The sequence below is a fragment of the Rothia sp. HMSC036D11 genome (genome assembly GCF_001814205.1).
GTDB lineage: Bacteria > Actinomycetota > Actinomycetes > Actinomycetales > Micrococcaceae > Rothia > Rothia dentocariosa.
This window is the reverse complement of record NZ_KV815316.1, coordinates 384-58,054: the sequence shown is the minus strand read 5'-3', so window position 1 is coordinate 58,054 and position 57,671 is coordinate 384. Positions and strand designations below refer to the sequence as shown.

The window sequence follows — 57,671 nt, the reverse complement described above, 5'->3', positions numbered from 1 at the left end:
ATCAAGATCACTCGTCACTGTAATCTTGGTGTTGTGGTTGCCCAAAGAATCGAGAAGTTCACGCACGCGCTGTGCCGATGCTACCAGATCACCTGAGTCTAGGCGGACTCCGCCGAGCTCTTCGCCCGCGAGTTCCACGCCAAGGCGTACCGCATTCTCGACATCATAGGTATCAGCAAGAAGGGTCGTGCGTGCCCCTAACGATTGCAGTTGCGCTTCAAAGGCTTCACGCTCAGAGTCGTAAAGAAGGGTAAAGGCGTGGGCGCTGGTACCGAGAGTGTGAAGCCCATAGCGCTTGCCCGCTTCCAGGTTAGATGTTGCAGTGAAGCCTGCAATAGCAGCGGCACGTGCCGCTGATACAGCGGCACGTTCGTGCGCACGGCGCGAGCCCATCTCAATACAGGGACGGTGGCCCGCCGCCGCAGTCATACGTGATGCTGCAGAGGCAACAGCTGAATCATAGTTCAAGATAGACAGCAGGTAGGTTTCTAAGATGCAGGCTTCTGCGAAAGTTGCTTCGACCTGTACAACGGGGGAGTGCGGAAAGAAAATCTCTCCCTCGACATAGCCTCGAATATTGCCGGTAAACCTAAAGTTCTCAAGGTATTTTAGGGTTTGCGCATTCACAATATTGCGAGAGGCTAGAAAAGATAGATCTTCGTCATCGAAGCGGAAAGACTGAAGCCCTTCGAGAAAGCGTCCTGTACCTGCGAGCACGCCGTAGCGGCGGCTCGCGGGCAAGCGACGTGTAAAGACTTCAAAGGTGCAGCGGCGATGCGCAGTTCCAGAGGCGAGCGCTGCCTGGAGCATCGTAAGTTCGTAATGGTCGGTTAGAAGCGAGGTAGTTGCCATATGTCTCATTTTAGTTGTCTGTTAGGCAGGTTACTACCTTTACGGGATGTGTTGTCCGCGACATAATGTAAATTTGACTTTAAGATATTTATGATTATTTGAACGGAATCAATCCCGCGGGAACAAAGCCCCCACGAGTATAATCTTATGCATGACCAACAAGCTCACCCATCTTTCCAACCACACTGTAACGGCTGTTCTTGCGACCGATACTCTAGATGCCACTGAGCTTGATGCGACGATTGACGAAAATCTTGAAACGCAGACGCCGTGGCAGGTAATCGTCTGGAACGATCCCGTTAATCTTATGACCTATGTTTCTTATGTTTTTCGCGCTCATTTCGGGTTTAGCCGTCGTCGTGCCGAGAAACTGATGCTCCAGGTGCACAATAACGGCAAGGCTGTTGTGTTCACCGGCAGTCGTGAGGATGCAGAAAAGCATACCCAGGCCATGCACGCGTGGGGTTTGATGGCGAGCTTTGAAAAGGCGGAGAACTAATTTATGGCGCAGGGTTTTCGACATACACCGCATGGCTATGCCGCTCGATTTGAGAAGGCTGAATTTGATCTTATTCGAGATCTAGCCGAAGACGTGATTGCTCTTCTGGAATCTCCGGATTCGGAAAATCATGATCCTCTTGAAGCTCTCATCGGTATTGTCGAGAATCCCAGCGTCCCAGACGATCCAGCGGTGGCACGAGTACTGCCTACAGGAAGTAGCGATCCTGAGGCGGCGCTGGAATATCGCCGGTACACCGAACAGGATTTACGCGCCACGAAGGTGGCAAATCTGAGTCTCCTGGCTTTCGATATTGAAGCGGGAGACATCGTGCTTAGTGATGAGCACGCTCATGCGTGGGCGTCTGCACTTAACGATATCCGTTTAGTTTTGGGAAGCCGTTTAGACATTATTGATGAAGAACGCGCAGACCAGGTGCACCATCTCACGGACTGGTCAAAGGTTGAGAACGACGACGATTATTTGGCGGTCGTGTACAATTTCGTGACCTGGGTACAGGACTCGCTTATGGTTGCGATGCTTGATTCGATGGAAACCCCGCAGTCTTAGAAACGTGCTGATCAGAGACAAAATAAGCGCATCACACGATGCCTTCCAGATTAACGAGCTCAGTACAGCATGCGATATGAAACATCACTGCCCGAACCTTGATGTGGCCCATCCTATAGGGTGGTTTAGGACTCAGAGGCGGCTATCTAGAACAGGACAGTATCTGTAACACCTTAGAATGAAAATAAAGTACATCATATGCTGAAGGACAACAGGTAAAGTTCGTGAGCGATAACTTAGATACCTCAAATCCATATCGTACCCGCACCCCGTGGGGAACCCCCGCGCCACCGGCTGGTCCAACATCAAGCGCACCCATCGGAGTTTTTGACTCCGGGGTAGGTGGTCTGACCGTTGCACGCGCTATTATGGATCAGTTGCCGCATGAGCGCATTATTTATGTAGGCGACACCGCTCATGGACCCTACGGCCCGCTCAAAATTGCCGAGGTTCGTGCCAATGCCCTGCGCATTATGGACGAGCTTGTTGATTCCGGTGTAAAAATGCTGGTTATTGCGTGCAATACAGCATCTGCCGCCGTTCTCCGGGATGCGCGCGAACGCTACACCCGCCACTACGGTATTCCCGTGATTGAGGTAATTCAGCCCGCCGCGCGTCGAGCACTAGCCGCGACCCGCAACCGTAAGATCGGGGTTATCGCCACAGAGGCAACGGTAACCTCACGCGCTTACGAAGATACATTTGCGATTGCCCCGAACCTTATGGTGCAGTCTATCGCATGTCCTCGATTCGTCGAGTTCGTGGAGAAGGGCGTGACATCCGGACCCGAACTTTTGCGTACTGCCGAAGAATATCTGCAGCCCCTTAAAGATTCGGGAGTAGACACGCTGGTACTTGGCTGCACTCACTACCCTTTGCTGACGGGCATTATTTCCTACATCATGGGGGAGGACGTAACTCTTGTTTCTTCGGCAGATGAGACTGCCAAAGACGTTTATCGGGCACTTCTTACCGAGAATATTGAGAACCCTGACCTTGAAACGAATCCGCATCATGAATTCTTAGCGACCGGCGAATCTGAGACTTTCGAGAACCTAGCGCGCAGGTTCTTGGGTCCAGAAGTTCATAATGTGCGGCACACGGCATCTGTGGCAGAACGATTCCCCACAGGCTCTTTGGCGGCTCTTCCCGCACCAGCAGGCAGCGAAAAGGCCACTACGAAAGACTCCAACTCCAAAGAAGCCTCAGGACTGCCTTCCGTCACGATCGACTCAAGTCTTGCTGCTTTCACACACACCGAATAGGAAACACCCCGTATGCGCTTGACGATTATCGGCTGTACCGGCTCGTTTCCCGGACCAAATTCTCCGGCGAGCTGTTATCTGCTCTCAGCAACCGACTATGCTGGACGCACGTGGCGTGTGCTCATGGATATGGGCAACGGCTCCCTAGGCGTACTTCAACGGTATATTGACCTAGCTGAGATTGACGCTATCCTGATATCGCATCTTCACCCTGACCACTGCATTGACCTCTCCGGTTTGCATGTTGCCGTGAAATGGGATCCCCGAGGCTGGCCCAAAGGTAGGATTCCTCTCTACGGACCTGCTGCCATTAACGAATATCTTTCGGCAACGCACGGGCTTGACCCAGACCCGGGCATGAGTACTGAGTTTGAATATCATACTTGGGACGAAGGGCATAAAGTCGAAATTGGACCTTTCACGGTCGAGCCATTCAGGGTACTCCACCCCGCTAAAGACCCTTACGCCCTGCGTATTACCTGCAATAGCCGGGACGGCAGAACACTTTTTGCTTACTCCGGTGATACCGATACATGCGATGGGCTCATCAAGGCTGCCCGCGGCGCTGATCTTTTCCTATGCGAGGCGGCATACCAAGAAGGGCGTGACGACGCGCTGCATGGTATTCACCTGACCGGTAAGCGCGCCGGTGAAGCAGCCCAAGAAGCCGGGGTACGCAACCTTTTGTTAACGCATCTGCCCGTGTGGAATGACCCCGATATCGCCCGTGCCGAGGCACAAAGCGCATTTGACGGGCCGGTAGGCGTCGCCGAGGTTGCAGCAAGCTATCGCGTGCATCCTAGGCCAGCGCCCACGCATCCGCCGACTTCAACCCTGAACGTTATCGAACTGCTCGATCCACCCATGTCAAACATATCTCTTCCCCCGGAAGAAGAGTAGGAGAACTATGACTTCTGTAGCCCGTGCCGACGGTCGTGCCCTCAACGAACTGCGCCCCATCATCATCACTCGTGGGTGGTCAAACCAAGCCGAAGGGTCTGCGCTGGTAGAGTTCGGCGATACCCGGGTGCTGTGCACCGCATCCTTCACGGAAGGGGTACCACGCTGGCTCAAAGGTGAAGGAAAAGGTTGGGTAACCGCAGAGTACGCTATGCTTCCGCGTGCTACAGGAACCCGGTCTTCGCGTGAATCCGTCAAGGGAAAGATTGGCGGTCGTACACACGAAATTTCCCGTCTTATTGGGCGATCCTTGCGTGCCATTATCGATATGAATGCGTTGGGAGAAAATACCATTGTTCTGGATTGCGATGTTCTTCAGGCAGATGGCGGAACACGTACCGCTTCGATCACGGGTGCCTATGTAGCGCTCGCCGATTCTATCGCGTGGGCACAGCGTAATGGTCTGCTTTCACCCAGTGATAAGCCTTTAAAAGACTCTGTATCCGCTATTTCTGTGGGTATTATCGACGGTACTCCCATGCTTGATTTGCCCTATACCGAGGATGTGCGCGCTGAAACTGATATGAACGTGGTCGTGACTGGTTCCGGGAAATTTGTGGAGGTTCAGGGTACGGCAGAGGGTGCACCGTTTGACCGTGATGAGCTGAATGCTTTGCTCGATCTTGCTTTAGAAGGCACCGCCGAACTTGCTCGGATACAGCGTGAATCTCTTGAAGAGGGGTAATACTTTTATGGTTAAGGTTGTCTTAGCGAGTCGCAATCAAGGTAAGCTGCGCGAACTTCGCGAAATTTTGCGTAACCGTATTGTTGGGCTGAACGTGGATACCGATGTGGTCGACGCCGCCAGCATCAATGCCCCCGATGTTCCAGAGACCGGGGTAACATTTGCCGAGAATTCATTGCTCAAGGCACGTGCCGTGGCAGAATCTACAGGGTGTATCGCTATTGCCGATGATTCGGGTCTTTCCGTTGAGGTTCTTCACGGCGCTCCCGGCATTTTTTCGGCGCGCTGGGCAGGGGAGCATGGGGACGATACCGCGAATCTCACCCTGCTGTTGAAACAACTTTGTGATATCAGCGATGAACACCGTGCCGCTAAATTCTGCTGTGCCGCCTCCTTAGCTGTTCCTTCAGCGCTCGGTGGGTATGAAGCAGTTGAGTACGGCGAGCTTCCTGGAACGCTTTTGCACGCACCGCAGGGGAACGGCGGGTTTGGGTATGATCCTATTATGATGCCGGTGGAGCTTAATGGTGACAACGCGCTTTATGATGGAGCCTATACGGACCAGTCGTGTGCCCAGATCCCGGCGGAGATCAAAAATTCAATAAGTCACCGGGCGCGTGCCTTTGAAGCATTAGTTCCGCATCTGCAGCAAGCTCTTGAGCATAAATAATCATGCGTCCTATGAGGTTCTTTCATAAAGACACATGATCGGAGTGTTTTAGCACATCAATCGGGTATGTACGACATCTTCTGAAGAAAGAACGTTGCGGTCATCTCTTTCTCAGCTTCGACCGTGAAGATCGTATAAAACGATTCTGGTACAAGGCACAATGGTAAGTAATATATACGGCAACAGATATGCTTTGAGGCCCTGATGATTGTTCTCTTTGCTGTAATGATTATTCTGCTGATTCCCGCGCTGTGGGCATACTCTTATATCTGGCGCGGGCTCAATCGGCGTGTTATCGCCGCTGTTAAAGTAGTTGATCCAGTGATAACTCTCGGGCCCTATGCCATGGGATGCTGGGGGCTCTTAACAGCATGGGTGGGCATCAATATCTGGGCGACAGGTACCGCAGCACTGGTTGGAAGTATCGTAACTCTGAGCGGCGCAGCTTTATGCTTTCTCTGGGCAGGGTTTTGGGTCTTGATGCACTGTTTGGGCGGGCAAACCCCCGGTAAACGGCCCCTTTGGTGGCGCGAAGCAGTTGCCGCAAAATACGCATGGCGCAATCTGGAAAGGATGCCCGCCTACTTCGGTGGACGCACCAGCATTCTTCCGGTGCAGAACCCGCGCATCGTCAAACCCTATTCAGGATCATGGACTCGACCGGTGGGAGCAACTCTGGAAGGTTATCTGCCGGATGGAAAATCCCGTGAGGGTTTTGACGAATATGGGCGGCCTATGCCCCGTATGTACCCTGTAGGACCGGAACCAACTATTTTTGAAGTTGCACGCTGGGGCAAATCGGTAAGCGCCGATAGGTTGCTTTACACTTTTCTGCCTACAGCACCCTTTGAACGGTTACGTTTGGCCGGTACTATTCGCGGTCCGTTCACCTTTGCGGGAGAAGTTCCTCATGGAGCCGTCACCAAATGGCCGCGTCGTTCCGGCGCAAACCGCGCTTTTGGGAACTACGCCAAGCTGGGGGACATCACGGAACGTCGGGTAGAGCTCTTGATTGACCACCGCCTTATCGCGGCTTTGCAGACAACCCGTGAATGCTATGAGCGCCGACATAGCTGGATGCTCGCGTTCACCGATATTATGCCCAATGATCTTCTTTATTCCACGACCGACGATGGGTTCTTGCAGATTACCTTCGGTACCGTCGCTGAAGGATACGAGAAACCGTGGATTTTTACCTCGACGCAGAAAGATACCCCACGACTTCGCCGTCAAGTAGCGCGCGCCATGCGTGTGCGTAAGATCCTGAAACAGACAAGCGCCGAGCTGATGGACTGGTATTTTGTGCCTAAGATTAGCGAATTTCCGCACGGTCCTGTGACTAACGAACTGCCGGAAGAGTTCTATTTCTCGTCCAATATTATGGTGACTAATAGGCATGAAAGCTCGGCGCGGGCGACCGGCGAAACGCATTAGAAACTTCAAGGGTACGACTTCCTCCGTCAAGAAGAAGTCGTACCCTTGGTAATTTACTGGCGGATGTCACCCCCTCGGGAATCTCGCCCTAAAGTCGTGACGTCTGATCGTCCCACAACAAGATGCCTTCAAGCCCTTTGAGCTTTTCTTCGTGGGCACGTCCGTGGTGACCGCAGAAGAACAGTTCACTCCCGGAAGGCAAGACCGCACGAATATATGCCTGAGAACCACACGCATCGCAACGGTCGTGGGAATTCAACGTACGCGAATCAACAGATTCGAGAGTTGCATGAGCATTCACTGAAAATCTCCCTTACTGAAGTTCTCATAGGTTCCTAGAATTGTCGTAACTCTATCCAACCACACATACCCTCGGTGCCATACCTTCGCCCTGACCCTTTCGCTCTCAGCGTCCAGGATGGACTACACATGAAATGTCCGTGACGAGAGTGAACACAAGTTACCTGCGGTGCACGATAGAATAGACTTACGAAGAAAACCATTTCGAAAGGGAACATCTTGGCTGCCTCGAACTATACTGCCCGACACCTCTCGGTTCTCGAAGGTCTTGAAGCGGTGCGTAAGCGCCCGGGCATGTATATTGGTTCGACCGATTCCCGCGGTCTTATGCACTGCCTCTGGGAGATTATTGATAACTCTGTTGATGAGGCTCTTGCCGGTTACGGACAGTCAATTCAGATCATTCTCTACCGAGACGGTTCTGTTGAAGTACAGGACGACGGTCGTGGTATCCCTACCGATGTTGAGCCTCGAACCGGGCTTTCCGGGCTAGAAGTGGTTTTCACGAAACTCCATGCTGGCGGCAAATTTGGCGGCGGATCGTACACGGCATCGGGCGGTCTGCACGGTGTGGGCGCCTCGGTGGTGAACGCGCTTTCATCACGTCTTGACGTTCAGGTAGATCGCGGGTCAAAAACCTATCAGATGTCCTTTCGACATGGGCTACCGGGCGTGTTCGATTCCGGGCGCACTCCTAAGCCTGAAGACTCTTTTACTCCTGCAGATGAGAAACATCCTGCGCTTCAGATCGTGGGGCGCGCCAAGCGTGGTGTAACTGGAACCAGAGTACGGTATTGGGCTGATCCGCAGATTTTTACCCCGGATGCGCGTTTTAGCTACGAGGATTTGGTGGCACGTGCCCGCCAAACTTCATTCCTTATTCCCGGGCTGCGCATTGCTATTCGAGACGAGCGGCGCATCCCTGGAACTCCGGGGGAGTTCGGCCCTTACGAAGAGGTCTTTCAGCATGACGGCGGCATTAGCGAATTTGTTGAATTCCTGGCCCATGACTCTGCCGTGACCGATATTTGGCGTTTTAGCGGCAGAGGCTCTTTTACGGAAACCGTACCCGTTCTAGGCTCGGATGGGCGCTCTAAGCTCACCGAAGTTGACCGTGAGTGCGAGGTTGATATTGCTCTGCGCTGGGGCATTGGCTACGAGACGACAATCCGCAGCTTCGTCAATATTATTGCCACGCCCAAAGGCGGAACCCACGCCACGGGGTTTGAACAAGGACTTCTCAAAACATTCCGCAAGCATCTTGCCGACAACGCTCGAAAGTTTAAGGTTGGCAACGACAAGATCGAGAAAGACGATGCGCTCGCCGGTCTTACCGCCGTGCTGACGGTGCGTCTTGCGGAGCCTCAATTCGAGGGGCAGACAAAGGAAATTCTGGGAACGCCGGCTGTGCGGCAGATCGTCTCTAAAGTAGTTGGTGATCAGCTCAAGGCTCGGCTGAACTCTACGGCACGCGCCGAGAAAGCACAGGCTGCAGCTCTGTGTGAAAAAGTTGTGTCTGAGATGAAAACCCGCATCTCAGCACGTATTCACAAGGAAACTCAGAGGCGCAAAACTGCCTTGGAATCTTCCTCAATGCCAACAAAACTTGTGGACTGCCGGTCAACAAACGTAGAGCATTCTGAGCTGTTTATTGTGGAGGGTGACTCTGCACTGGGTACCGCCCGCTTGGCGCGATCCTCGGCCTATCAGGCGCTTCTACCGATTCGCGGCAAGATTCTGAACACTCAGCGTGCCTCGGTAACAGATATGCTGGCGAACGCCGAATGCGCGGCCCTAATCCAGGTAATTGGTGCCGGTTCTGGGCGTACATTCGAGCTGGAGGCGGCACGCTACAGCAAAGTCATCATGATGACCGATGCCGATGTTGACGGTGCTCATATTCGTACCCTGCTTCTTACTCTCATGTACCGGTACATGCGCCCGCTCATCGAAGACGGTCGCGTGTATGCAGCGGTACCGCCGCTGCATCGTGTAGAGGTTATTAACCGAGGTAAACCGAACGAGATGGTGTATACCTATTCAGAACGTCAGCTGCATGAACTGCTGGGCCAGCTGCAGGCTGAGGGTAAGGGCTATAAAGAGCCTATTCAGCGCTATAAAGGTTTGGGTGAGATGGATGCCGACCAACTTGCCGAAACTACGATGGATCCCCGGCATCGTATGCTACGCCGCATCCGAATTGAAGACGCGGAGGCAGCTGAGCAGGCTTTCTCGCTCCTGATGGGGGCGGAGGTTGCTCCGCGTAAGGAATTTATTATTGCTGGTGCGCATCAGCTCGATCAGGACAATATTGATATTTAGCTTGCACCTGTGAACAATCTGACGCAGGAGAGTTGAAACCTCTTTTTGACAGATATTTGACGCTGCAAATATTGGTGATTATACTCACTGTGTCCTTCTTCATAAATCATGTATGACTATAAGAAAAAGGTGTCTCTCCTCATAATTTGGGGGAGTCACCTTAGTACGTGTAAATTGCTGACCTTCGATTTCTTGGAAAGTTTTAGGAAAGGCATCACCAAGGCGTGATGCTTATCTTGAAATTTCTCCCAATATCTACGGGTCAAAGCGCATAAAAAGCAATAATTGTGTTAACTACCTTTATAGGTTCGTCAAGCCATGCACACCTGAGTGTAAAACTTGCCTGGTTCATGCCGTTTTTAAAACGCGTTACCTTACCTATGTAAGACATCCTGAGATATGTGCACCTGACTTCCGGAGGTGTGCTACGCTCCCGGGCGTGTCTGCCAACAGTAGACTTTACACATTCTAGAAAAGGATCATGTACATGGATCCCCTTGACATTGGGCGGTGGCAGTTCGGTATCACGACCGTCTACCACTTCTTTATGGTGCCCCTAACCCTCGGCTTGGGTATGGTCGTCACCTTCCTGTACCTGCGCTATATCTTCACGAAAAAAGACGAATACAAACGTATGACGAAGTTCTGGGGAAAGCTCTACCTCATCAACTTCGCAATGGGTGTGGCAACCGGTTTAGTGCAGGAATTCCAGTTTGGTATGGCTTGGAGTGAATACTCGCGTTTTGTGGGTGACGTCTTTGGTGCGCCGCTAGCTATGGAAGGTCTTTTTGCCTTTTTTATCGAATCAACCTTCCTGGGGCTTTGGATCTTTGGATGGGACAAACTCAAGCCCAAAGTTCACGCCCTATGCCTCTTCATGGCGGTTCTCGGTTCTTGGGTATCCGCATACTTTATTCTGGTGGCAAACTCCTGGATGCAGCATCCGGTAGGCGTTGAAATGGTCGATGGCCGTCCCCGTATGACTGATATTTGGGCTGTTCTCACAAATAACACCGCGCTTCTTACCTTCCCCCACGTGATCTTTGGCGCCATTCAGGTCGCCGGTGGATTCCTGGTCGGTATTTCCTGGTATAAGCTCTGGCGCCGACGCCGTGACGGCATTGACATCGTAGAGGATGGCAAGGTTGTAGTTGGAGATGCCGAAGTTGGCGGTCGTGATAAGACCGACTACAAGGTTTGGTTCCGTTCCCTGCGCATCGGCGCGATTGTGGGTCTCATCGGGTTCTCTGGTGTGGCTCTTAGCGGTCACGCTCAAGCTCAGCTCATGATTCATCAGCAGCCCCTTAAAATGGCGGCTGCCGAGGCAGCATGCCATGACGGTACCGGTTTCTCGGTTCTTTCTATATCTTCTCTGGGTTCTCAAGACTGTGATAAAGTGCAGGCAGTGCTTGAGGTTCCCGGTGCGCTCTCATTCCTGGCCCACGAAGATTTCACCACCGAGGTCAAGGGTGTGAAAACCCTTATGCCTGAATACGAAGCTAAATACGGTACGCATCTGGCGGATAACCCGCTCTACGGTGATCGCGCTGGGCAGAAGATCAACTATTTGCCCCTTATGGAAGTCACCTACTACGGATTCCGGGGCATGATCACGCTTGGTGGTATTGGTGCACTTTCGTACGTCTACGTACTATGGGTTACCCGTAAAAAAGGAACCGGTACTGTTCCCGAAGCCAAGTGGCTGAAAACCCTGGCTTTGTGGGGAATTTGGGCTCCCTTCTTCGGCAACGCCCTCGGCTGGATCTTCACCGAAATGGGACGCCAGCCCTTCGTGGTGGCGCCCAACCCTGAAGGGGATCCGTCTATCCTCATGTTCACGGCAGCAGCGGTTTCTCCGGGTGTGAGCGGTGAAGAGATACTATTCTCGCTTATCGCACTAGGAGCGGTGTACGGCATCCTGATGGTGGTTGAAATTTACCTGCTGACTAAATATATAAAGGCTGGTGTAGTAGCCGCTATGCCCGAACTCGTGCGCTCTGAACACGAGCAGGACGGCGAAAAGAGCGGTCACGATAAGCGCGATGTCTTGGAGTTCGCCTACTAGGCGGGTAAGGATTCTAAACGATGACCTTCGACTTTAATATCTTTGCCGGGCAGCCACTGCTACCAACCATCTGGTTCGTCGCTATCGGTATTTTCTGGATTGGCTACCTTATCCTCGACAGTTTCGATTTGGGCGTGGGCATGCTCATGAGCATCTTCGCCAAAAACGAGAAAGAGCGACGCCTGCTTCTGAACACGATCGGTCCCGTATGGGATGGTAATGAAGTTTGGATTGTTACCGGTGGTGCTGCTACCTTCGCGGCGTTCCCGTTATGGTACGCATCCCTATTCTCAGCCCTATATATTCCACTAACTTTAGCGCTGCTTGCCCTGATCTTCCGCGTGGTTGCTATTGAGTATCGCGGTAAGAAAAACGATGAACGATGGATTCGCGGTTGGACTATCACTCTCTCGCTATCATCATTCTTCATCGCTTTACTGGTAGGTGCGCTTCTTGCGCTGACCTCCATTGGCTTACCAATTAATGCCAACGGTGACCGTGTAGGCGGTGCCTTCGCCTGGGCCTCCTGGCCCGTGCTTCTAGGCGGCCTCTCTCTTGTAGGGTTTGCCCTCGTGCAAGGACTTGCCTTTGTTGCCTTGAAAACCGATGGAGATATACGCCACCGCGCACGCACCGCCCTGGTGCGTTGGCTTCCGCTTCTGCTTTTGCCTATCGTGCTCTGGGTACTGTACATGCAGGTTACAACCGGTAACGGTATTTCCTGGCTATGCACTATTCTTGCCGTATTTGCAGTGCTCTTTGCATGGATAAGCGCCCGAAGCTCACGTGAAGGCCGTGCCTTCGCAGGTCTGAGCTTCTTCATGGCTTTTGGCGCGCTGGCGATTTTCACCGCTCTTTTCCCCAACGTACTACCTTCAACCTTGGACGCGGCTCATTCGCTCACCATTGCAAACGCCTCAAGCTCGGAGTACACACTTGGAGTTATGAGCGTTGTGAGTGGATTTGGATTGCCCGTTATTATCGTGTACCAAGTCTGGACATACTGGGTGTTCCGCAAGCGTTTGCGCGTTGAAAATATCCCCGATGCCCACGATGCTAGCGAGCTGGTGACGCACCCGAACAGGGCGTCATAGCCAAGAATGTACCCGGTAATCGGGAGGGTACAGAAGTATTTCCGGTGCTTTCAGCAACATATGAAGGCACCGGAAATACTTTAAAACCGAAAGCAGACAAGCCCGCCACCAGTGTCTAAACTAGGAAACACACCGGAGAAAATATCCACACTCACTTTAGCGGTAGGGAAGGAACGAGACGTGAGCCCACGCGCCAATAAAACACAGCGCAACAACGATAAACGTCCTCCGCTAGGACCAGACGCCCGTAAAAACCTAGGGGTTTTCGGGCTTATCACCGGGATACACACACTGGCAACCGTGATCTTTAGTGCGGCGCTCGCATCCCTCACTGCCCGAGCAGCCCACGCCGGATTTACCGCACTCACCGCCGAGCACGAGCATCTAAAGGCTGCCAGCGATCCAGAAACCTATCGCGCTCTCATCGAATTCTCGGGTAACTCACAAGCGAAACTCGACAGTACCAATGGATGGCTTCTAGGACTAGGCAATCTTCTTGGCACCGGAAACGCCATAACATGGGGGCTAATCGTCACGGCATTAATAGCGCTTGCTGCACGTGCAGGCGCCGATTATGCGCTGTCCATAAGTGCTCAGCGTGCAGCCGTAGGAGCCAAAGCAAGTATCCGCCAAAAACTTGTGCATCGTGTCTTAGCCACAGGAGGGGCAGACACCCCTGAAGGTACAGGCGCAACCGCCGTTCTGCTGGCGCGGGGACTGAACGCGCTCGATGATTACTACACTAAAACCCTGACCGCCTTTGTCTCGGTCGCCGTAGTGCCCGTTCTGCTGTGGTTTATTGTGCTCTCATTGGATATCACAAGTGCCCTCGTCCTAGCGTGCACCCTGCCGCTTATTCCGATCTTCATGGTACTTATCGGTAAAACCACACGTGAAGATACCGCCGCTGCTCAAGCCGAGCTGCACCGTCTATCAGACCATATTCTTGAACTCATCCGTGGGCTGCCCGTATTGATCGGGCTGGGGCGTGAACGTGCACAAACTCGTGCTCTTAGGAAGCTGGGTGAACAATACCGCGAACGTACCATGCAGACGCTTCGCAGCGCATTTATGTCTTCGCTCGCTTTAGAACTTATCACGACCATCTCGGTGGCACTGATCGCCGTGCTCATTGGCGTGCGCCTGGTACAGGGCACACTCGGACTCGATACCGCAATCCTTGTACTCCTGCTAGCCCCTGAATGCTACCAGCCTTTGCGTGATGTAGGTGCAGCCTACCACCAATCTGAAGACGGCATAGCCGCACTTCGATCTGCACGTACAGTCCTTGACACTCCTGTACCAGAAGCCTCTGTGAGCGCTTCCTGCGAAAAAGTATCGACGACTCCCGAAACACCCGAGCACCTTGTGATTGAGAACCTCTCGGTCACATACCCCGGACGTACACAGATCTTAGACTCAGTAAACCTGAATATTCCACGTACTTCGAAGCGCCCAAGCGCGGTAGGAAAACAGCGCGGAGCGTTAGTAGGCATTCTGGGAGCATCAGGATGCGGTAAATCAACGCTCCTCGGAGTGCTTTCTGGGAGCGTCCGAGACGGACTGGTACCAACCGGCGCATCCGAACCGATTAAAGTAACTGGCCGCATTATAGGTGCCGGAAACACCCTGAGTATTCCGCAGAATCCTATTTTCGCCGCCCCCACGGTCCTGCACGAGATGGCGCTCTATGCCTTCAGCGCCGATCGCAGCGAAGAGGACTATGCGGCTAAACTTCTCACGGGGGAAACACAGATACGCCCCTCAGATCGTGAACGCCTAGAGAACTATCTGTGGAAGCTCGGGCTCGAAAACCTGAGCGAGCTCAGCCCCGAATCGCTCAGCGCGGGTCAAGCGCGCAGGTTGGCGTGCGCCCGCATCTTAGCTCGCATTGATGCCCTCCACCGTGCAGCCGATCACCATCAAAATCTCCAGATTACCGTTCTAGTAGATGAACCTACCGCCCACCTGGATGCACACGCCGCCCACCTTGTAACTCAGTCCCTGGACGCACTCGCAGAACGCGGAGTAACCGTTCTAATCGTGACCCATGAAACGGAACTTACCGAGTACTGCGATAGCGTGGTGCAGGCATCAGCAGTAGTCGAGGGAGCGCATGCGAAACCATCGCATGAACAGGTGTATCGGTGGAGCATCGTCCAGAATGAGGCGCCCAAGATTATCCCCGCTGCAGCCCCGCATAAGCAGGACTCAGCCGATACCTCTGCTGAGCATGGCCCAACGTTACACAACGCTCCTGAAAAGATGGTTCGAGAAAACACAGAACATACTGTTGGAGTCATGAAAACCCTCAAAACACTGCGGAATCTTACGGGGCTGGGCATATTACAGGGGCTACCGCCGGTAATTCTTGCCGCCCTCACCTCCCTTGCCGCAATTTCTCTGACCGCGCTCTCAGGATGGCTTATCGTGCGTGCAGCCGAAGGTCCAGCCATGATGTTCCTTATGGTAGCTATCGTTGGTGTGCGCTTCTTTGGGCTAGGGCGTGCCTGTGCTCGATATGCCGAGCGTTTACTTACCCACGCTAAAGTCTTGACCGCAGCGAATACTCTGCGTGTGCGCGCCTGGACCGGGGCCTATCTTAATGTTGGCAGCGTGCGGGCCCTGCTTCGCGGCGACGCCCTGCTGGAAAGGCTTATTGGCGGCATAGATGAGCTGCGCGACAGTATTCCGCGTGTTCTTATTCCACCCGCTGCACATGTGCTTGTGATGTTAACAGCGCTAATAACCACCATTGTTGTGCTACCTCAGGCTATTGTGCCCGTAGCGCTCGCAGCTTTGATAACAACAATTTTTGTGCCATGGGCTGTTACGCGCGCGGACGCTCACGCTGAGGAAACCACACGAGAAAGTACAGCTGAGCTTCTGCGTTTAGGCACCGGTGCGCTGAGCGCTGCAGAAGATATTCGCGCTAACGGGGTTGCGCCGAGCATTGAGATTGCTACAACACGTTTGAATGACCGCAATGTTGCCGCATTGACTCGCACCTCGTATGCCCAAGGTCTTGGTAGGGCGCTTGTGACCCTGAGCTGGTTCGGAGCAGCACTGTGGTGCGCAATTATTGCGCATCCGTTAGCGGTATCGGGAACGGTAGGTGCTCCGGAGTCTGCCGCCGTAGTTCTCATGTGTACGGCAATGATAGAAAGTTCCGTGCAGCATATAGAAGCGGTGCGTTCGTGGTCTTCTTTTGCCACTCTGTTGGCGCAGATTGCTCCCGGTATTGCGGATGAAAATAGTATTTCAGACCTTGAGGACGATACACAGGATACATCTCATGCTGGGCGTGTTCGCGCCCCTCAGGGGCAGGAACCTGCTCTTGAACTTGTTGATGCTGCCGCTCAGTGGTCGAGCATGGATAAGCCCGTTTTTGAGCATCTTAACGCTACGGCGCATACCGGAAAGTGGACGGGAATTACCGGTCCCTCAGGTTCGGGTAAGAGCACCGTGCTGGCGACTCTTTTGGGTTTTTTGCCGTTGGAAGCTGGCGAAATTTGCTCCTACGGGAAAGCGCTGGGGAACGATCAGCTTCGAGGGTATGCGGCATGGTGCCCACAGGCTGCGCATATTTTTGAGTCTACTCTTGAAGGTAATTTACTCTTGGCGCGCGATCGTGCTGATCGCCCGAGTGAAGAACAGATGATAAAAGCTCTGCAGCGTGTAGGTTTGGGGGAGTGGTACAGCACCTTGCCGGAAGGTCTGCACACCCGTGTTGGTGCTGGTGGCGGGTTCCTGTCGGGAGGCCAGCGGCAGCGTCTTGCGGTGGCTCGTGCCCTGCTCGTGGAATCTCCGGTGCTTTTGCTGGATGAGCCTACCGCGCATTTGGATTCTGAATCAGCTGCGGCGCTTATGGCTGATCTGGACACGGCAACTCGCACCAGCGGAATGGCAACTGTTTTGGTCTCGCACCGCCCTGAAGACATTGCCCGCTGCGATGCGGTTGTTACATTGGAATAGGTCTATACATGACGTTGTGAGGGGCTCAAGAAATGTTAGAACCCGTTTTAGACGTATTGAGAAGCGTAAGCTTTTGGAAGGATGAAGCCTACGCTCTATGTACGTCAAGCCAGTTAGATTGCTTTTACCATAATCAGACAGGGAGTATCTTCGCCCCACAGGTCTGTCTCTTCAAGAGGTAAAAACCCTACAGCTTTATAGAAATTTCGGGTGCGTTGGTACGGTTCGTTGAAAAAAGATTCCCCAAGCGTCTTAACCTGTATCAGCCTGATACCACGGTTACGTGCCTCCTTTTGAAATGCACTTATTAGGGAAGTGCCAATTCCGTATCCGTGAAAGGCGGCATCTACTGCCAGCAAATGAATTTCTGCCTCAACCGGGTAGTGCTGGGTGATCAGCATGATACCCACAACTTCGTGGGTTTCCGGATGGGTTACCGTCCACGTTTCCAGTCGTTCAGCAGCATGTATGTATTCGGCATTGGACTCTTCACGTCCAAACCATTCAGGCAGGGTCTTGAGGATATGTGCCACCGCTTGAGGGTTGTGAGCGGTTTGAGCTGCAGGGGGCCAGGGGATAGTCATGACTGTTTCCTTTGCTAGGCTGAGCTTGTACGTATTTCCGCCTCAGATGATGGAGGGCATCATGATTGACGAAACGATGAAAACACTTACCGAAGAATTGATTTCGCGCGGTACCAGCTACGATATTGATTTTCTGCAGCGGGTGTACGCCGACGACCTAAAATTTGTGCGGATCCTGCCGGATAATACGGTGCAGATTCTCTCAAAACAGGACAATATCGATTTCTTTCAAGCACTCAAAGACAGCGGCGCCGCACCCCTGAACACAGCGCACACCATACTTTTTGCCGATTCTGACGGCGAAACTGGAACTATTGTGCTCAAACGCAGGATGAGTCAGGGCTCGCAGGAGCAGGATTTTCTTTTCACCATCACCTGGAAAAAGCGCGGTGAAAACTGGCAGATTGTTCAAGAAATTGTGGCGGTACTGAGCGAGTAAACAGCGTGCGCCTTAAAAGCAGGTTGCGGTGATAATACCTCACCGCAACCGTTGTTGAACTATTAGGAATCTTCGTCGTTCAGGTATGACTGGGCCACCTCATAGAGCTCAGGAAAATCTGGGGAAACACGTTTCCAAGCCTCAAAAGCTTGATCATTGTGCCCCATCTGCTGGTACAAAACGCCTAAATTCAGCTGTGCTCGCGCATACTGATCGGGAACACTGGCAGGTATTTTCTGATAGGTACTTAGAGCCGTGGTCAAGTTACCATGCAGGTGCAGGAGCACGGCGCTATTGAACTGTGCCATGGAATAGTGCAGAACATCTATTTTAGGAACTTTGCTGTATGCCGCTAAAGCAGACTCATCCTGCTCTAAAGCCTCGTGCACAGATCCGATATTGTACTGTGCTACGGCATAGGGCTGAGTCTCACTTTCGGGAACCTTCTGCCATGCCTTAATGGCCTGCTCATGCTGGCCTTGACCATCGTAGACAATGCCTATATTTACATGCGCGATGGCGTATTGATCGGGGACACTTTCAGGTACTTTCTCCCACGCTTCACATGCCTGATCGAGCAGACCCTGTTCGTAGTATTGTGCGCCAAGATCTACCTGTTCCTGGGCGTAGCGTTGCATCTCTGCATGAGGCTGATCGACCATGATTTCCTTTCCTGCACCAGGTGTTGATGAGCACCTATTTTGCCGGGGCTTACCCTCAAGCAAAAACTGTTTTCTCTAACTATACGGGAAGGAGCCTCAGCGCGAAGATAAGCGCATCCTTCATATCCTAACCGCCGAAGGGATTCAGGCTAGGCACAGCGTTCAGACGGCAACAGATTTCTGCATCAGGATATCCGTCTGCTGATCGTTACCCAGCTGAAAAATATGCGTACCGAAGGCGGTGAACCCGTTTTTCTCGTAGAAGCGCAGGGCTCGATGATTATGCTCCCACACCCCTAGCCACACATAGCTTGCCTTTCGGTCTTCTGCCACACTCATGGCGTGATGGTAGAGGGCCTGCCCAACACCGTTTCCGTGATAGTTGCTCAGCACGTAGATACGCTCAATTTCGAGCGCGTCCGCCGCCTGCGGTTCGGTTTGTGCGTGTGCAGTATTGAGCTTGAGGTAACCCACGACGTGCCCGTTTACCTCGGCAACGTAGAAGAACGATTCAGGGTTGCTGAGTTCCCGGGCGAGCTGATCTTCTGAGAACCGTTCCGCAAGGTAGCGATCCATATCTTCGGCTTTGTTAGCCTCTGAAAATGTTTCGGTAAACGTATCACGGGCAATGCCGCGCAAAATCGGAACATCGCTGATAGTGAGGGGAGTAATCCTCACGTTATCTTAGCCTTCCTGCTTCTTCTGTTCGGAGGGTTTTTCTTGGTGTTCGGCGCTCCCGTCCTGCTGCTCGGTTTCGCCGCTATCCTTGGCTTTTTCCTGGTTCTCGGCGATGATACTCAGGTTGGTTTGTGCCATCTCGTACTGCTCCGAAGCAGACTCGGGAATATTCTTCCAGACGGCAACTGCCTCGTCCGTTTCCCCCAGTTTGTAGTAGGCACCGCCAATATTGAATTGGGCTTTGTAGAAGTGCTCAGAAGCATCCTTGGGAACACGTTCCCACGCCACTAGGGCATCGTCGATATTGCCCTGTTCTTCGTAGATAAGTCCGGTGTTGTATTGGGCTACGGCGTAGGGCTCAGAGGCGCTCGCAGGAATACGTTCCCAAGCCTCGACTGCTTTCGTCGGTTTGCCCTGCTCCACATAGGAAGTACCGATATTGTACTGTGCCGAAGCGTAGCGTTCCGGTAAGCTCTCGGGTACGCGCTCCCACGCGGCAATAGCCTGTTCTAGCTTTCCTTGGCTGTCGTACACCATGCCCAGATTCATCTGCGCGGTCGCGTATTGTTCGGGAATATCGGCAGAAACGGTCTCCCAAAGTTCGAGAGCCTGCTCTGTCTTGCCTTGGTTGTAATAGGTTACGCCCAAGTTGTTGAGAGCCATCGCGTACTGGTCAGGAACGGTGCTGGGTACCTGCTGGTAGGCTTCAGAAGCCTGTTCGGCTTTACCCTGCCCTTCGTAGAGCACGCCCAGGTTGTTGAGCGCTTTCGCGTATTTTGCGGGGGCTGCATCGGGGACGTTCTTATAAGCTTCAGCGGCCTCGTCCATTTTGCCCTGCTGTGTGTAGGTGGCACCTAGGTTGTATTGCGCGTGCGCATAAAGATTAGTGACATCTTTGGGAACACGCTGGTAGGCTTCAATAGCTTCATCAACGTTGTTTTGCTGTGCGTAGGTCACGCCCAGGTTGAACTGCGCCATTGCGTACTGCTTTGGGGCAGCAGAGGGAATATTCTTCCACGCTTCAAGAGCCTTATCAGTTTCGCCCTGTTTAATATAGGCAGAGGCAAGGTTATTGTGCGCCTTAGCGTATAGTTCGGGAACATCTTTGGGAATGCGGTTCCAGGCTTCGACCGCCTGCTCTACCTTGCCCTGGTCCCGGTAAACAATACCGAGATTGTTTTGGGCTGTTGCGTAGGCTTGCGGGTTCTCGTCGGCAGAAATCGTGCTCAGCACGTCGATAGCTTTATCGAAAGCACCAGCTTTGTAGTGCTCCTTGCTCAGGTTAAGACGCTCCTGCACGGTCATCTGCTCTAACGGGTTCTCTGCTTCGGTCACGGTGATCTCCATAGGCGGTGTCTGTGGAATTTCGGGCAGGGAACAAGCCTCTGCCTGAAACGCATATATATAAGAGTAACGGTGTGCAACCTCTGTGTGAAGTTTGACGCCCCCGTAGAAAGATGAAGATTAGAATAAGTTTTTGCGGGTAGACACCATGTTTTCATGCGGAGGAAGAACTCTCGTGCTCCTTTACTCCTTGTTCCTAAATGGATTCTGGGAGATGCGAACCTTGCTTTTACCGCTGCCTTGATCGAGCAGGATGCGAAAGTGGTCTTGGTACTTCGCTGCACCGGGGGAGAGATAGATTTTATCGATATGTGGCAGTACAGGTTCCTCATACTCAACGTACATCTGCTGTTCTTCGCGGTTGCTGTGAATCTCCTCGTCGCGGAACTGAGTGATGTACATGATCCGGCATTCCTGTTCCTCTTGAAATGCAATATGTTTCACCAGGTACTGCAAGGGGAGAAGGATAAAACGGACGGCTTCAAGGATTTTCTGATTTTTATCTTTATTGTATGAGCGAGCTTTTGCAAAGATGGATTGAAGTACAGATAGGACAGAGTCATCATGGCCAAATAAATATTTTTCGACATTTTCCTCTTTCTCTGGAATTAATTCATTATAATATTTCTTCCATTTTTCTTTCATATCTACATCATTTTTATGAGCTCGATAGAAAGTGGATTTGTCCCGTTGAGACAGAGTCCAATACCCAGTTTCAGGGTCTAGATAAATACAGCGATAGAGTGTCTGGAGTGTAGATTTGTCTATAGGTAAACTTATACTAGCATTCTCTAATTTATTTAGTTTATTGGATTCAGTTTTTTCTTTTTTATTATATAATTTTTTCGAGGGGTTGGCTATAACCTCTAATTGGCTACTAAAAAACTTTTTTCTGAATACCAAGCTAACGCCTGTTGCTTCCTGTTTATCTTCCTTGCCATAGAGGCGGAACTGGTTAAGGCTGTCATGATTAAAGGTAAAACAACTAATAAATGTGGCGGTATCATTAGCGTGGATATTCTCTGAAATTCCTTGTTTATTCCAATAAGTACCTAAAACCAGTCCTTCTGTCGGATCATTGACTCCACGAATGGTGTTGAGGCGGAATTTAGAAGGTTCTTTGCTGTCGAGTAAGCTAAATGCTGTTGACACACGGCTATAGTGTGCAACTTTTGACTCAAAACCTGGGATTATTTGAAGAGAGTTTAGGACTTTTTCGGTATTTTTGGCTAGGGTGTTAAGTTCTTCTCTAACCCTCTTAGGGCAAGTAAAAATCTTAAGGGCACGTTCAGATGCATAGTATAGAAAATCTCGTGCATTAAGGTATGCCTTTTTCGCTCTTTTAGCGTTTTCTTTATCTTGTACGTAAATCTCACCAAGGCTGAACTGTGCTTTGGCGTAGGCTTTAAGGTCGTCTTCGCGCTGAACCTTTTTATATGCAGTAATTGCAGCATCAAGGTTTTTCATGTCTTGATAGATGGATCCAAGACTGAACTGCGCCCGAGCATAAGCTTGGCGACTGTCTCTGCGGTAGACTTTTTCCCATACGTCCTTGGACTTTTCCTGCTTCCCCTGAGCCTTGTAGAGGGCACCAAGGTTGACTTGCGCCCACGCGTAAGCTTGGGGATTATCGCTGCGGCTGACCTTTTTCCATACGTCTTTGGCCTGGTTAATGCGTTCTATGAAGTAATATTGGTTACCGAGTTTGTAACGTGCCCACGCATGATGAGGTTTGTCTTCGAGAATTTCTTTGTAAGTCTTGATAGCTTCTTTCCATGCATTTTTAGCCTCATCCTGTTGTTTCTGGATATCGTAGAGATGACCAAGCTTACCGTGTGCATCAGCATAGGCTTCTGGATTATCATCGCGACGAATCTTCTTCCATGCGCTTTTGGCCTTATCCTGTTGTTCTAAGATGTCGTAAAGAGCTCCAAGCTCTAACTGCGCCCATGCGTATGCTTCTGAATTATCGTTGCGGCGGATCTTTCGCCACACGTTTTTAGCCTCGTTCTGTTGTCCCAGTGAATCATAGAGGGCGCCAAGCTTGTACTGCGTCCACGCGTAGGCTTGTCGATCGCTTTTGGGAACTTCTTGGTACGCCTCAATGGCCTTTTGATGTGTTTCTTCGGCCTTTTCCTGATTCCCCTGGAAATCATAAAGATTACCGAGACTGACTTGTGCATCGGCATATGCCTCGGGGTTATCCTCACGGTTTATCTGGTGCAGTTCCGCAAGAAGAGAACTGACTTGATCCTGGACTGCTGAGTCTGAATCTTGAGTAAAAGTTTCAGGTAAATCTGTTTTTTCATTAGCTTTCTGATTCTTTTGGTTACTCACGTTCTCTCCTCACAGCGCGACACGATCGCACAATATACACATAAAATGCAGGACATTAGCGTTCCCTAGAAGTTAGTTCCTGTCCTGTCGTATGCGACTCGCGAGTTTTGCGGCGCGAGCGGTAGCGAGCACGCAATGTTTGAGCTGGAGCATGTGACAGGACGTAAACACACCATAAAATCTAAAGAGTGCCAAAACCTTAGAACAATTTTTCTCCGTCGGACGCCATTTTTGCTTGCTCGGTGATAGCCGCATAGTTGGGACCTACCGCGCCGATCGCCTGGGTAAGGGGCACACCCGAGCCGTCGCGTGAACCGTGCTCGGTCGGCAAGGAGCGTGCTACACCGCCCGGCGTGCCAGCCTTTGCAGGGCCAACGCCAACCCACGCCAGTGCCAGCTTCGATTCTCCCGTCAAGAAACGATGTGCCCGCACACCACCGGTCGCGCGACCCTTCTGTGGGTACTCCGCTAGGGGAGTGACCTTCGCACTCGCCATACCATCCTGCCCGTTCGTGACGGTCACAACCTCTGCGGCAGAACCCGGGGCGGTCACGCCGAGCGCAATTACCGCATCCTGCGCACCCAGCTTAATACCAGCGATACCGCCGCCCGCGCGGCCCTGCGGGCGAACCTTAGCCGCATCGAAGGTCAGAAGTTTCGCCTCCTGAGTAACTAACGTTAGGGCATTATCGTCGGAAGAGCACACGGTTGCGGCAATGACCGTATCCTTTGGTTTGAGCTTGATAACATCCCACTCCGTCTGATTCAGCGGATACTCCGGGTTCACGCGCTTAATCACGCCGTTCGCCGTTGCCAGCGCAATTACCTCATTCAACGGCACAAGCCCCACCAGCTTCTCGCCCTTTGCCAAGGCAACAACCTCGGTAGCTTTGACGCCCGTAGTCAATACAGGAGTTCCCGAAGAATCATCGAACACCACCAAATCCATGACCGACAGGCGCACCATGCGCCCCGTAGAGGTCACCGCACCAATCTCGCCCCGCGCCGTCGTGGGAACAATAGACGTGAAGACGTCATGCTTAATGCGTTTGCCCGGATCAACTAGAGCTTCACGCATTGGTTTACCCACCGTGCGCCCCAGTATGCCGGAAGCCGTCAGCAGCACCCAACAGGGCTCATCGGCAATTTCAAGCGCCAACCCGAGGCTCTTCTTCGCCTTTGAGGCCCCGTTTGAGACAGCCTCAATCGCAGACTGCATATCGTCTTTCGTCTTCAAAACGGTACGGCGATCGTTACCGTACTTCTCGGCAACCTCGGCAAGCTCGTCAGATACCAGCTCACGCAGCGCAGAATCGGAACCCAAAATACGTTCCAGTTCAGCAATCTCCTGGCGTAACTTATCGCGCTCAGCCTCAAGCTCAATGCGGGAATACTTTGTAAGCTGGCGCAGACGTAGCTCAAGAATATAGTTCGCCTGAACCTCCGTCAGGTCGAAGACCGCCATCAGCTTCTCGCGAGCCTGCGCGGTTTCATCCGAAGACCGAATAATCTCAATAACTTCGTCAATATCGACAATGGCAACCAGCAGACCATCCACCAAATGCAGACGATCCTTATGCTTACCTAGACGGAATTCGGTGCGGCGGCGCACTACTGACAGACGATGATCGATGTACACCCGCAGAAGATCAAGCAGTCCCAAGGTCTGCGGCTGACCATTCACCAGCGCCACATTATTAATGCCGAAAGAATCCTCCAACGGCGTGTGCTTATATAGCGAAGCCAGCACAGCCTGCGGATTAAAACCGTTCTTAATCTCAATAACAAGGCGCAGCCCGTGTTTGCGGTCGGTCAAATCGACTACATCAGAAATACCGGTCAGTTTCTTGGCGTTAACGCCGTCCTTGATCTTTTCAATAACCTTTTCCGGGCCCACCATATACGGCAGTTCAGTCACCACAATACCCTGTTTACGGGGGGTCACCTGCTCAATAGAGACCTTGGCACGGGTCTTGAACGTGCCGCGCCCGCTTTCGTAGGCATCCTTAATACCGCTCAATCCCACAATCGTGCCACCGCTGGGCAGATCAGGGCCGGGAATAAACTTCATAACCTCTTTGAGCGTGGCATCAGGGTGCGCAATCAAATGCCGCGTACCCGCAATAACCTCGCGCAGGTTATGCGGAGCCATGTTCGTTGCCATACCCACCGCAATGCCGGTCGTACCATTGACCAACAGGTTAGGGAACGCCGCTGGCAGCACGCCCGGCTGCATGAACTGGTTATCGTAGTTCGGCACAAAATCAACAACGTCTTCATCAAGATCCGCAGTCAGCGCCGTCGCTGCGGGGGCCATACGTGCCTCCGTGTAGCGGGCAGCCGCCGGGCCGTCGTCAAGCGAACCAAAGTTACCGTGCCCATCCACCAATGGCAGGCGCATCGCAAAAGGCTGCGCCAAACGCACCATCGCATCGTAAATAGCGGCATCGCCGTGCGGGTGCAGTTTACCCATAACCTCGCCGGTCACACGGGCACTCTTCACATGCCCCTTATCCGGGCGCAGCCCCATCTGCTGCATCATGTAGAGGATGCGCCGCTGCACCGGTTTCAGCCCGTCGCGCGCATCCGGCAGAGCACGCGAATAAATAACCGAGTAGGAGTACTCCAAAAAGCTGGATTCCATCTCGGCAGAGACATCAATATCGACAATATTTTCGACAATATCAACCGGGTAATCTTCAACGGCGGACTTGCTGCGGCGTGCCATTTCTCTCCTTGAGGCGCACAATAATGCACCCAATGTGGGGTGGGCGTATTCGTAATTCTATTCTACAGGTAGCGCAGAAAAATCCGCCTAAATGCCCGTCAAAGTAGCACAGGCAGCATGTAAAGCACTAAGGTATAAACTACAGTGTCTAACAACAGCACCACACATGCGCACACGAACCTGCCTTATTACCTATGACCCTAAGGAGTCTTCATGACAGCGACCGCATATGATCCGCGGGAAAAGCTCACGGCCGATATCGAGCGTGCAGGTTTCTACCCAGATCTAGTGCGTGACATTGTTGATGAAGCCCTTGCCGGTTTAGAACCAGAATCCCATTTTGTGCAGGTTGAAACGCATTTCAGCCATAATAATTTGCATCGCCATATCACGGTCTTAGTTGTTAGTGGATCTTTGTTGATTCTGGCCCATTTAGACGACCAGCATCTTGAAGAAGAAGGGCAGCAGACCGTAGCGCATGTGGGCGTTGAAGCGGTTAAGCTGAGTTCTCTGCGCGCCGTTACTATTAGTTACGGGTACGATAATCCGCAGGCATATAAGCCCGGAACGGTTCCCACCGAACTTTCGATGCAGATAGCATGGACGGGCTCGCTGCACCTGGAACTGGCACCCGCTACCTGCCCCGATCCACACTGCACCGCAGATCACGGGTATAGTGGTGACGCCAGCCGAGAAGATTTAGCCCTGCGCGTCTCGGCAACAGCGGACGGTCCCGAAGCCATCCTTCAAGCGCAGCAGTTTGCCCGCGCCCTACACCGTGCACATATTCAGGTGAGCGAAAGCCGCTGATATGTCTGAATACCTCGATTACGCTGGAAATCCGGTGCCCCCGCCACCTGCCTATGGAAGCAACAGCGTGGCAGATGTTTTCGAATCAGCCGCATCATTGGTAGCGCAGAGAAGCTTACCGCGTGCTCAGCACACATTAGATGATGAACCAGATTTCAGCCTGGATGCAGACCCGCTCAACCTGGCACAGCGACTAACTGAAGCTGGGGCTGACCCTAACGGATTCCGTAATATCTGCCTGATCATGGTCGATGGTCTGGGAGAACAACTGCTGCAAAGCTACGGATCTTATGCGCCTTATCTAAAGAAAACAGTTTCTTTAGGGGCATTGGATGCGGCATTCCCCACCACGACTGCAGCGTCGTTGGGTTCGTTGGGCACCGCCTCCGCGCCGGGGGCTCATGGGATTGCTGGCTACGAGGTTCGCAACCCCACGACGAATACCGTGATGAACCATCTTTCGGGGTGGGATAAGAATGTTGATCCGCACGCCTGGCAACCCCTGTCCACCGTTTTCGAGCGGTACTGTATCGATAGGCGCGTGGTGACGATTTCACTGGAGAAATACCGGGGGAGCGGGCTCACCGAAGCAAACTTGCGCGGCGGTGAGTTCGTGGGCGCAGCCGACTATAACGCTCGTATCACTTATGCCTGCGAACTTCTGACCTCGCGCACACCGACCTTGATATACCTGTACTGGGGAGAGCTTGACCAAGCGGGGCATCGCTACGGTGCGGGAAGCGACGAATGGCTTGAACAACTTGAAGAACTTAATCTGGCACTGCGCCGCCTTGCCGAACGTTCTCCGGCGTGGGCTGGTATTTTCCTCACGGCCGATCACGGCATGGTAAATGTTCCACAGGAAAACCGCATCGATTATTCGGTGAACAAGGAGCTTCTGGAAAATGTCGCTATGACGGCGGGGGAACCGCGAGCAGTACAGCTCTATATGCACGATACTTCACCGGATGCCCGCCGCCAGAGCGCACAATATTGGGTTCGGCACTGGGGTGAGCACGCTTGGGTGCTAGACTCGCATGACCTGTATGAGCGGGGCTACTACGGCACGGTAATTCGTGATGCAGCGCGAGAACGAATTGGCGATCTGATCGTTTGCGCTCGTGATGATTATGCGCTCTACGATATGCGCCGCCAGAAGGAACGCGCACTCGCTATGGTGGGGCAGCACGGTTCGCTGACTGATGCGGAGCGTCTTATTCCTCTGCGGTATCTGCCGACCTCGTAACGGCAAGGACGGCAGGCTAAACTGTCTGTGTCTTCAGGAATCCTAGTAAGAAATTACTACTATTTGCGCCCGCCAAAAAGGATATCATCCCATGCGGGAATGCTTCGGCGCTGCTTCTTCGAAGAACTAGTCTTGCTTTGGTGATGCTCACCTTTGGGCTCTGGAGCGTGATGAGCATGCTCGGGCGTCAAAGGAGCAGAGTCGTTGCTGTCATGCTCATCAACGGATTCAACTGACTGCGGGGTATCCGGTTCAGGCTCATACACTTCCGGCTCTTCCACCACGGGAGTAACCGGGCGTACCGAGCGGGCGCGCTCGAGAAGCTCATTGAGTTTACGTTCGTCACGGCTTTCGCCCTTCAAAGAAGAGGTAGGCGCATTAACGTGTACCGGAGTCGTATGAGTAGTCACAAGCCGCTGCTGCACCGGGGCGGTTGCCTCCGGATGCTCTTCGTGCTCTTCATCTTCGCCGTCTAAAGAAGTTTTCTTAGCTGCGGCCGCCACCGCAGCCGGGCTTCCCATCAGGAAGTATGCTGCCTCATTTGATGCGTACAGCCCTTGATTAGCCGGGTTGTAGGTCCAACGAGCGGGGAACCGTACCTTTTCAGGCAGGTGGGAGCGTGCCTCATCGGAGAGCGCAAAGTCGGCTTCGACTCGCCACTGCCCGTTTTCTTTCTGCCGAGTTTCCCAATCCTGGGTGGCATCCTCAAAACCGTGCTGGTGCGCAATCTCAGCAATACGAGCCGCGAGAGTGACGGGAATTTGCCCTATGCCAGAAGCTGAATCACGTCGTCCCACTTTCACGTTTTGAGCGGCGCGAATAATGTGCGAGCGCTCCGCCACGATAGGCCACTCGTACCTGCGCACGCGTTCCGGTTCCCAGCCGGATTCTTCAGCAATTTCTTCTACGCTTGCACCCTGTCGGAAGCGAGTTTGAATATCACGCGGACCGAAAGACCCCTTAGTACCTCGCCCGCGAAGCGGCTGGATGCGTCGTGCCTTAGTGATGCTTGTGCGCAGATTCGCGTCAATTGGAAGGAGAAACCTAGTGCCGTCAGCAGACTCAAGCACCAGATTTTCACCGTCATCATGTACGCCAATCAGACGCAATTCAAGCATAAGAACCTCCAAATTCATGGGTGGGGCAACACCACAACCATGCCGTTATGCCGGTTTAAAAACATAAAGTTACCTACCAAGGGTACCGTGAGAGCCGCAAAAAACGGTAGTAAAACCCCCAAAACATCGTGAAAAAATCCTAAATTGATATCTTCCAAGAGGCCTTTATGACGGCTAAAAGTTCACTAACTGCGTCCCGATTAGACAAAACGGGTATCAATAGTGAACAATACCTGCATGCCGCCGTCGCATAACACGCCGATATGTGATGGGGTACTACCTATTTAGACCACCGTGGGCGGTAGGATTTCAGCCCACCAAAAACGACGGAGCGTGATAGTTTGGCAACTGATTACGATGCACCCCGCAAGCAGGATGACGAACAGAACGAAGAATCCTACGAAGAGCTGAACGCGCACCGTTCGGAGATGCAGTCCGGGGCGGTGGATGAGGATGAGAATACCGCGGCAGAAAGTTTTGAGCTGCCCGGTGCAGATCTCTCCAATGAAGAGCTCAACGTAGTGGTTCTGCCCGCACAGGAAGACGAATTCACCTGCGCATCCTGCTTCCTGGTTCGTCACCGCTCGCAGATTGCGCGTGAAGAAGACGGTCTGTTGTACTGCGTAGAATGCGAAGGATAAGAAGCTAAACCATACGACTCAAGGGCGGTTTCCTTAGGGAGACCGCCCTTTTAGCTGAGAAGAGAACTAGCCGTTTAGAATCTCGGCTATTTTTTCGGGATTACGGGTTGAAGCAATCCAGTAGGGGGTCGGATCGGCAGGGTCGGTAATATCGAGGCGGATTTTCGGTGTTATCCACCCGCGAAAACACATATATGCGCGCCCATCAAGGTCGGGACCAGCCGCAATACGGGCCTGTTCGCCACGAAATGCGTGTGTTTCACCCACATAGGTCCGTTCAATACTTGCTCGCCCCACACGAACCCAATCTTGCGATATTTCGATAGTGGGCGCGGAGAAATATAAAATCCACCCGAGAAGAAGCGTAACAACGACAGCAGCAATAATACCCACCGGAATACCAATAGGAGCGCCCACCAGATAAGATGCACCTCCGGCACACAGCGTGAGAAACCACATGCCTGGTCCAGGAGAAAGACGCTCATAGTAGAGCGTATGAGGTGACGAAGAAGCCATCGTAATAGTCCTTCTAAGCTTGTTGGGTATCTGTTCAGCTGGCGTCTAGAAAAAGAGTGTGTGCACCATCTGGGCAGAAAATCATATTCAACATTCTAACCGAGGTTATTTTTTGCGCACTCCAGCACCGTGCAGTACTTATGTGAAACTCCTGTACGCTAAGGGGACAGAGATGACGTAGCCCCGTATGTTCGGTAGAGTGAAAGACATGATTAATCCCATTGATGTCCAGATTAAAATGCTTGATGCAGATCTCCCAGCACCGTCTTACACCAATCCTGGTGATGCGGGCGCAGATCTGCGTTCACGAGTAGATTTTGCACTGGCGCCTGGAGAGAGAGCACTTGTACCTACCGGTATTGCTATTGCTCTTCCCGAAGGATATGTAGGGTTGGTGCATCCGCGTTCGGGGCTTGCTACTAAACACGGCATCACAATTGTTAACGCACCGGGAACTGTCGATTCTGGGTATCGCGGTGAACTTATGGTGACGTTATTGAATACGGATCGTGCAAAGTCTTTCCAAATCAAGCGTGGTGATCGTATTGCCCAGCTTGTCATTCAGCGTTATGAACACGCTAATTTTGTGGTGGTAGAGAACCTTGACGAAACCGAACGAGGATCTCAGGGATTTGGCTCAAGCGGCTTGAAATAATCTTTTACCGCGTAATTCGGCAGATAATAGACTTTAATCGCACAAAGAAATATACAATATCTGCATACAATATGAGACGCACTAACATCTACCAGTAAGGGATATTCAGTGTTTGGTTTTGGCAAGAAAAGCTCTGACGATGAGCGTAAGAAAGCAGAAGAGAAAACTACTAAGGTTACTTCTAAAGACTCCAAGAAAGAAGATGCTGAGCTAACCAAAGCTAAGTCTAAGTCCAGCCTTAACAAGGTCGATCGTGATGATGAAGAGCCCGAGGTAGTTATCTACGACCGTTCTGAAGGCCCCCACGATATTGGTGAGGTTGATGATACCGAAGAATACATCGACCTTGGTGCTCTATATATTAAGATGCTTGACGGTCTAAATCTGCGTCTTGAGATGGACGAAGGTACGGGAGCTGTAATTGCCGCAACCTGTATTCGTGCTGGTGGAACCCTCCAGATTCAGGCGTTCGCAGCGCCTCGTAGTACTGGCATATGGGATGATATTCGGCATGATCTTGCCGAGTCTGTGGCATCGCAGGGTGGAACCGCCGAAATGTATACGGGCGAGTTCGGCGCCGAGATGCTAACCCGCCTTCCCGCTACGACTGAGGACGGGAAACGAGGGGAGCGCATCGCACGATTCGTTGGCGTCGATGGCCCTCGATGGTTCTTACGCGGTGTTATCTCTGGCGAGGCTGTTCTAGGCAATGAAGAAGCTGCTGAAGCGATTGAAGAGGTCTTCCGTACCGCTATTGTCAATCGTGGCGACGACCCCCGCCCGCCACGTGAGCTATTACCCATGACGATGCCGGAACAGATATATACCTTAGACGACTCAGGTGATGAAGAGCAGGAACCTGAGGAGCAGGAGAGTAGTCGAGAGACTGAAACGAAGAAAAAGAAGAACGAGGATAAACGCGAACTACGCCCAATGCCTCGTCGCGGACCCGAGATTACAGAGATTGGGTAATGCCGCGCATAGATAACAGCCACGCTGCACCCGGTTCGGGGACTTCTTCTCAAGTTGAGGCGGAGTACCCCGAACGTTTTCGTGTTCGCCTAGCTGGCCGTATCGATCAGGTGTGGATCCCTGCTGTTCACGATAAACCGCTCTACCAAGCAGAACTTATCGTGGCGAAATCAAAACCGCTTCAATGGGCCAGTCCTCTAGCTCTGATTGGTATGCCCATTGTTGAGCCTCCTGGTGAAGACTTTGACGATGAGCAGGAAGACTCGCAGAATGCTGAGACCGTTATTTCTGATGGAGACCAACAATCAGTTCTGGGGAAGACCCCCATGACGGAGAGCTTAGAAGTGCGGTTCCCCTCACGTCCGCCGTTTTCAGTGGGAGAAAGAGTAACCCTTATTTGGCACGGGCAGCGTGTAGTTCCTGGTTTACTGGCGGGGTGCCTGCTGCGATGCTCTGGGGTTATCTCAACGCACACGTACCCGCCCGTGATGTACAACCCTCGATACGAGATTGTTCCCCAATACTTCTTAGAAAAGGATCCTCGACGTGGTTAATACTCCACATGACCCTCAGCATTTGAATAACCAGTATGCCTCTGACGGTGCCCAGAGTGCAGAGACAAACTCGATATCGGGGCAAGAGTCATTAGGTAAGAGCCTGGGCGCTTCTTTGGGAAGCAATATCCGCCGCACAGAGTCAGGTCATGTGGATGTGCTCCATGCAATTGGCGGGTGGCGTGGACTCGTAGAAACTTCTCTGCCTTCATTACTCTTCCTTATCTTCTTCACGGTCACCAAAGATTTAAACTTGGCCTTAGTTATCGCGGTAGCAGCTGCAGGTATTTTTACCGTGCTGCGCCTTATACAGCGCAGTAAACTCATACCTGCGGTGTCGGGTATTGTGGGTGTTGCAATTTGTGCTTTCACTGCTTTTCGCACAGGGAACGCTGCCGATTACTATTTGCCGGGTTTTTGGACGAACGGCATTTACAGTGTTGCGTTCGTAGCTTCGATTATCGTGGGTTGGCCTCTGGCGGGACTCATTTTCGGGTATATCAGAGGAGAGCAGCTTACCTGGCGGCAGAAACCCGAACGTTTGAAAGCCTATAAGCTGGCAACGTGGATTATGGCGGCTGTCTTGCTGTTGCGACTTGCGATCCAAATACCGCTTTACTATATGAACGCTACCGAAGTCTTAGGTGCTATGCGCATCGTTATGGGGCTGCCTCTGTACGCGGCGGGTATCTGGCTGGCGTGGCGAGTATCTGATCCGGCAGAAACCTTATAAAACTCTTTACGTCACTAAGCATGCTTAAAGTATGCTTAGTGACGTCTTTGTAGCCTCTTGGTCTATCCAACCACCCAAGGAGTAAGTTATGATAAGTATTTTAAAATCATTATATGCTAAATCTATTTTAATTTTTGCATTTTTTATTAGCGCGTGTGCAGTAATTCTTATTACATTACGTGGAGATAATCCAGTAAATGTCGTATCTGGTGCTGTTATTTTTACAGTGTCTGTTATTCTTTCGCGATTTTTGTGGTATGTACTATGGGAGTTGATATTAGGTGCTTATAGGTATGAAGTTACAAAGACAAAATTTTTTGAGATTGTAGCCTGGGGGTATCTTCCCTTAATGTTTATGGGTTTAGCTATTTCATTCGATGATAAAAGTATTTGGGTATTTACAATATATACATTTTTCTCACTTTTAATATTAGATACCATGATTATCCATACTCTTTATTTCCTTGTTAGCCAAGAATATAGTGCGGAAAATCTGTATACCCAGGTGGTGAAGCCTAGAGATTCTTTTGCTTTTATACGAACATTGGGGGAGGCTAAAAGTGAAAGCCAGAGGTATTTGAACTATAAAAAACCTATTTCACAGGAGTCTATAGAATATTTTAATCTAGAAATTGATGGGCGCAAAACTCGTGTTAGAGAATACGTATTCTGGGCAGGTTATGTCGATTATGTAAATTATATTATGCTGTTGCATAAAGATATTTTGAATCTTTCTGATGAGGACACCGTGGAAACATATAGCAACCATCGGCATTTGGCCCAGGCATACCGTTATTTACATGACGCTGAGAACCACTGGGAGTCTGGACATGAATCTATTAAAGCAGATGATGAAGCGATAAGGCATGCTTATGCCTTTATTCGGAGTAAAGCCCAACGTCTTGAAGATCCTATAAATAAGATTAAAATTCCCGTACTGCGCTCTCACATAAGCAAAGACTTAGAGCTGCGCCGAGAATGTTTTGAAAATGCTAAAACTAAAGTTGCTTCATTAGCTCCGCAGCTAAGTGATGTATTACTGCAGGGACGGCAGCAGAAGAGTTCAATAGTTGAACCAATTATTATGTATTCTGCTGCACTTGATAATCTATTAAGCGATATTGATGATAATCTTACTGAAGCGGAAAAACAGTTTTTGTTAGTTTCTCGCAACGTATCGGACGAGCAGCGCATCAAAATATTCAAGAGTGCATATATTGCGCAGGATGCAGAAGTTGCTCTTTGGATTCTATTTTTTAAACTTCAAGAATTTCTTAAGGAATGGGAAAAATCTGTTGATGCTCCCGCACATATTGAAGAAAGTTCTTCTCATCTTGCGCATTATCTTTTTGATTTTGCACAAAATCATGAAAATAGATTCTTCAAAAAATATTTTGATAGTCGCATACAAGAAATAAGTAACTATGCGAAGTCTCTTGAGTCCGAAGAATTTTATGCTGTTGCAGACCATTTTTTGGAGTGGGTTATGAGGATATATCAAGGTTTTCCTATTCCTATGCCACAAGATATAAAAGATATTTTTGAACAGACTCTAATTTCTATAATTCAAAAAATTGCGGAACGTCTTCTCATTGAAACTAGAATGTATGCGCCTCTGGGTTATCTCTCTCTACAGCCAGAAGATATTAAGGAATATGCTCAGCTGCAACGCATCCAAGATCTTTTAGAGACTGAGCATGAGAGCACTACCCGAGTTCTTGAAGACCGCCAAGAAGCGCTCCGTTTGGTGCGGGCATCCCATGAATGGGCACAAGAAACCGGAAAATATTTATACCCAGAACTCTCAGGACGCCTCGACGCGCAAAATTTCGTGCTTGAAGCTCAACGTTATGCCGTTCCCACAACTGTTGGTGTTTTCAGTGTAAATGCTGTTTTGAAGAAGCTGCAGGAACTTGACCAAAAAGAAAGTGAGAAAACCGGGAGTGGCCGAACCTACTGGTTCCCGGTTCAGAACGTTCTTACACACGGAACCTATGCAAACAGTGCTACTCCCGAAACGAGCGGCTGGGATGTCGATCCTTGGCAATACTCGTGGGGATCCTGGTACGGCGACGGCTTTACTCCTGCCGACAACAGCTCCTCGGACTCTGGAATTAGCTTTAGCGGAGGTGACGGCGGAAGTTTTGACGGTGGCGGCGGAGGCTTTGGCGGGGGAGACGGCGGAAGCTTTTAGACCTCACACAATCCTCAGCCATCATTAGAGACGCTAAACGTGCGTCTATATTTCGCGCGTTTCAGCTGAGAAATAGCTCGTTTTCGTTGGTGATCTAGGAGGGGCAGAGAGATAACCTAGGCGAAGAGCGCCCGAATCTGGTCTTCTCCGTCAAGCGTCGTGATGAAGAAAAGTTCGTCGCCACCCTCAATAACAACATCGGCGGAAGGTGCAACCGGAACACCATCGCGCAAGATGGCGGTGAGTACCGTATCGGTTGGCCATTGCACATGGTCTATCCTGTAGCCAATCACAGGATGATCGAGCGGTACCGTATACGCCGCCAACGTCGCCCCGCCGGCCTGAAGCGTAAGCAGACGCACCACATCGCCCACCTCGACGGCTTCCTCCACGAGAGCCGTCATCAAACGCGGAGTGGAAACTGCCACATCCACGCCCCAGGCATCATCGAAAAGCCACTCATTCCGGGGATTATTTACACGCGCTACCGTGCGTTGTACACCAAACTCGCTGCGGCACAGTAGAGATACCATCAGATTAACTTTGTCATCACCGGTTGCGGCAACAATCACATCAGCGGTATTCGGGTGAACCTGGCGCAAAACAGATAGCTCACAGGCGTCACCAATATGCCAGCGCACTCCCGGCAGGTCGGTACGTTTTTTCATCTCAGGCTTGGAATCAATAATAGTGACCGTGTGCCCATTCGCCTTGAGCTCCTTAGCGATAGATGCCCCCACGGAACCGGCCCCAACAATAAGTACCTTCATGTTATAAGCTCCTTATGCTTTCGGGCGACGGCGATCGCCGGGGTGCTGCGCCGGGTCTATCGGCTTCGCATGGAACCAATCCAGCCGCGGATCGGTACTGTACTCGACGTCTTCATCAGTACGAGGCGACCGCGAAAGAATCCGAGAGACTTCGTTAATATCGTCCGTGCGCATCATAATGTGTACGGTATCTCCCTGCTGATAGGCGGTATCTGGGCGTGGAAGCATGCCTTCACCGAATCGGGTAATGTAGGCGATGCGCACCCCGGCAGCACGCTCAATATCCACGAGTGCATGACCTGCCCATTGTTCATGCAGCGGAATTTCAGTAAGCATGAGCCTGCCCGATGGCTCCCGAAAATCACCCTTGAGTGCCTGCTCCGGTAGCAGACGACGAAGCACCTGATCCGTTGACCACCGCACGGCGGCTACCGTGGGAATACCTAGACGCTGAAAGAATTCAGCACGATTTGGGTCGTAGACTCGGGCAACAACATTTTTTACTTTGAAAGTCTCACGCGCCACGCGGGCGGCAATAATATTTGAATTATCTCCCGAAGATACAGCAGCAAAAGCGTACGCGTCCGAAATACCCGCCTGTTTGAGCGTTTCTTGATCAAAACCGACGCCGGTCACCAACTGCCCGCTGAACCCTTTACGCAAGGGCTGGAAAGCTCGTTCATCTTGATCGATAACGGCTACCGTATGCCCCGAAGCCTCTAGAGTACGGGCAAGCATAACTCCCACACGACCAGAACCCATAATGACGAAATGGGGCATGTGCTTTCCTCCTCAACAGACGACCGGTTTTCCTGTTAAGTGTACCGAGTAAGACCACTAAACGCCCGATGACCTGCGAAACACGCGGCAAATAAAATTGAGCTTTACCCCGCAGGCGGATAGCCTTAAACCTGTGAAATATCGTTGGGAAAAAATTCGCAGCGCCTTCACCGGTAAGCCGGTAGATTCGCGTCAAGTAGCGGCCATGTCGCTGCCTAAGCGTTTTGCCCTACCCCTTTTCGGCTCTGACGGTATTTCATCTGTCGCATACGCCGCCGACGAGATTATTCTGATGCTCGCCGTTGCGGGTAACGCAGCCATTGTCTATGCCCCTTGGGTTGGGTTAGCGGTCGCCGTCGTAGGTCTTATGATCGTAGGCACCTACCGATACAACATTAATCAGGTCGCTGCCGAAGGCGACTTTGAACTAGTGCACCGGCGGTTGGGCAGTAAACCCGCCGTTATTTTGGGGGCCTCGGTACTTCTTGATTTCGTGCTTACGGTTGCCGTTTCCATGTCGTCGGCGGCAACATTCCTGGTGGCACTCTACCCAGAATTACAAGATCATCGTAGCGCCATCGCAATACTGCTCATCATTATTTTGACCGTAGTGTCTCTGCGCGGTCTACAACTCATGGGAAAGATAGCACACTGGCCGCTCTATATTTTCCTCGCGATCCTAGGCGTTACGCTGTGCATTGGAATTATAAAATCCTGGATGGGTGTGCTTGCTAAAGCAGAATCGGCAAACTACTCGGTACTCCCCGAAAACGTCGATTCACAGCTGATTGGCATAGCGTTCTTCTTCTTGATCTCACGGTCTTTTTCAGCGGGTGCCGTTGCGCTCTCCGGAGTTTCCACGATCTCAAACTCCGTGCGTTTCTTCCGGCGCCCCAAAAAACATAATGCCGCCCTCACCCTCATGATTATGGGTACCATAACGGGTGTGCTTCTCGTCAGCATACTTTACATAGCCCAAGTTACCGGCGTTACTATGGTGCATGACACCACACAATATTTGTTGATTGAGGGGCGCGCGCCAGGCGAATTCTTCCATCAGAAACCCGCGCTCTATCAGATAGCACTCGCTATCTATGATGGTGCCCCGCTCATACCTCAGCTGCTTGTTTTTGCCACAGTTGCAGTGCTGACCATAGCATCTTTTACAGCTTTTATCGGTTTTCCGTTGAGTTCATCTGCTCTCGCTGACCGCAGGTATCTGCCAGTTCAGCTACGGAGCATCAACTCTGTGGGCCTCTACCGTAACGGGGTTCTCCTGCTGGCTATTATGGCAACATGTCTAACGCTGCTTTTTGGCTCGGATATTTTCTCGCTCATTCAGCTCTATCTCGTGGGTATGTTCCTCTCGATGCTGCTCACTCAGGGATCGGTAGTGAGCTACCGCATCCGAAAACTGCGCATTACACTGGCATTTACTTCGCGCCGACACCTGATCCGTGACCTAGCCGTCAGTATCATCGGGGTTATCGTGACTGCCGCTGTACTCATTACTGTTGTTGTCACTAAGTTCATGGCAGGTGCCTGGCTTTCGCTTCTTATAATCGCTACCTTGTTCGGGGGTATGATGATAACCCGTAAACACTACGATGCCGTCATCAAAGCAGCAGAAATACCATATGAAGATCTAGAAACCGCCGATCTATCCTCGCTGCCTTCACGGGTGCACGCCATTGTTTACACGAAGGACCTCAACAAACCCGTGCTTCGTGCCCTAGCCTATGCGCGCGCATCCCACCCTTCAACACTGGAAGCTCTGACCGTTAATAACGACCAGACCACTCTTGACGATGTGAAGACTCGCTGGGATCGCATGCGGATTCCTGTGCGGCTCTCAGTGATTGATTCACCCTACCGAGATACCGTCCAAGCCGTACATAACTATGTGCGCCGCATTCAGAACAATACATCGCGGGATGTTATTGCTGTTTACATTCCAGAGTTTGTTCCGGAACATTGGTGGCAGCGCCTCATTCATCCACGAACTGTCAAACAGCTTAAGAAAGTTTTACAGCAAGAACCTAATGTTATTCTTGTGACTGTTCCGTGGAGCATTCATGAGAATGCAACGTCCATCGATACCGAGGACATTGATACCTCTGTTCATTCCCATAAAAACGATACGATGTATCGGGGCTCAACCCACACAAAAGAAACGTGATATTCCATGAGAACCCTTGAGATTTTCTCATGCTTATGGCAGGGTTGAACGGTTATTTAAAAATAAGCGGTGTAGAATGCTTCACATCAGAATTCTGTAAGGAGAAGACGCGTGAACACCCCTGAAATCAGCACAGTACGTGACTCCGGTGCGGATAACGCTACCTCGGAGCAGGGGTACACTATAGGCGAGCTAATCCAGGTAACCTGTGAGACCCCCGCTCACGGAGGTGCACTCGTTGCACGTACGCACGCCGGGGTCGTTTTCGTACGGCACGGTGTAGTGGGTGAAGAAGCCCAAGTTCGAATTACAGCAGTAGGCCCCAAAAACCGTTTCTACTTTGCAGATGTTGTAGCCGTCAAAGTGCCTGCACCAGTGCGCCGTAAGCATCCCTGGGCACAGGCAGATGCCCTCAAAACCCCCGAAGAACGTCAGAAACTCACCGGCATAGCAGAGCTTCTTGGCGGGATGGAGTATGGACACCTAGAACCCTCTGAACAACGGCGTTACAAAGCCGAGATCGTACGAACTCAGCTTCATCGCTTAGGCGGCATCCCTCTAGAATCACCACTCTTAACAAACCTTATCGTTGAGTCTATGCCTAATCGAGACCTCGTCGAAGGCGACCTCTCCTGGCGATCTCGTATACGGTACACCACCGCTAAAAGCATTGAAGACGGTACAACGTATTGGCGCATCGGCATGTACCCCTACCACAGCTCGCAGCCGGTACCCGTAGTTGATTTTCCCCTCGTGGCACGTGAACTGCGTGACCTAGAACTTCACAAGCTCAACCTGCGGGGGGTTCGCGAACTAGAAGCAACGCTGTCTTCACGTGGGCGTATTCTGCTCCAATTCATGGTTGATCCCCGGTTTGAGACAACCCACGTCGCCAAAGAGATTGAAAGGCAGTGCATCCAGCTTTGGGGCGAGCTTGCTAAACGTAAAATCTCACTTTTCTTCACCCCCTACAGCGGATCGAAAGCAAAACCGAGCAAGCGTTCAGGGCAGCCCAGCGTGCATAGCCCTTATCGGCGTGTGCGTCAGGGAGATATACTCCTTGGCGGTGGGTTACGTTCCGTAACCGAAGAAGTAAGTTTTGGTCCGCGAAGGTTCAGCTATCAGGTCTCCGCAGGTGGCTTCTGGCAGATTCACCGCTGTGCCCCCTCAACTCTCATGGGCACCATGTTAACCATGCTCCGCCCAACCTTAGGCGAATGCGCCCTCGACCTATACGCCGGTGCTGGACTATTTACAGCAGCGCTTGCGGATGCTGTCGGCTCAGAAGGAACGGTTATCAGCGTTGAAGGTTCCCCGGTAACGCACCGTGATGCGCGTTCCAACTTCGCTCCGGATGGTCCTTCCCGAAGCGATAACTCCAAGGAAACCCGTGTTGAGGTTATTCGTGGAGACGTTGCGCAAAGCCTTCAAGATCTTAAAGCAGCACATAGCCTTGGCCAGATACCTACCCCGGATGCCGTGGTACTTGACCCATCTCGCGAAGGGGCTAACCGCAAAGTTTTGGAACGCCTCAACGAACTCAAGCCCGGGCGCATTCTATATGTGGCATGTGATCCTGCAGCCTTGGGACGCGATACAGCTATTTTGCGTGAACTAGGCTGGGATCTCGTACAGGTCCGGGCATTTGATATGTACCCTAATACGCATCATGTTGAGACGCTCGCTCTTTTTCACCGTGCGCCTGCGCGTATTCGTCCAGCGCGTCTGTCAAAACGTCATAAGTAAATTCTCGTAGAGACAGCAAAACTGTATGTACCTAAGATGGCGAACACGGTAACCATGACTTTTTTCGGCAACCTTCAAATGGGTATATATAACCTAACCCGTTAGAATTTAACTGTTAGACCTAGAGGTACATTGTTGACCTCAACCGTGCAGAAGGAGAGTGTATGTCTGCTGAGAACGAGGCGAACAAGGAATCCTCAGGGCTCTTGTCCGATATTCGTGAACCTCGGGATTTGCGCCCCCTCAGCTACGAGCAGCTGCGTGAACTCGCTGAAGAGATCCGTCAGTTTATCGTAACGAATGTTTCTGCAACGGGTGGTCATTTAGGCCCCAATCTTGGTGTTGTTGAGCTGACTCTTGGTATCCACCGTATTTTTGATTCGCCCCACGATTCTATTCTCTTTGATACAGGGCATCAGTCCTATGTGCACAAGCTGGTGACCGGTCGTCACGCCTTTGACACCCTGCGCCAAAAGGGCGGGTTGTCGGGGTATCCGGATCGTGGCGAGTCTGAACACGATATTATTCAGTCCTCGCACGCTTCATCATCAATTTCCTGGGCTGATGGTATTTCACGCGCCTACGCTCTCAACGGAGAAAATGACCGCTATACGGTGGTTTTAATCGGTGATGGTGCGTTGACCGGAGGCATGGCCTGGGAAGCCGTGAATAATATCGCTGCCGACCGTAGTCGTAAAGTCGTTATTGTAGTCAATGACAATGGTCGATCGTATGCGCCTACTATTGGCGGTTTTGCTAACCAGCTGACGGCACTTAAGCACGAGGTGCAGCAGCAGGTTGACCGTATGCGTCTTGACCATCGATATGATCGGGCGCTTGATGCTATGCGCCGTGGTCTGCAGCGTGGCGGCCCGCTGGGGCAGATGATTTACCGGGGGCTGCACGGCATGAAGGTCGGTATTAAGGACGTTGTGGTCCCCAAGGGTATTTTTGAAGATCTCGGCATGAAATATGTTGGTCCAATTGATGGGCACGATCAAGAAGCTGTTGAGACCGCCTTGCGTGCCGCTAAGAACTACGGCGGCCCGGTGATTGTGCACGCTATTACAGAGAAAGGACACGGCTACGCTCCGGCACGTGCGAATGATGATGATCAATTCCATGCGGTAGGAAGGATTGATCCTCTTACCGGTAAGCCTGTCTCAACCAGCACCGAAGAGTCATGGACGAGTGTTTTCGGTCGTGAGATCAAACAGATCGCGGATGAACGCGAAGACATTGTAGGCATTACCGGTGCCATGCTCATTCCTGTTGGTCTACGTGAATTCGCGCAAGCGCATCCGAACAGAGTCATTGATGTTGGTATCGCAGAACAGCACGCCGTTGCGATGAGCGCAGGCTTGGCATACGGCGGTATGCACCCTGTGGTGGCACTCTATGCAACATTCTTAAACCGTGGCTTCGACCAGCTCTTGATGGATGTTGCCCTTCACAAGGCGGGCGTGACTCTGGTTCTTGACCGCTCCGGCATTACTGGACCTGACGGCGCAAGTCACCACGGCATGTGGGACTTATCGCTTCTGCAGTTTATTCCTGGGTTAAACTTGGCCGCTCCACGCGATGCTGCGACGCTTCGTGAAGCGCTTCGTGAAGCCGTCGCTATTGATGATGCACCGACCGTTGTCAGGTACCCAAAGGGGTCGGTGGGTGAAGATATCGCTGCCCTGGAACGCCGCTCTGACGGGGTGGATGTGCTGACCCGCACCGGGCGGCCGCATCCTGAAACTGGGCAGCGCGATGTGCTGTTTGTTGCCGTTGGCGCCATGGCACGGGTAGCGCTCGAAGTGTCTGAGCGCCTTGCCGAGCAGGGCATTCATTCGACGGTGATTGATCCGCGATGGGTTATGCCGGTTCCGCATTCGGTGGTGGATTTTGCACGAGACCACCGCATCGTTGTGACTCTCGAAGATGGTGTGCGTGCGGGCGGTGTGGGTTCACGCATTCGCCAAGAGATGCGTGCGGCTGGCGTGGACACGGCGTTGAGTGAGCTCGGCTTACCGGCAGAATTTATACCGCATGCGTCACGTGAGGAAATCCTGGAAGATGTTGGTTTGTGCGCGGAAACCATTACTGCCGATATTCTTGCCCAGCTTGCGGGCGATAAGGTTCCCTTCGCACGCGAAGAAGGGCAAAAGCCTCGGCATACTCAGTAATTTTTTGTGGTGCTTGACCGAGTGCAAAAAATAAAACGTTGGGGTGTGTAGATTTTCACACACCCCAACGTTTTTATTGACATGAAATCTAGACGTTAAAAACTAATATACCGTCAATACCCATATGTGAAAGGTATTATCCTCCAACAACGATCCTGCCATCTTTCACCTCTGCCTTATAGGATTTTAACGGCGACTCAGCCGGTCCGCCTTTGACTGCGCCATCGGCGAGAGCAAACTGAGAACCGTGGCAGGGGCACACAATTTGGCTGTTGTTTTGTACGTTGAGTTGGCATCCTTGGTGGGTGCAGGTGGAGCTAAAAGCCTTGAAGACACCGTTTTCAGGCTGAGATACGATAACGGTAACGCCGCCTTTGGTAAGTTTCGCCGCTTTGCCGACGGGTACCTCCGAAGCTGCCGCAATATCGGTGGGGGACTCTGGCCCGGCAGCACCGTTACCGCCCCCTCCGCCACCACCGCTGGAACCTTCAGCACAGGCGCTTAAAGCAAGAGCTCCTGCGGTAGCTGTGGCCCCCGCTACGAGTGCATTTCGGCGCGAAAGTTTATGCTCCAGATCCTGAATGCTCTGAGAGTTTGGCTCGTGTACAGAAATTTCTGATTGTGCGCACGAGCAGGTGCACGATGGTACTTCGTTCATCGTTCCTCCTTGAATTCCCCGGTGTGTGAAGCCGGGCTTGTGTGATGCTGAGGCGACCGTACCTGTGGGATGGCTGCGTGTCGCTCTTTTATAAATCTAGAGGATAAATCGTATGCACGCGAATAAGCCGTTTTGTTATGTGGCGCGCGCCTCCATATTTTTCTTGGGTTGAGAGATCCATGTGTTAAGGCATTAGCCAAGGTGTCGCTGGAAAACTTCATGAAGATCCGGGGCGAGGATTTCAACCTGCCACGGGCGCACACCGTGCGAGCGAAGAGCCTCAAGAAGGGCCTCTTGAGAGTAAGGCTCGGGCGGATCCCAGCACAGACGCCGTATACAGTCAGCGCTGATAATATTCTGTGCTGGAATATTGAGCCGCTCTGACTCTCGTTGTACTATCTTCCGCACTTCATTAAGAATCTCTAGCGAAATAGGGCGTTTCGTTTCCCAAGCCTTAAGCGGGGGAGGCGCAGTCGCAGGAATGGTATAGGGCGCCGGGTCCTCGCCCCGAGAAGCTGATACTATTGCACGCACCCAGCGGGGGCCTTCACGTTTCAGCAGTCGGGTACGGAACCCCGGAATTGCCATGATAGCTGGCACGTTACGAGGCATTTTCTGGGCAGCCTCAACAAGTGCGGCATCTGAGAGTAAAGCCTTAGAATCTATATCTTTCTTCTGCGCTAATTTATCGCGCTCGAACCAAAGATTCCGCAGGGCTGTTAGTTGCGGTACGGACCGGAGCGTATTCCGTCCCTTCGTTTTCCTCCACCGTTCGGCTTTCTTCGCAGCAGGGTCAGCGGGCGGTAGTGAACAGAGATAGGCAAATTCCTGGCGGGCGTACTCAAGTTTTCCCTGGTCTTCTAAAACCTCTTCCAAGGCATCGCGTAAATCTGCCAGTACATCAACATCAAGACATGCGTAGTTGAGCCAAGACTCCGGTAAAGGACGATGCGACCAGTCTTCTTGGGAGTGTTTTTTCTCAAGTTTGTACCCCAGAAGCTCTTCGACAACTGCCCCCAGGTTCACCCGCTCCATACCCGCTAAACGAGCACCCAACTCGGTATCGAAGAGACGGCGCGGCCGCATTCCAAGAAGATCCAGACTTGGAAAATCCTGGGTTGCTGCGTGAATAATCCATTCGGCATCTGCTAGAGCATCGTTGATGATCCTAAGGTCAGAAAAAGCTTCGGGATCGATCAGGTAGAGTTTATCTTCGCGTTTTAGCTGAACCAAGAAAGCCCTGATCCCGTACCGTATACCCTGTGCGCGTTCCGTATCGACTGCAACCGGACCGGATGCAGCACGCAAAGATTCAGCAGCACGTTCAAGCGCCCTCTCCGTGTTGATAATAGAGGGGACCGGAACTGACGGGGTAGTTAGCGGAATAACATCAGGAACCGTGAAATCAGCAGGTAATCCGAGCATAGGTGGGAGTTTGATAGGCTCGGTACTCGGGCTGAGACTCATCTGAAAGTGGTTCCTTGAATATCCGTTTCTGGTAGCTCCCTCGACGGGGCTGAAAACAATGACTCCACCATTCTACCCGTTGCCGCTGTGCGTTACATGTTTCTTCAAATATACCGAAAACCCAAGGACCGGCACCGGGCTAACAGCAGTATTGTCTCGTAAATAGCTCTAGCTTACGACTTTTGCGGTTCCAATGTGAGACAGACAGAATTGATGCAATACCGCAGATCAGTCGGAGTATCGTATCCTTCGCCTTCAAACACGTGACCCAGATGCGAATCGCAGGCGGCGCAACGTACCTCTACTCGCCGCATCCCTAACGTGGTGTCTTCCAGATACCGCACACGATCTTCGGCGAGTGGAGCAAAGAAAGAGGGCCAGCCGCAATGCGACTCAAACTTCTCAGCAGAGCGGAAAAGCTCGGTCCCACAGGCTCGGCACGAATACACACCCTTGGTTTTCGTATCCCAGTATTTGCCGGTGAAAGCACGTTCAGTGCCGCCTTCACGCAGTACCGCGTACTCTTCGGGCTTGAGAACTTGACGCCAATTCTTCGCAATTTTACCGACACCCGGTAGTGAGTTTCCCACTGCCACTCCTTCAAATCTTCTCTTATGAGCTGTCGTCGTTATAACGGTGCTGGCTCGGGTTTTGTTCCCGGTGGTACAGGTCCGTGCCCCACTCGGTGATGGGCAAGGTCAAGCCGTTTACCCGCGCCTCGTAGTTGCTGCGCTGGTGCATCCCTAAACGTTGAGCCACTGCCACCGACGCCCGGTTGCGGGCGTGAATAACAGCAAATACTTGCTGATGCCCAGCTTCCGCAAGCTCACCCATTACCTGCTGGGCGGCGTGGGTGGCGATGCCCTCACCGCAGAAGGCGCACCCAAGCCGCCAGGCCAGCTCAATCTCTCCAGCCGGGCCCCAATCATTTAACCACCGGTGGGCTCCGGTGAAACCAGCCACCTCACCGTCGGCCAGCACCGTGTAGAGGCAGAAACCTTCCCGCTCGTATTCGGCGCGAGCACGCACCACCATATCCTCATAGTGGGCGAGTGAATCTGCGGGTCGCCCCAAATACTCCATGACGCGCGTATCCTTGAACAGCGCATACCATTCGGCGGCGTCCTCCGCTGCAGGGATCCACAGCTCAAGACACGGCTGCTCAGGCGCGAAGAGGCGCATAGCTGCCGCCGGTAAGCTTGAGCAAGTCGGCGGGGGAGAGCTCAATATCAAGCCCGCGTTTACCGCCAGAGACCATGATGGTTTGATACTGCTCAGCGCTGGCATCCAAAAGCGTGGGGGAAGGAGTTTTCTGCCCTAACGGCGAAATACCGCCCACCACATATCCAGTGCGGCGCTCGGCAACCTTCGGATCGCACATGGAGGCGCTCTTCCAACCAAGGGCGTGTGCCGCCGCTTTCAGGTTTAGCTGCCCACTCACCGGCACTACCGCCACCGCAAAATCTTTGTCATGAACAATAAGAAGCGTTTTAAATACCTGCTCAGGATTGGCGCCAAGTTTCTGCGCGGCCTCCAACCCAAAGGAGGTTTCTCCCTCCACATGCTCGTACTCACGAATCTCAAAAGGAGTCTTAGTTTCCTTCAAGAGCGCGACCGCAGCGGTGGAGGCACCTTTCTTGCCGCCTTTATTCTTTTTAGCCATGAAGACTATTCTACGAAAACGTGAGGTGAACCCCTAAGGTATGTATCACCTTTACCTGCGTAGGGATGGCGTGCCTGCAAGCGTTAGGCTACACAACGTTTTCCAGCATAGCGGGTTTCTGACTAGGAGAATTAGCCGATTCATCTTCAATTGAGATACCAAAGTCGGTGACTGTACTCAGATCGTGCTCTGTCATGGTTGTGATCCCGGCACCGCGGCCAGCAGAATTGAGGATTCCAGATCCCACAATATTGCCCTGAGCATCGTAAAACCAGAGTTTATAGACCTTTCCTTCGGGCAGCGCAGGCAGATTTGTCGTTGAAACACCCGCCATGTTGTGGGAAGGAGAGTACATGACCGATACTGGCATACCGTTGACTTTACCTTGGGCCATTGAAAGGTCAGGAGCCATGCTGATTTGCTCGACGATCGACTGGTCGCCAGGTCGTGCAGCTGTCGGATGTGCTGGGGCCGAAGAGGACACCCTCGCGGCTTGAAGCTCCTGGGAGGTACGTTCTAGTTGCTGATGCTGCGTGAAACCCCATATGCCCAGACCAGCAGCGATAATAATACTTGCCGCAGCCGTCATGCGAGATGGTGAGAATTTACCCTGAGCCCCGAACCAACGCCGTTTAGCTCGTGCATAAGCGGAATCCTCTGAGTCCGCGATAGCTTGAGCGTTGTCTGCATTATCTGATACAAAGTAACCTTCGGAATCGGCATGGTCACTCTTATGCTCGGCATTCACATCATCTTTACCTAGCTCATTAGCTGGCTGGATTTGCTCGGTATGCGCAACCTGCGCCATCACACGAGCTTTAAGCTCAGCGGACGGCTCTTGCGGAGTGAGCGAAGTACCAAAAACCTCAGAGAGGACCGCAGCATCGGCCTTAGCATCTTCGCGTTCGTGTTTGGGGGCCCACGATTCAAACGCTATACGTTGCGTTGGTGAAAGCGTGTGGAGGGCGTAGTCGAGTTTATCGGGGAAATCTTCGGGATAGTCTTTAGTGCTCACGGGTGCCCTCCAATCGTTCACGTAGTTTCTGCATGCCAGCGCGCATGCGGGTTTTGACAGTTCCTAGAGGAATGCCCGTTTCATTGGAGATCTCGCGCTGTGATTTACCTCCGAAATATGCCATGGTGAGCAGCTGGGCTTGTTCGCGTGGAATATCAGATAGAGCATGATGAACCTCCTCCGTATCCATAAAAGCAGCTATTGCGTCATCAACATGATGATAAGATTCGCGGTACTCCTCAAGACCGCGTGTGAAATCGCGTTCTGTGGAGGCTGCAACGGAGCGCACCCTATCAACCGCACGGCGGTGAGCAATAGTTGCAGCCCACGACAACACGGTACCCCGTTCTGCACGGTATAAAGGCGCTTTTTGCCATATTTCTAGAAAAACTTCTTGAGTAACTTCTTCCGCATGCGTTCGGTTATGAAGAATGCGGTTAATAAGCGCGTACAGACGCGGAACAAGCGCATCGTATAGAGCTTCAAAACAGTGTTCGTTTCCTGCGGCAGCACACTCCATCAACGCAGTTAAGCGCTGATATTCCTGAGGAATTTGGGTGGCTTTTTGAGCTTCTTGATACGCCGAAGTCACCTGACGATCCAAAAAAGTCATGGTCATATCATCTCACGCCCTATGATGACATTTGATTATTGTGTCGGTGATAAGCGAAGTTTAGGTATGTTTTACACCCTAGAAAATATTCCAGGGTGTAAAGCAGCATACCGGCAAAATATTACTTCGACATGGCGGAAGCCGAAGGAGACATCATGGCGTCTTTGTTTTCCATCTTGCCCCCTTTGTCACCGTCCATCTTATTGTCATCATGCTTCATGCTGTCATGATCTCCCTGCATTTTATCGCCGTCCATCTTGCCGTGGTCGCCATCCATCTTGTCCCCAGACATGGCAGACTGGCTTGGCATAGCTGAAGGAGACATCATAGCGTCTGAACTCATCATGGCAGAAGAAGAGGGGGTGGATGATGCAGAAGAGCTCGACGATGCGCTCGGCGATGAGTTCTGATCAGAAGCGTTAGAAGAACATGCAGAAACACCAGCAACGAGGGCTAGAGAAACAGCTGCAAAAGACGCAGTGCGAAGAATAACGGACATACGTAACTCCAATCTTATATCGGCACAGGTAACGCGGAGGAGCGCCCGTACCATTGCAAAATATTCAGAATCCTAAACTGGACTCATTAGGTATTCGGAACATTCAGCCCGCTCGGATTGCAAAACCTCAGAAAATTTTTAAATGATGTATCTGACTACCTCTCGCAACACCTTGAGAAAAACATTCATGAGCTTGAATATTGCGCAGTAAAAGGCCTCATCAAGACTCTGCCAATTGTGCAGGCATCGCTATAAAAATAATTTCAACCAAACCGAAACCGCAGTTCGTTCCGAATATAACCATGACAACACGTGAGGCAGTATCGCCTCGCATTACCAATCCATGAGGAAAATAACTATGCTGTTATCGCTCATCATCCTTGGCATACTCGGTGGTCTTATCACTGGGATCTCGCCCTGCATCCTGCCTATCTTGCCCGTTATTCTCGTCACTGGCGGTGCAGATTCAGCGCGCACTGCATCTACCGAACTTGGACAAACAGGCATAGCAAAAGATTCTGCGGACAATGTGCAAGCCTTATTCTCGCGCAGAAGCGCAGTTCTCGGAAACGCAGCTCCAGCACCCATGCAGCGTACTGCATCACGCTGGCGTCCCTATCAAGTTGTAGGCGGGCTTGTTCTGAGCTTCAGCCTCTTTACCCTGCTCGGTTCGGTTATTCTTGCTGCCCTGCACTTGCCGCAAGATACGCTAAGGATTTTAGGTATAACCTTCCTCATTATTGTTGGGCTGAGCATGCTTATACCCCCGTTGGAGCGCCTGCTTGAAAAACCTTTCGCGAAATTCTCAAAACTCGGAGCGAAACGCAGCACCACACGTGGCGGCTTCCTCATGGGGCTTGCTCTCGGTCTCGTCTATGTGCCCTGTGCGGGTCCGGTTCTTGCAGCTATTACCCTTGCTGGCGCAACCGGAAACATCGGTATCGAAACCGTAGCGCTCACCCTATCTTTTGCTTTCGGAACAGCGATCCCGCTGTTGATCTTCGCTCTTGCGGGGCGGAGCATTGCAGAACGAGTTAAGACGTTCCGCACCCACCAGCGTGGAGTGCGCACAGCATCGGGTGTACTCTTGATCGCTCTTTCAATCGGACTAGTATTCAACGTTCCCGCCCAGCTACAGCGCGCAATTCCGAATTATACGGAAGGGATTGAGCAGACTATCAGTCAAGATACGCAGAATAATATTATTTCTTCTTCCACCGGTGGGTCGATAAGCTCGTGCCGACCCGATGAAGAAAAATTGCAGGACTGCGGCTCTGCCCCGGAATTAGCAGGTGGCACGGGTAACTTTAACACTGAGAATCAGCCAAGTCTCGCTCATATGCGTGGAAAGGTTACACTCGTTGATTTTTGGGCATACTCGTGCATTAACTGTCAGAGGACGGCACCGCACCTGAATGAACTCTACGCCAAATATCATGATTATGGTCTAGAAATAGTGGGAGTACACACGCCGGAATATGCGTTCGAACACGAAGGTAAGAACGTCCAGGCGGGCATTGAGAACCTAGGTATTAAATACCCGGTAGTTCAAGACAACGACTATGCTATTTGGCGTGCTTACAGCAACCGCTATTGGCCTGCACACTATCTCATTGATAGTGAAGGTAAACTTCGTGCTGTTCACTATGGTGAAGGTGGGCATAAGGTGACTGAGGCACAGGTACGCGAACTTCTCAAAGCCGCAAACCCACAAGTGCAGCTTCCAGACCCTATTCACAAGGATGACGCACAAGAGGAAACACAAAACGCGCATGATGCGCGAACCCCTGAAACGTATTTAGGCTCTAAACGCGCAATGTACTTTGCGGGGCAAGAAAGCTACTCTAACGGAACCCGAACCTTCAAACCGGCAGATCGTCTAGCTGTTGACCAATACGACCTCAACGGTACGTGGTCTATAACCCCCGAACGTATTGAGCCTCAAGGAAACGACGGCACTTTGCGGATTAACTATCGTGCCCACGGAGCGCAGGTTGTTGCCGGCGGCAGCGGTACCATCGAAGTGCGGCGCAATGGTACAACGGAAAAGATTCACGTAGACGGCGCTCCCAACGCCCACCACATTGTGCGCGGCGATGAGCAAAGTAGCGGAGTTATTGAGCTCAAGGTCTCGCCCGGAGTGCAGCTGTACTCGCTCACCTTCTCATAAGTCTCTGCCGAATCTCACACAGAATTCACCCCTGACGACTAAACCCGGGACTGTGTTTTCAAGGCTTTAGATCACACATGACTAAAACCACGTAAAACGCATAGTCCCGGGTTTTACTGCGGTTTTACCGTATCTGTCCCCCAGGGAGAGAGCACTCTGAGTACCGGGCTGCGGCAAGCTCAGCACATCCGTACTAAACTTAAGACAAGTAACATAGACGTCACTCAGAAAGTTATATCGTGCCCGTCACCTACGAACACCTTACCGAACGTATCCCAAACGTCTCAGCAGAAGAGCTTCTCGCTGGATTTCGTCCCTCAGAACGATTCGGTGAAGTGTCATTCGACAGCTATATTCCCGATCCAAACCAGCCCTCCCAAGCTGAAGCAGTACAAAAACTCAAAACCTTCGGCGATAAAATCAACAAAGGAGGAAATTCCGGCGGGTTCTTCGGCAAACTTTTTGGCGGTAAAAAGAAAGATTCCGCAAAATCCGGGCTCTATCTAGACGGCGGCTTCGGTGTTGGGAAAACCCACCTTCTAGCCTCCCTATGGCACTATGTTGACGGACCCAAAGCCTTCGGTACCTTCGTTGAATACACCAACCTGGTTGGTGCTCTCACCTTCCGCAAAACCGTAGAAGCGCTCAGTGGATACAAGCTCGTCTGCATTGACGAATTCGAGCTTGACGACCCCGGCGATACCGTCCTCATGTCCCGCTTGATGCGCGAACTCGCAGATGCTGGCGTCAAACTCGTAGCAACCTCCAACACTCTGCCCGGTGCCCTCGGCGAAGGACGCTTTGCCGCCGAAGACTTCAAACGTGAAATCCAAGTACTTGCCGAACAATTCGAAGTACACCGTGTGGATGGTGAAGACTTCCGTCATCGCGGTCTTCCAGCTGCACCGGAACCCATAACTCCCGACGTGTTCGAGGCTAAGGTTGAGGAAGTATTCGATGGAAAAACCGTGGGTATCGATACCTTCTCAGAGCTTGTCGAACACCTAGCGAAAGTGCACCCTTCCCGTTACCGCCAGTTTATCGACGGTCTGCAGGGTATCGCTTGGCGCGATGTACACCCGATTACCGAGCAAGCGGTAGCGCTGCGCTTTGTTGTGCTCGCTGACCGTCTTTACGACAAAGACCTGCCGATCGTCTCATCCGGTGTACCTTTCGACCAGGTCTTCACACCCGAAATGCTTGCTGGCGGTTACCAGAAGAAGTACTTCCGTGCCGTCTCGCGTCTGACGGCGCTCGCCCGTGAAGGCTTGCTAGGGGAATCAGAGGCTTAGACTTCATGGCATTGCGGTATAGCGTAGAATGCTGTGCTTGATATTTGCGACCTTGTTTGTGTAGAAGGTCGTAAGGTTTTTAGTGCTGACGCTCTGCCTAAAAAGTGCGGCAAAAGATTTGGCAAACGACGAAAAAACCCGTATAGTATTTATCTGTCAGTGCGACGGGTAAAGCCTGTTGTTGATGCTTGAAAAGCACCTGATAAGCGGTTGTAGCTCAGTTGGTAGAGCACCACCTTGCCAAGGTGGATGTCGCGAGTTCAAGTCTCGTCAACCGCTCGTAGGACTCCTAGAGTTCGAACTCATCTCGCGAGAGATGTATGCGGTGAGGTGGTCGAGTGGTTAGGCAGCGGCCTGCAAAGCCGTGTACGCGGGTTCGAATCCCGTCCTCACCTCGCAACAACACATTGATGTTGTAGGCGCGATTGGCGCAGCGGTAGCGCGCTTCCCTGACACGGAAGAGGTCACTGGTTCGAACCCAGTATCGCGCACAAATAGAAAGCCCCAGCTCTCTAAGAGCTGGGGCTTTTAGTTTGATCAGAATGTTTTGAACTGGTAATGGGCTCATAGACAGCAAAATTTTGGCAAAAACATACCGCCCATTGTTCAATGAACCCTGGACGGTGAGAAGTCAGCACTAAAAATGTGCCTTATTGGGAATCTTCTCTCAAAGAATAGCAGAGATTCTTATAGATACGCAATAAAGATTGTTACATGAAGGTTTTAGATAAATTTAGGCTAAGCATGACGAAGCTGAACGCGTAATCCAAAAATAAGGTATATGTTAGAACTATGAGGGTAAAACCTTAAAGCTCAGCTCAATCGAAACACAAGGTCCGTGTTTCATAGAACTATCTATCACTTACTGTAAGGAGGCAGAATGTCTGCAGATAGTCTGAATTACCGTATTGGTGTCGACGTGGGGGACCGCTCGGTAGGGCTTGCCGCCATTGAATTTGATGATGACGGTTTTCCTCTCAAGAAACTAGCAATGGTAACCTTCCGCCATGATGGTGGGATGGATCCTGCAACCGGTAAAACACCTAAGAGCCGTAAAGAAACTGCAGGTGTAGCGCGTCGTACCATGCGTATGCGTCGCCGTAAGAAGAAACGTCTAAAAGACCTCGATAAGAAGCTGCGAGATCTAGGATATTTTGTACCGCGTGATGAAGAGCCACAGACTTATGAGGCATGGTCTTCGCGCGCTCGTCTTGCAGAATCTCGTTTTGAAGACCCTCATGAGCGTGGTGAACACCTGGTACGTGCGGTGCGCCATATGGCTCGTCATCGTGGGTGGCGTAACCCATGGTGGAGCTTTTCTCAACTTGAAGAGGCATCGCAAGAACCATCAGAAACCTTCGGGAGGATCCTGGAGCGTGCACAGCACGAGTGGGGTGAACGAGTTTCGGATAATGCCACTTTAGGCATGCTAGGGGCACTTGCAGCGAACAATAATATCCTTTTGCGTCCTCGAAGGTATGAGCATAATCCTAAAACTGGTAAGAATGCTGAAAAACTCAATGTGCGGGGTCAGGAACCGATTCTTCTTGATAAGGTTCGTCAGGAAGACGTACTAGCGGAGCTTCGTCGTATCTGTAAGGTTCAGGGGATTGAAGACCAATATCCTGAACTTGCACATGCTGTCTTTACACAAGTTCGTCCTTATGTACCTACTGAACGTGTAGGAAAAGACCCACTACAACCCATGAAGATTCGCGCGTCCCGCGCTTCTCTCGAATTCCAAGAATTCCGTATTCGTGATGCTGTCGCAAATTTACGTATTCGTGTGGGAGGCTCTGAACGTCGCCCTCTAACTGAAGAGGAATATGATAGGGCTGTTGACTACCTTATGGAGTACTCAGATACTACACCTCCTACGTGGGGAGAAGTCGCAGACGAACTGGAAATCGCCGAAAACACTCTTATCGCTCCAGTGATCGATGATGTTCGTCTGAACGTTGCCCCATATGATCGTTCCTCAGCTATTGTTGAGGCGAAACTCAAACGCAAGACCCAAGCTCGGCAATGGTGGGATGACGATGCCAATCTAGATTTACGTTCTCAGCTCATCCTGCTGGTTTCTGATGCTACGGATGATACAGCTCGTATCGCTGAGAATTCGGGTCTGTTGGAGGTTTTTGAAAGTTGGTCTGACGAAGAGAAGCAGACTCTTCAAGATCTAAAATTTGATTCCGGTAGGGCTGCCTACAGTATCGATACACTGAACAAGCTTAATGCTTATATGCATGAACATCGTGTCGGTTTGCATGAAGCTCGGCAGAATGTTTTCGGAGTTTCCGATACATGGCGCCCGCCCCGTGATCGTTTAGACGAACCTACAGGGCAGCCGACCGTAGATCGCGTGTTAACAATCGTCCGTCGCTTTATCCTTGACTGTGAACGTGCGTGGGGACGTCCTCAAAAGATTGTCGTTGAGCATGCTCGTACCGGCCTAATGGGTCCCTCTCAGCGAGCTGATGTTCTCAAGGAAATTGCAAGGAACCGTAATGCTAATGAGCGTATTCGGCAAGAGCTGCGTGAGGGCGGTATTGAGGCTCCTAATCGTGCTGATATTCGTCGTAACAGCATTATTCAGGATCAAGAATCTCAATGCCTATACTGTGGAAAAGAAATTGGCGTTCTGACAGCCGAGCTTGACCATATTGTGCCGCGTGCCGGAGGCGGATCTTCAAAGCGTGAAAACCTAGCCGCTGTTTGTCGTGCATGCAATGCAAGTAAGGGAAGTCGTCCATTTGCTGTGTGGGCTGGTCCCGCTAGACTGGAACGTACGATTCAGCGGCTTCGCGAACTGCAAGCGTTTAAGACGAAATCTAAGAGGCGTACGCTAAATGCTATTATTCGACGGTTGAAGCAGCGGGAAGAAGATGAGCCTATTGATGAGCGCTCGCTGGCTTCAACATCATATGCGGCAACTTCTATTCGTGAGCGTTTGGAACAGCATTTTAACGATGATCTACCGGATGGCTTTGCACCTGTTGCTGTTGACGTTTACGGAGGTTCTTTAACCCGTGAGTCACGCCGGGCTGGTGGTATTGATAAAAGCATTATGCTACGTGGGCAGCGTGATAAGAATCGCTTTGATGTTCGCCACCATGCAATTGATGCTGCCGTTATGACTCTGTTGAACCCTTCTGTAGCTGTGACTCTGGAACAACGTCGTATGCTCAAACAGGAGAATGATTATTCTTCACCCCGAGGACAGCATGACAACGGTTGGCGTGATTTTATAGGGCGTGGGGAAGCCTCGCAGAGTAAATTCCTGCATTGGAAGAAAACAGCGGTGGTTCTTGCTGACCTTATCAGCGAAGCGGTAGAACAAGATACTATTCCGGTGGTTAACCCGTTGCGATTGCGTCCACAGAATGGGTCGGTTCATAAGGACACCGTGGAGGCTGTACTAGAGCGAACTGTAGGGGATAGCTGGACCGATAAGCAGGTATCTCGTATTGTTGATCCGAATACCTATATAGCCTTCCTTAGCCTTTTAGGCAAGAAAAAAGAGCTTGAGGCTGACCATCAGCGACTAGTTTCTGTCTCTGCTGGGGTAAAGCTGCTTGCAGACGAGCGTGTACAGATTTTTCCAGAAGAAGCTGCTTCAATTTTGACTCCGCGAGGCGTTGTTAAGATTGGTGACTCTATCCACCATGCGCGTCTCTATGGTTGGAAGAACCAGCGGGGAGATATTCAAGTGGGTATGCTTCGTGTCTTTGGAGCCGAGTTCCCCTGGTTTATGCGTGAGAGCGGTGTGAAGGACATCTTGCGCGTGCCAATTCCCCAAGGATCACAGTCATATCGTGACCTAGCTGCGACCACGCGTAAATTTATTGAGAACGGACAGGCTACCGAGTTTGGCTGGATAACTCAAAACGATGAGATTGAGATTTCTGCTGAAGAATATCTAGCTACAGACAAGGGAGATATTCTTTCAGATTTTTTGACTGTTCTCCCAGAGAACCGTTGGAAAGTAGTCGGTATTGGAGATAATCGCCGCTTCAAAATACGACCACTATTGCTTTCGAATGAGATAATCCCAGACACTTTAAACGGACGGTCAATAAAATCAGAAGAACGTGACCTTATAGTTTCGGTTCTGGATAAGGGAGTGCGTGTTGTTGCTTCAACGCTATTGACACTTCCTAGCACTAAGATTATCCGCCGCAACAATTTGGGTATTCCCCGGTGGCGCGGTAATAGTCACCTGCCTACATCATTAGATATTCAGCGAGCTGCGACTCAGGCTTTGGAAGGGCGCGATTAGTCCGTGGATACAAAATAGCGGGTTCTTGACCTTACAGGGTACAAAGGGTACATCTCCTATGAACGGGGTCGCCTGAAAATCGGTGAGCGAACGGTACCATTAGCAGAAGTAGACTTTATTCTTCTTGGACAGAAATGTTCTTGGGGCTATGGCTTAGTTGCCGGTCTTGAGCGGTTTGACGTTGCCGCTGCTGTTTGTGATTGGCGTGGAGTCCCTATCTCTGCGCTCTATCACTGGTCGAGTAACACCAGAGTTTTTGCTCGGCATGAAGCACAGGCAGATTTAAGCCTTCCGCGTGCTAAGAACGCTTGGAAGCAGATTATTAAGGCGAAGCTTCGCGGCCAAGCAAACGCTCTTGATGTAATGCATCGCCCGCATGCCGAGCAGATTCGAACTCTTGCACGTACCGTCAAGTCTGGCGATCCAACAAATATAGAGGGTCAAGGAGCTAGAGTGTATTGGTCTTCATACCTGCCGGAACGAGGGTTTCGGCGTGACCAAGTAAGTGATGATGTCGTGAATGGCATGCTCAATTATGGCTATACCATTCTGCGTGGTCGGGTGTTAACCCGCGTTATCTCGGCTGGGTTATCTCCTACACTTTCACTTTTTCACCGTAACCGTTCTAACGCCTTCGCTCTGGTGGACGATTTGATGGAACCATTTCGACCCGCTGTAGACTATATGGTTTATAGACTTTTACAAGGTGGCTCTTCCGAATTGGGCTCAGAAGAGAAAACTGCCCTTGTGAGTGTTTTGGCCGAAAAAGTCTCTGATAACCAGGATTTTACCGTGCGGAGCGTTATCGAAAACTTCTGCTCGGAGTTTGCTCTCTATGTTGAAGGTAAACGGGATACTCTGAAGGTTCCTATCTGGAAGCTTTCAATGAGCGAACCTGATGCTTTGAAAGAAGGGGAGTGAGGTGGCCGAACCAGTGTGGATGCTCGTGATGTTTGACCTACCGGTCAAAACAAAGTCTCAGAGGAACCTCGCGAATAAATATCGTCATGCGCTGTTGGATATGGGTTTTGACCGGCTCCAACTGAGCGTATATTGCAAATATTATATAAATGGTAATGCAACTGGGCGAGATCTATTCCAGCTTCAGATTCAGGTACCGCCTGGAGGGGCAGTACGTATTATGAAGGCTACAGATTCTCAATGGGTAGCAACAATTCGCTATCTGGGGCCACAGCGGAAGAATATCGAAGAGCCCCCAGATGCACTTGACGTTTTCTGATAATTCAGGAGGGGTGGGTGAACAAAAATCTAAGAGATTTTTGTTCACCCACCCCTCCTGAACTTGCAAGATGATCTCAGTTTTTCCGTTGAAGATGGTAATCACAGAGAAAAATACTGGGTGTTAGGCTGGTTTTTCGATCGAAAAACCAGCCTAAACTATACCCTGACTAGGCTGTATATTCTAGATATTAAGTCTAGCAAGGATAGTTAGTGAAGATTCCC

The 57,671-nt window shown here is 51.5% G+C and carries 48 protein-coding genes and 3 tRNA genes (1 of these 51 only partly in view); 31 read left to right on the top strand and 20 right to left on the bottom strand.

The window, feature by feature from the left end; all coding sequences use genetic code 11:
- Positions 1-861: the 5' portion of a nicotinate phosphoribosyltransferase gene (locus HMPREF2958_RS10005; RefSeq protein ID WP_305793674.1), read on the bottom strand. It extends 447 nt beyond the left edge of the window; 861 of the gene's 1,308 nt are visible here — the first part of the coding sequence; its start codon is at positions 859-861; its stop codon lies off the left edge, out of view.
- A gap of 142 nt (positions 862-1,003) precedes the next feature.
- Here HMPREF2958_RS10005 and clpS point away from each other — a divergent pair, with 142 nt between their 5' ends.
- The 7 genes from clpS (at position 1,004) to HMPREF2958_RS09970 (ending at position 6,935) form a co-directional block, all read left to right on the top strand.
- Complete coding sequence (clpS, locus tag HMPREF2958_RS10000) at positions 1,004-1,351, top strand: ATP-dependent Clp protease adapter ClpS (protein ID WP_013398899.1); 348 nt, start codon at positions 1,004-1,006, stop codon at positions 1,349-1,351.
- Positions 1,352-1,354: 3 nt separating this feature from the next.
- A complete protein-coding gene (locus HMPREF2958_RS09995) occupies positions 1,355-1,921 on the top strand; it encodes a DUF2017 domain-containing protein (protein WP_070697879.1) in 567 nt (188 codons plus the stop codon).
- Between the two features lie 224 nt (positions 1,922-2,145).
- Positions 2,146-3,186, top strand: a complete 1,041-nt coding sequence (gene murI / locus HMPREF2958_RS09990; protein ID WP_070627705.1) for a glutamate racemase — start codon at positions 2,146-2,148, stop codon at positions 3,184-3,186.
- 12 nt (positions 3,187-3,198) lie between these two features.
- Positions 3,199-4,086 carry an MBL fold metallo-hydrolase gene (locus tag HMPREF2958_RS09985; RefSeq protein WP_070697878.1) on the top strand — a complete coding sequence of 296 codons (888 nt, stop codon included), beginning with the start codon at positions 3,199-3,201 and terminating at the stop codon, positions 4,084-4,086.
- Positions 4,087-4,093: 7 nt separating this feature from the next.
- Positions 4,094-4,831, top strand: coding sequence for a ribonuclease PH (gene rph / locus HMPREF2958_RS09980; protein ID WP_070697877.1), 738 nt, complete (start codon positions 4,094-4,096; stop codon positions 4,829-4,831).
- A 7-nt stretch (positions 4,832-4,838) separates the two neighbouring features.
- The gene (locus tag HMPREF2958_RS09975; RefSeq protein ID WP_070697876.1) at positions 4,839-5,501 is read left to right on the top strand and encodes a non-canonical purine NTP pyrophosphatase; all 663 of its coding nucleotides are present in this window, start codon (positions 4,839-4,841) and stop codon (positions 5,499-5,501) included.
- Between the two features lie 204 nt (positions 5,502-5,705).
- Positions 5,706-6,935, top strand: coding sequence for a peptidase E (locus HMPREF2958_RS09970; RefSeq protein WP_048780159.1), 1,230 nt, complete (start codon positions 5,706-5,708; stop codon positions 6,933-6,935).
- Positions 6,936-7,023: 88 nt separating this feature from the next.
- Here HMPREF2958_RS09970 and HMPREF2958_RS09965 read toward each other — a convergent pair whose 3' ends face one another.
- Positions 7,024-7,236, bottom strand: coding sequence for a DUF7455 domain-containing protein (locus HMPREF2958_RS09965; protein WP_070523566.1), 213 nt, complete (start codon positions 7,234-7,236; stop codon positions 7,024-7,026).
- A gap of 218 nt (positions 7,237-7,454) precedes the next feature.
- On the opposite strand from HMPREF2958_RS09965, the gene HMPREF2958_RS09960 reads away from it, so the two are divergent.
- The 4 genes from HMPREF2958_RS09960 (at position 7,455) to cydC (ending at position 16,691) form a co-directional block, all read left to right on the top strand.
- Positions 7,455-9,557 (top strand): DNA gyrase/topoisomerase IV subunit B, encoded by a 2,103-nt coding sequence (locus tag HMPREF2958_RS09960; RefSeq protein ID WP_070697875.1) that lies wholly within the window; start codon positions 7,455-7,457, stop codon positions 9,555-9,557.
- A 487-nt stretch (positions 9,558-10,044) separates the two neighbouring features.
- Positions 10,045-11,622 carry a cytochrome ubiquinol oxidase subunit I gene (locus HMPREF2958_RS09955; RefSeq protein WP_070697874.1) on the top strand — a complete coding sequence of 526 codons (1,578 nt, stop codon included), beginning with the start codon at positions 10,045-10,047 and terminating at the stop codon, positions 11,620-11,622.
- A 20-nt stretch (positions 11,623-11,642) separates the two neighbouring features.
- The gene (cydB, locus tag HMPREF2958_RS09950) at positions 11,643-12,716 is read left to right on the top strand and encodes a cytochrome d ubiquinol oxidase subunit II (RefSeq protein ID WP_004004465.1); all 1,074 of its coding nucleotides are present in this window, start codon (positions 11,643-11,645) and stop codon (positions 12,714-12,716) included.
- A 180-nt stretch (positions 12,717-12,896) separates the two neighbouring features.
- Complete coding sequence (gene cydC / locus HMPREF2958_RS09945) at positions 12,897-16,691, top strand: thiol reductant ABC exporter subunit CydC (RefSeq protein ID WP_246828127.1); 3,795 nt, start codon at positions 12,897-12,899, stop codon at positions 16,689-16,691.
- A gap of 113 nt (positions 16,692-16,804) precedes the next feature.
- Here cydC and HMPREF2958_RS09940 read toward each other — a convergent pair whose 3' ends face one another.
- Entirely contained in the window at positions 16,805-17,275 is a 471-nt protein-coding gene (locus HMPREF2958_RS09940) for a GNAT family N-acetyltransferase (RefSeq protein ID WP_070697873.1), read from the bottom strand.
- Between HMPREF2958_RS09940 and HMPREF2958_RS09935 the strand changes: the two genes are divergently transcribed.
- Positions 17,274-17,714, top strand: coding sequence for a nuclear transport factor 2 family protein (locus HMPREF2958_RS09935; RefSeq protein ID WP_246828125.1), 441 nt, complete (start codon positions 17,274-17,276; stop codon positions 17,712-17,714). The genes HMPREF2958_RS09940 and HMPREF2958_RS09935 overlap by 2 nt on opposite strands.
- Before the next feature lie 62 nt (positions 17,715-17,776).
- Here HMPREF2958_RS09935 and HMPREF2958_RS09930 read toward each other — a convergent pair whose 3' ends face one another.
- The 5 genes from HMPREF2958_RS09930 to HMPREF2958_RS09910 all read right to left on the bottom strand — a co-directional run bounded on the left by HMPREF2958_RS09930 (position 17,777) and on the right by HMPREF2958_RS09910 (position 25,463).
- The gene (locus tag HMPREF2958_RS09930) at positions 17,777-18,376 is read right to left on the bottom strand and encodes a tetratricopeptide repeat protein (protein ID WP_004004469.1); all 600 of its coding nucleotides are present in this window, start codon (positions 18,374-18,376) and stop codon (positions 17,777-17,779) included.
- Positions 18,377-18,538: 162 nt separating this feature from the next.
- Entirely contained in the window at positions 18,539-19,054 is a 516-nt protein-coding gene (locus tag HMPREF2958_RS09925) for a GNAT family N-acetyltransferase (protein WP_004004470.1), read from the bottom strand.
- Between the two features lie 6 nt (positions 19,055-19,060).
- A complete protein-coding gene (locus HMPREF2958_RS09920; RefSeq protein WP_246828123.1) occupies positions 19,061-20,389 on the bottom strand; it encodes a tetratricopeptide repeat protein in 1,329 nt (442 codons plus the stop codon).
- A 192-nt stretch (positions 20,390-20,581) separates the two neighbouring features.
- The gene (locus HMPREF2958_RS09915; protein WP_070697872.1) at positions 20,582-22,735 is read right to left on the bottom strand and encodes a tetratricopeptide repeat protein; all 2,154 of its coding nucleotides are present in this window, start codon (positions 22,733-22,735) and stop codon (positions 20,582-20,584) included.
- A gap of 199 nt (positions 22,736-22,934) precedes the next feature.
- Entirely contained in the window at positions 22,935-25,463 is a 2,529-nt protein-coding gene (locus tag HMPREF2958_RS09910; RefSeq protein ID WP_070697871.1) for a DNA gyrase/topoisomerase IV subunit A, read from the bottom strand.
- Between the two features lie 213 nt (positions 25,464-25,676).
- Here HMPREF2958_RS09910 and HMPREF2958_RS09905 point away from each other — a divergent pair, with 213 nt between their 5' ends.
- Both HMPREF2958_RS09905 and HMPREF2958_RS09900 read left to right on the top strand, forming a co-directional pair.
- Positions 25,677-26,273: a DUF5998 family protein gene (locus HMPREF2958_RS09905; protein WP_013398920.1), complete on the top strand. Its 597-nt coding sequence runs from the start codon at positions 25,677-25,679 to the stop codon at positions 26,271-26,273.
- A gap of 1 nt (position 26,274) precedes the next feature.
- Positions 26,275-27,519 (top strand): alkaline phosphatase family protein, encoded by a 1,245-nt coding sequence (locus HMPREF2958_RS09900; protein WP_070697870.1) that lies wholly within the window; start codon positions 26,275-26,277, stop codon positions 27,517-27,519.
- Positions 27,520-27,578: 59 nt separating this feature from the next.
- Here the strand turns inward: HMPREF2958_RS09900 and sepH are convergent, their stop codons facing one another.
- On the bottom strand, positions 27,579-28,637 hold the full coding sequence (gene sepH / locus HMPREF2958_RS09895; RefSeq protein WP_246828121.1) for a septation protein SepH: 1,059 nt from the start codon (positions 28,635-28,637) through the stop codon (positions 27,579-27,581).
- 341 nt (positions 28,638-28,978) lie between these two features.
- Between sepH and HMPREF2958_RS09890 the strand changes: the two genes are divergently transcribed.
- Positions 28,979-29,278: a DUF4193 domain-containing protein gene (locus HMPREF2958_RS09890; RefSeq protein WP_004004482.1), complete on the top strand. Its 300-nt coding sequence runs from the start codon at positions 28,979-28,981 to the stop codon at positions 29,276-29,278.
- Positions 29,279-29,344: 66 nt separating this feature from the next.
- Here the strand turns inward: HMPREF2958_RS09890 and HMPREF2958_RS09885 are convergent, their stop codons facing one another.
- The gene (locus tag HMPREF2958_RS09885) at positions 29,345-29,794 is read right to left on the bottom strand and encodes a DUF3093 domain-containing protein (protein ID WP_070697868.1); all 450 of its coding nucleotides are present in this window, start codon (positions 29,792-29,794) and stop codon (positions 29,345-29,347) included.
- Between the two features lie 208 nt (positions 29,795-30,002).
- Between HMPREF2958_RS09885 and dut the strand changes: the two genes are divergently transcribed.
- The 5 genes from dut to HMPREF2958_RS09860 all read left to right on the top strand — a co-directional run bounded on the left by dut (position 30,003) and on the right by HMPREF2958_RS09860 (position 34,902).
- Positions 30,003-30,449, top strand: a complete 447-nt coding sequence (gene dut, locus HMPREF2958_RS09880) for a dUTP diphosphatase (RefSeq protein WP_246828119.1) — start codon at positions 30,003-30,005, stop codon at positions 30,447-30,449.
- A 108-nt stretch (positions 30,450-30,557) separates the two neighbouring features.
- Positions 30,558-31,421, top strand: a complete 864-nt coding sequence (locus HMPREF2958_RS09875) for a DUF3710 domain-containing protein (protein ID WP_070554495.1) — start codon at positions 30,558-30,560, stop codon at positions 31,419-31,421.
- Positions 31,421-31,975, top strand: a complete 555-nt coding sequence (locus tag HMPREF2958_RS09870) for an asparaginase (protein WP_070554493.1) — start codon at positions 31,421-31,423, stop codon at positions 31,973-31,975. The genes HMPREF2958_RS09875 and HMPREF2958_RS09870 overlap by 1 nt, the downstream gene beginning before the upstream one ends.
- Positions 31,968-32,708 carry a DUF3159 domain-containing protein gene (locus HMPREF2958_RS09865; protein ID WP_070554490.1) on the top strand — a complete coding sequence of 247 codons (741 nt, stop codon included), beginning with the start codon at positions 31,968-31,970 and terminating at the stop codon, positions 32,706-32,708. Before HMPREF2958_RS09870 ends, HMPREF2958_RS09865 begins: the two co-directional genes overlap by 8 nt.
- A gap of 88 nt (positions 32,709-32,796) precedes the next feature.
- Entirely contained in the window at positions 32,797-34,902 is a 2,106-nt protein-coding gene (locus HMPREF2958_RS09860; protein WP_070697866.1) for a hypothetical protein, read from the top strand.
- 116 nt (positions 34,903-35,018) lie between these two features.
- On the opposite strand, the gene HMPREF2958_RS09855 is transcribed toward HMPREF2958_RS09860, so the two are convergent.
- Together HMPREF2958_RS09855 and HMPREF2958_RS09850 are read right to left on the bottom strand one after the other, a co-directional pair.
- Positions 35,019-35,672: a potassium channel family protein gene (locus tag HMPREF2958_RS09855; protein ID WP_004004494.1), complete on the bottom strand. Its 654-nt coding sequence runs from the start codon at positions 35,670-35,672 to the stop codon at positions 35,019-35,021.
- Positions 35,673-35,684: 12 nt separating this feature from the next.
- Positions 35,685-36,452, bottom strand: coding sequence for a potassium channel family protein (locus HMPREF2958_RS09850; RefSeq protein WP_048751600.1), 768 nt, complete (start codon positions 36,450-36,452; stop codon positions 35,685-35,687).
- A 97-nt stretch (positions 36,453-36,549) separates the two neighbouring features.
- Here HMPREF2958_RS09850 and HMPREF2958_RS09845 point away from each other — a divergent pair, with 97 nt between their 5' ends.
- From HMPREF2958_RS09845 to dxs, 3 genes are all read left to right on the top strand, one after another.
- Entirely contained in the window at positions 36,550-38,631 is a 2,082-nt protein-coding gene (locus HMPREF2958_RS09845) for an APC family permease (protein ID WP_013398928.1), read from the top strand.
- Positions 38,632-38,742: 111 nt separating this feature from the next.
- Positions 38,743-40,377 (top strand): class I SAM-dependent RNA methyltransferase, encoded by a 1,635-nt coding sequence (locus tag HMPREF2958_RS09840; protein ID WP_013398929.1) that lies wholly within the window; start codon positions 38,743-38,745, stop codon positions 40,375-40,377.
- 164 nt (positions 40,378-40,541) lie between these two features.
- Complete coding sequence (gene dxs / locus HMPREF2958_RS09835) at positions 40,542-42,551, top strand: 1-deoxy-D-xylulose-5-phosphate synthase (RefSeq protein ID WP_070448613.1); 2,010 nt, start codon at positions 40,542-40,544, stop codon at positions 42,549-42,551.
- A gap of 136 nt (positions 42,552-42,687) precedes the next feature.
- On the opposite strand, the gene HMPREF2958_RS09830 is transcribed toward dxs, so the two are convergent.
- From HMPREF2958_RS09830 to HMPREF2958_RS09795, 8 genes are all read right to left on the bottom strand, one after another.
- Positions 42,688-43,209 carry a Rieske (2Fe-2S) protein gene (locus HMPREF2958_RS09830; protein WP_070697865.1) on the bottom strand — a complete coding sequence of 174 codons (522 nt, stop codon included), beginning with the start codon at positions 43,207-43,209 and terminating at the stop codon, positions 42,688-42,690.
- 192 nt (positions 43,210-43,401) lie between these two features.
- Positions 43,402-44,676 carry an HRDC domain-containing protein gene (locus HMPREF2958_RS09825; protein WP_070697864.1) on the bottom strand — a complete coding sequence of 425 codons (1,275 nt, stop codon included), beginning with the start codon at positions 44,674-44,676 and terminating at the stop codon, positions 43,402-43,404.
- Positions 44,677-44,849: 173 nt separating this feature from the next.
- Positions 44,850-45,266 carry a peptide-methionine (R)-S-oxide reductase MsrB gene (gene msrB, locus HMPREF2958_RS09820; protein WP_070697863.1) on the bottom strand — a complete coding sequence of 139 codons (417 nt, stop codon included), beginning with the start codon at positions 45,264-45,266 and terminating at the stop codon, positions 44,850-44,852.
- A 22-nt stretch (positions 45,267-45,288) separates the two neighbouring features.
- Positions 45,289-45,858: a GNAT family N-acetyltransferase gene (locus tag HMPREF2958_RS09815; RefSeq protein WP_070697862.1), complete on the bottom strand. Its 570-nt coding sequence runs from the start codon at positions 45,856-45,858 to the stop codon at positions 45,289-45,291.
- Positions 45,839-46,339, bottom strand: a complete 501-nt coding sequence (gene ybaK / locus HMPREF2958_RS09810) for a Cys-tRNA(Pro) deacylase (RefSeq protein ID WP_070697861.1) — start codon at positions 46,337-46,339, stop codon at positions 45,839-45,841. Before ybaK ends, HMPREF2958_RS09815 begins: the two co-directional genes overlap by 20 nt.
- An 88-nt stretch (positions 46,340-46,427) precedes the next feature.
- A complete protein-coding gene (locus HMPREF2958_RS09805) occupies positions 46,428-47,354 on the bottom strand; it encodes an anti-sigma factor (protein WP_070697860.1) in 927 nt (308 codons plus the stop codon).
- Positions 47,344-47,973 (bottom strand): sigma-70 family RNA polymerase sigma factor, encoded by a 630-nt coding sequence (locus HMPREF2958_RS09800; protein WP_070697859.1) that lies wholly within the window; start codon positions 47,971-47,973, stop codon positions 47,344-47,346. Before HMPREF2958_RS09800 ends, HMPREF2958_RS09805 begins: the two co-directional genes overlap by 11 nt.
- A gap of 115 nt (positions 47,974-48,088) precedes the next feature.
- Positions 48,089-48,466 carry a hypothetical protein gene (locus HMPREF2958_RS09795; RefSeq protein WP_013398938.1) on the bottom strand — a complete coding sequence of 126 codons (378 nt, stop codon included), beginning with the start codon at positions 48,464-48,466 and terminating at the stop codon, positions 48,089-48,091.
- 358 nt (positions 48,467-48,824) lie between these two features.
- Here HMPREF2958_RS09795 and HMPREF2958_RS09790 point away from each other — a divergent pair, with 358 nt between their 5' ends.
- The 8 genes from HMPREF2958_RS09790 (at position 48,825) to cas2 (ending at position 57,447) form a co-directional block, all read left to right on the top strand.
- Positions 48,825-50,636 carry a cytochrome c biogenesis protein DipZ gene (locus HMPREF2958_RS09790; protein ID WP_070697858.1) on the top strand — a complete coding sequence of 604 codons (1,812 nt, stop codon included), beginning with the start codon at positions 48,825-48,827 and terminating at the stop codon, positions 50,634-50,636.
- Between the two features lie 239 nt (positions 50,637-50,875).
- Complete coding sequence (gene zapE, locus HMPREF2958_RS09785; RefSeq protein WP_070697857.1) at positions 50,876-51,928, top strand: cell division protein ZapE; 1,053 nt, start codon at positions 50,876-50,878, stop codon at positions 51,926-51,928.
- Between the two features lie 206 nt (positions 51,929-52,134).
- Positions 52,135-52,207 (top strand) — tRNA-Gly (locus HMPREF2958_RS09780).
- A 45-nt stretch (positions 52,208-52,252) separates the two neighbouring features.
- Positions 52,253-52,323: transfer RNA gene (locus HMPREF2958_RS09775), tRNA-Cys, on the top strand.
- Positions 52,324-52,347: 24 nt separating this feature from the next.
- Positions 52,348-52,419, top strand: a tRNA-Val gene (locus HMPREF2958_RS09770).
- A gap of 389 nt (positions 52,420-52,808) precedes the next feature.
- Entirely contained in the window at positions 52,809-56,207 is a 3,399-nt protein-coding gene (cas9, locus tag HMPREF2958_RS09765) for a type II CRISPR RNA-guided endonuclease Cas9 (protein ID WP_070697856.1), read from the top strand.
- A 51-nt stretch (positions 56,208-56,258) separates the two neighbouring features.
- The gene (gene cas1, locus HMPREF2958_RS09760; RefSeq protein WP_070697855.1) at positions 56,259-57,128 is read left to right on the top strand and encodes a type II CRISPR-associated endonuclease Cas1; all 870 of its coding nucleotides are present in this window, start codon (positions 56,259-56,261) and stop codon (positions 57,126-57,128) included.
- 19 nt (positions 57,129-57,147) lie between these two features.
- The gene (gene cas2, locus HMPREF2958_RS11270) at positions 57,148-57,447 is read left to right on the top strand and encodes a CRISPR-associated endonuclease Cas2 (RefSeq protein ID WP_070697948.1); all 300 of its coding nucleotides are present in this window, start codon (positions 57,148-57,150) and stop codon (positions 57,445-57,447) included.
- Positions 57,448-57,671: the final 224 nt, after the last annotated feature.

Coding starts and splice junctions, on each gene's coding strand:
- clpS (WP_013398899.1), top strand. CDS start 1,004: ATGACCAACAAGCTCACCCATCTTTCCAACCACACTGTAACGGCTGTT.
- HMPREF2958_RS09995 (WP_070697879.1), top strand. CDS start 1,355: ATGGCGCAGGGTTTTCGACATACACCGCATGGCTATGCCGCTCGATTT.
- HMPREF2958_RS09985 (WP_070697878.1), top strand. CDS start 3,199: ATGCGCTTGACGATTATCGGCTGTACCGGCTCGTTTCCCGGACCAAAT.
- rph (WP_070697877.1), top strand. CDS start 4,094: ATGACTTCTGTAGCCCGTGCCGACGGTCGTGCCCTCAACGAACTGCGC.
- HMPREF2958_RS09975 (WP_070697876.1), top strand. CDS start 4,839: ATGGTTAAGGTTGTCTTAGCGAGTCGCAATCAAGGTAAGCTGCGCGAA.
- HMPREF2958_RS09970 (WP_048780159.1), top strand. CDS start 5,706: ATGATTGTTCTCTTTGCTGTAATGATTATTCTGCTGATTCCCGCGCTG.
- HMPREF2958_RS09955 (WP_070697874.1), top strand. CDS start 10,045: ATGGATCCCCTTGACATTGGGCGGTGGCAGTTCGGTATCACGACCGTC.
- cydB (WP_004004465.1), top strand. CDS start 11,643: ATGACCTTCGACTTTAATATCTTTGCCGGGCAGCCACTGCTACCAACC.
- HMPREF2958_RS09935 (WP_246828125.1), top strand. CDS start 17,274: ATGACTGTTTCCTTTGCTAGGCTGAGCTTGTACGTATTTCCGCCTCAG.
- HMPREF2958_RS09940 (WP_070697873.1), bottom strand. CDS start 17,275: ATGACTATCCCCTGGCCCCCTGCAGCTCAAACCGCTCACAACCCTCAA.
- HMPREF2958_RS09930 (WP_004004469.1), bottom strand. CDS start 18,376: ATGGTCGATCAGCCTCATGCAGAGATGCAACGCTACGCCCAGGAACAG.
- HMPREF2958_RS09910 (WP_070697871.1), bottom strand. CDS start 25,463: ATGGCACGCCGCAGCAAGTCCGCCGTTGAAGATTACCCGGTTGATATT.
- HMPREF2958_RS09905 (WP_013398920.1), top strand. CDS start 25,677: ATGACAGCGACCGCATATGATCCGCGGGAAAAGCTCACGGCCGATATC.
- HMPREF2958_RS09900 (WP_070697870.1), top strand. CDS start 26,275: ATGTCTGAATACCTCGATTACGCTGGAAATCCGGTGCCCCCGCCACCT.
- sepH (WP_246828121.1), bottom strand. CDS start 28,637: ATGCTTGAATTGCGTCTGATTGGCGTACATGATGACGGTGAAAATCTG.
- HMPREF2958_RS09885 (WP_070697868.1), bottom strand. CDS start 29,794: ATGGCTTCTTCGTCACCTCATACGCTCTACTATGAGCGTCTTTCTCCT.
- dut (WP_246828119.1), top strand. CDS start 30,003: ATGATTAATCCCATTGATGTCCAGATTAAAATGCTTGATGCAGATCTC.
- HMPREF2958_RS09870 (WP_070554493.1), top strand. CDS start 31,421: ATGCCGCGCATAGATAACAGCCACGCTGCACCCGGTTCGGGGACTTCT.
- HMPREF2958_RS09860 (WP_070697866.1), top strand. CDS start 32,797: ATGATAAGTATTTTAAAATCATTATATGCTAAATCTATTTTAATTTTT.
- HMPREF2958_RS09855 (WP_004004494.1), bottom strand. CDS start 35,672: ATGAAGGTACTTATTGTTGGGGCCGGTTCCGTGGGGGCATCTATCGCT.
- HMPREF2958_RS09850 (WP_048751600.1), bottom strand. CDS start 36,452: ATGCCCCATTTCGTCATTATGGGTTCTGGTCGTGTGGGAGTTATGCTT.
- dxs (WP_070448613.1), top strand. CDS start 40,542: ATGTCTGCTGAGAACGAGGCGAACAAGGAATCCTCAGGGCTCTTGTCC.
- HMPREF2958_RS09830 (WP_070697865.1), bottom strand. CDS start 43,209: ATGAACGAAGTACCATCGTGCACCTGCTCGTGCGCACAATCAGAAATT.
- HMPREF2958_RS09825 (WP_070697864.1), bottom strand. CDS start 44,676: ATGAGTCTCAGCCCGAGTACCGAGCCTATCAAACTCCCACCTATGCTC.
- HMPREF2958_RS09815 (WP_070697862.1), bottom strand. CDS start 45,858: ATGCGCCTCTTCGCGCCTGAGCAGCCGTGTCTTGAGCTGTGGATCCCT.
- ybaK (WP_070697861.1), bottom strand. CDS start 46,339: ATGGCTAAAAAGAATAAAGGCGGCAAGAAAGGTGCCTCCACCGCTGCG.
- HMPREF2958_RS09800 (WP_070697859.1), bottom strand. CDS start 47,973: ATGACCATGACTTTTTTGGATCGTCAGGTGACTTCGGCGTATCAAGAA.
- HMPREF2958_RS09795 (WP_013398938.1), bottom strand. CDS start 48,466: ATGTCCGTTATTCTTCGCACTGCGTCTTTTGCAGCTGTTTCTCTAGCC.
- HMPREF2958_RS09790 (WP_070697858.1), top strand. CDS start 48,825: ATGCTGTTATCGCTCATCATCCTTGGCATACTCGGTGGTCTTATCACT.
- cas9 (WP_070697856.1), top strand. CDS start 52,809: ATGTCTGCAGATAGTCTGAATTACCGTATTGGTGTCGACGTGGGGGAC.
- cas2 (WP_070697948.1), top strand. CDS start 57,148: ATGCTCGTGATGTTTGACCTACCGGTCAAAACAAAGTCTCAGAGGAAC.